The organism is Streptomyces sp. NPDC101178 (assembly GCF_044767965.1).
Classification (GTDB): Bacteria; Actinomycetota; Actinomycetes; order Streptomycetales; family Streptomycetaceae; genus Streptomyces.
In genome coordinates this window covers 288358-344355 of sequence record NZ_JBIWOZ010000003.1, presented here as the reverse complement: position 1 = coordinate 344355, position 55998 = coordinate 288358, and the positions used below count along the sequence as shown (strand labels likewise).

Annotated in this window: 52 protein-coding genes and 1 tRNA gene (2 of these 53 cut by a window edge); 23 read left to right on the top strand and 30 right to left on the bottom strand. The window is 71.7% G+C overall.

Going from position 1 to position 55998, the window contains the following annotated elements:
* The 6 genes from ACIRR8_RS10075 to ACIRR8_RS10050 form a co-directional block, all read left to right on the top strand.
* Positions 1 to 1200: the 3' portion of a protein kinase gene (locus ACIRR8_RS10075; protein ID WP_404061469.1), read on the top strand. It extends 450 nt beyond the left edge of the window; the window shows 1200 of its 1650 coding nt (coding positions 451-1650); its start codon lies beyond the left edge, outside the window; its stop codon occupies positions 1198 to 1200.
* A gap of 602 nt (positions 1201 to 1802) precedes the next feature.
* Complete coding sequence (locus ACIRR8_RS10070; RefSeq protein WP_404061466.1) at positions 1803 to 2126, top strand: hypothetical protein; 324 nt, start codon at positions 1803 to 1805, stop codon at positions 2124 to 2126.
* A gap of 69 nt (positions 2127 to 2195) precedes the next feature.
* Entirely contained in the window at positions 2196 to 2819 is a 624-nt protein-coding gene (locus tag ACIRR8_RS10065) for a PadR family transcriptional regulator (protein WP_404061464.1), read from the top strand.
* Positions 2820 to 2932: 113 nt separating this feature from the next.
* Positions 2933 to 3733 carry an ABC transporter ATP-binding protein gene (locus ACIRR8_RS10060; protein WP_404061462.1) on the top strand — a complete coding sequence of 267 codons (801 nt, stop codon included), beginning with the start codon at positions 2933 to 2935 and terminating at the stop codon, positions 3731 to 3733.
* Complete coding sequence (locus tag ACIRR8_RS10055) at positions 3730 to 6588, top strand: FtsX-like permease family protein (RefSeq protein WP_404061459.1); 2859 nt, start codon at positions 3730 to 3732, stop codon at positions 6586 to 6588. Before ACIRR8_RS10060 ends, ACIRR8_RS10055 begins: the two co-directional genes overlap by 4 nt.
* Before the next feature lie 90 nt (positions 6589 to 6678).
* Complete coding sequence (locus tag ACIRR8_RS10050) at positions 6679 to 7230, top strand: bacterial proteasome activator family protein (protein ID WP_161266891.1); 552 nt, start codon at positions 6679 to 6681, stop codon at positions 7228 to 7230.
* Positions 7231 to 7292: 62 nt separating this feature from the next.
* Here ACIRR8_RS10050 and ACIRR8_RS10045 read toward each other — a convergent pair whose 3' ends face one another.
* From ACIRR8_RS10045 to pdhA, 7 genes are all read right to left on the bottom strand, one after another.
* Complete coding sequence (locus ACIRR8_RS10045; protein ID WP_404061456.1) at positions 7293 to 8279, bottom strand: NAD(P)H-quinone oxidoreductase; 987 nt, start codon at positions 8277 to 8279, stop codon at positions 7293 to 7295.
* Between the two features lie 117 nt (positions 8280 to 8396).
* A complete protein-coding gene (locus ACIRR8_RS10040) occupies positions 8397 to 9515 on the bottom strand; it encodes a potassium channel family protein (protein ID WP_404061453.1) in 1119 nt (372 codons plus the stop codon).
* Positions 9516 to 9546: 31 nt separating this feature from the next.
* The gene (locus tag ACIRR8_RS10035) at positions 9547 to 11175 is read right to left on the bottom strand and encodes a molybdopterin-binding protein (RefSeq protein ID WP_404061451.1); all 1629 of its coding nucleotides are present in this window, start codon (positions 11173 to 11175) and stop codon (positions 9547 to 9549) included.
* On the bottom strand, positions 11172 to 12086 hold the full coding sequence (locus tag ACIRR8_RS10030; RefSeq protein ID WP_404061448.1) for an NTP transferase domain-containing protein: 915 nt from the start codon (positions 12084 to 12086) through the stop codon (positions 11172 to 11174). Before ACIRR8_RS10030 ends, ACIRR8_RS10035 begins: the two co-directional genes overlap by 4 nt.
* Positions 12087 to 12178: 92 nt before the next feature.
* Positions 12179 to 13630 carry a dihydrolipoamide acetyltransferase family protein gene (locus ACIRR8_RS10025; protein WP_404061446.1) on the bottom strand — a complete coding sequence of 484 codons (1452 nt, stop codon included), beginning with the start codon at positions 13628 to 13630 and terminating at the stop codon, positions 12179 to 12181.
* A complete protein-coding gene (locus tag ACIRR8_RS10020) occupies positions 13630 to 14661 on the bottom strand; it encodes an alpha-ketoacid dehydrogenase subunit beta (RefSeq protein WP_404061444.1) in 1032 nt (343 codons plus the stop codon). Before ACIRR8_RS10020 ends, ACIRR8_RS10025 begins: the two co-directional genes overlap by 1 nt.
* Complete coding sequence (pdhA, locus tag ACIRR8_RS10015; RefSeq protein WP_356749770.1) at positions 14658 to 15815, bottom strand: pyruvate dehydrogenase (acetyl-transferring) E1 component subunit alpha; 1158 nt, start codon at positions 15813 to 15815, stop codon at positions 14658 to 14660. The genes ACIRR8_RS10020 and pdhA overlap by 4 nt, the downstream gene beginning before the upstream one ends.
* 259 nt (positions 15816 to 16074) lie before the next feature.
* Here pdhA and ACIRR8_RS10010 point away from each other — a divergent pair, with 259 nt between their 5' ends.
* Positions 16075 to 16653, top strand: coding sequence for an Lrp/AsnC family transcriptional regulator (locus ACIRR8_RS10010; RefSeq protein ID WP_404061439.1), 579 nt, complete (start codon positions 16075 to 16077; stop codon positions 16651 to 16653).
* 15 nt (positions 16654 to 16668) lie between these two features.
* On the opposite strand, the gene ACIRR8_RS10005 is transcribed toward ACIRR8_RS10010, so the two are convergent.
* Positions 16669 to 17265: a TetR/AcrR family transcriptional regulator gene (locus tag ACIRR8_RS10005; protein ID WP_093687771.1), complete on the bottom strand. Its 597-nt coding sequence runs from the start codon at positions 17263 to 17265 to the stop codon at positions 16669 to 16671.
* 156 nt (positions 17266 to 17421) lie between these two features.
* On the opposite strand from ACIRR8_RS10005, the gene paaN reads away from it, so the two are divergent.
* Positions 17422 to 19122, top strand: a complete 1701-nt coding sequence (gene paaN / locus ACIRR8_RS10000) for a phenylacetic acid degradation protein PaaN (RefSeq protein ID WP_404061436.1) — start codon at positions 17422 to 17424, stop codon at positions 19120 to 19122.
* On the opposite strand, the gene ACIRR8_RS09995 is transcribed toward paaN, so the two are convergent.
* From ACIRR8_RS09995 to ACIRR8_RS09985, 3 genes are read right to left on the bottom strand one after another with little or no spacing between them, the layout of a single operon-like run.
* Positions 19119 to 19835, bottom strand: coding sequence for a TrmH family RNA methyltransferase (locus tag ACIRR8_RS09995; RefSeq protein WP_404061433.1), 717 nt, complete (start codon positions 19833 to 19835; stop codon positions 19119 to 19121). The two genes, paaN and ACIRR8_RS09995, sit on opposite strands and share 4 nt — an antisense overlap.
* The gene (locus ACIRR8_RS09990; protein WP_404061431.1) at positions 19832 to 21196 is read right to left on the bottom strand and encodes an HTTM domain-containing protein; all 1365 of its coding nucleotides are present in this window, start codon (positions 21194 to 21196) and stop codon (positions 19832 to 19834) included. Before ACIRR8_RS09990 ends, ACIRR8_RS09995 begins: the two co-directional genes overlap by 4 nt.
* Positions 21193 to 22032, bottom strand: a complete 840-nt coding sequence (locus ACIRR8_RS09985; protein ID WP_404062546.1) for a DUF5819 family protein — start codon at positions 22030 to 22032, stop codon at positions 21193 to 21195. Before ACIRR8_RS09985 ends, ACIRR8_RS09990 begins: the two co-directional genes overlap by 4 nt.
* A gap of 115 nt (positions 22033 to 22147) precedes the next feature.
* Between ACIRR8_RS09985 and paaA the strand changes: the two genes are divergently transcribed.
* The 6 genes from paaA (at position 22148) to ACIRR8_RS09955 (ending at position 27099) form a co-directional block, all read left to right on the top strand.
* On the top strand, positions 22148 to 23209 hold the full coding sequence (paaA, locus tag ACIRR8_RS09980; RefSeq protein ID WP_404061428.1) for a 1,2-phenylacetyl-CoA epoxidase subunit PaaA: 1062 nt from the start codon (positions 22148 to 22150) through the stop codon (positions 23207 to 23209).
* The gene (paaB, locus tag ACIRR8_RS09975) at positions 23206 to 23496 is read left to right on the top strand and encodes a 1,2-phenylacetyl-CoA epoxidase subunit PaaB (protein WP_018513917.1); all 291 of its coding nucleotides are present in this window, start codon (positions 23206 to 23208) and stop codon (positions 23494 to 23496) included. Before paaA ends, paaB begins: the two co-directional genes overlap by 4 nt.
* Positions 23493 to 24290: a 1,2-phenylacetyl-CoA epoxidase subunit PaaC gene (paaC, locus tag ACIRR8_RS09970; RefSeq protein ID WP_404061425.1), complete on the top strand. Its 798-nt coding sequence runs from the start codon at positions 23493 to 23495 to the stop codon at positions 24288 to 24290. Before paaB ends, paaC begins: the two co-directional genes overlap by 4 nt.
* Positions 24284 to 24781: a 1,2-phenylacetyl-CoA epoxidase subunit PaaD gene (gene paaD / locus ACIRR8_RS09965; protein ID WP_019762360.1), complete on the top strand. Its 498-nt coding sequence runs from the start codon at positions 24284 to 24286 to the stop codon at positions 24779 to 24781. The genes paaC and paaD overlap by 7 nt, the downstream gene beginning before the upstream one ends.
* Positions 24782 to 25840 carry a 2Fe-2S iron-sulfur cluster-binding protein gene (locus ACIRR8_RS09960; protein ID WP_404061422.1) on the top strand — a complete coding sequence of 353 codons (1059 nt, stop codon included), beginning with the start codon at positions 24782 to 24784 and terminating at the stop codon, positions 25838 to 25840.
* Positions 25841 to 25950: 110 nt separating this feature from the next.
* Complete coding sequence (locus ACIRR8_RS09955; RefSeq protein WP_404061419.1) at positions 25951 to 27099, top strand: acyl-CoA dehydrogenase family protein; 1149 nt, start codon at positions 25951 to 25953, stop codon at positions 27097 to 27099.
* Between the two features lie 25 nt (positions 27100 to 27124).
* On the opposite strand, the gene ACIRR8_RS09950 is transcribed toward ACIRR8_RS09955, so the two are convergent.
* The 4 genes from ACIRR8_RS09950 to ACIRR8_RS09935 form a co-directional block, all read right to left on the bottom strand.
* Complete coding sequence (locus ACIRR8_RS09950) at positions 27125 to 27469, bottom strand: rhodanese-like domain-containing protein (RefSeq protein WP_404061416.1); 345 nt, start codon at positions 27467 to 27469, stop codon at positions 27125 to 27127.
* Positions 27470 to 27515: 46 nt separating this feature from the next.
* Complete coding sequence (locus ACIRR8_RS09945; RefSeq protein WP_404061413.1) at positions 27516 to 28415, bottom strand: J domain-containing protein; 900 nt, start codon at positions 28413 to 28415, stop codon at positions 27516 to 27518.
* A 92-nt stretch (positions 28416 to 28507) separates the two neighbouring features.
* Positions 28508 to 29977 (bottom strand): DUF2252 domain-containing protein, encoded by a 1470-nt coding sequence (locus ACIRR8_RS09940; protein ID WP_404061411.1) that lies wholly within the window; start codon positions 29975 to 29977, stop codon positions 28508 to 28510.
* Between the two features lie 91 nt (positions 29978 to 30068).
* The gene (locus ACIRR8_RS09935) at positions 30069 to 30422 is read right to left on the bottom strand and encodes a winged helix-turn-helix transcriptional regulator (protein ID WP_404061408.1); all 354 of its coding nucleotides are present in this window, start codon (positions 30420 to 30422) and stop codon (positions 30069 to 30071) included.
* A gap of 135 nt (positions 30423 to 30557) precedes the next feature.
* On the opposite strand from ACIRR8_RS09935, the gene ACIRR8_RS09930 reads away from it, so the two are divergent.
* Positions 30558 to 31169 (top strand): FMN-dependent NADH-azoreductase, encoded by a 612-nt coding sequence (locus ACIRR8_RS09930; protein ID WP_404061405.1) that lies wholly within the window; start codon positions 30558 to 30560, stop codon positions 31167 to 31169.
* 216 nt (positions 31170 to 31385) lie between these two features.
* On the opposite strand, the gene ACIRR8_RS09925 is transcribed toward ACIRR8_RS09930, so the two are convergent.
* Together ACIRR8_RS09925 and ACIRR8_RS09920 are read right to left on the bottom strand one after the other, a co-directional pair.
* The gene (locus ACIRR8_RS09925; RefSeq protein WP_404061401.1) at positions 31386 to 32201 is read right to left on the bottom strand and encodes a ScbR family autoregulator-binding transcription factor; all 816 of its coding nucleotides are present in this window, start codon (positions 32199 to 32201) and stop codon (positions 31386 to 31388) included.
* A 267-nt stretch (positions 32202 to 32468) separates the two neighbouring features.
* Positions 32469 to 33842 carry a hypothetical protein gene (locus ACIRR8_RS09920; RefSeq protein ID WP_404061398.1) on the bottom strand — a complete coding sequence of 458 codons (1374 nt, stop codon included), beginning with the start codon at positions 33840 to 33842 and terminating at the stop codon, positions 32469 to 32471.
* A 74-nt stretch (positions 33843 to 33916) separates the two neighbouring features.
* Here ACIRR8_RS09920 and ACIRR8_RS09915 point away from each other — a divergent pair, with 74 nt between their 5' ends.
* Entirely contained in the window at positions 33917 to 34438 is a 522-nt protein-coding gene (locus tag ACIRR8_RS09915; protein ID WP_404061395.1) for a MaoC family dehydratase, read from the top strand.
* Here the strand turns inward: ACIRR8_RS09915 and ACIRR8_RS09910 are convergent.
* From ACIRR8_RS09910 to ACIRR8_RS09880, 7 genes are read right to left on the bottom strand one after another with little or no spacing between them, the layout of a single operon-like run.
* Positions 34417 to 35433, bottom strand: coding sequence for an ornithine cyclodeaminase family protein (locus ACIRR8_RS09910; RefSeq protein WP_404061392.1), 1017 nt, complete (start codon positions 35431 to 35433; stop codon positions 34417 to 34419). The two genes, ACIRR8_RS09915 and ACIRR8_RS09910, sit on opposite strands and share 22 nt — an antisense overlap.
* Positions 35430 to 36491, bottom strand: coding sequence for a 4-hydroxy-2-oxovalerate aldolase (gene dmpG, locus ACIRR8_RS09905; protein WP_404061389.1), 1062 nt, complete (start codon positions 36489 to 36491; stop codon positions 35430 to 35432). The genes ACIRR8_RS09910 and dmpG overlap by 4 nt, the downstream gene beginning before the upstream one ends.
* Complete coding sequence (locus tag ACIRR8_RS09900) at positions 36488 to 37417, bottom strand: acetaldehyde dehydrogenase (acetylating) (RefSeq protein ID WP_404061386.1); 930 nt, start codon at positions 37415 to 37417, stop codon at positions 36488 to 36490. Before ACIRR8_RS09900 ends, dmpG begins: the two co-directional genes overlap by 4 nt.
* Positions 37404 to 38309: an HpcH/HpaI aldolase/citrate lyase family protein gene (locus tag ACIRR8_RS09895; protein ID WP_404061383.1), complete on the bottom strand. Its 906-nt coding sequence runs from the start codon at positions 38307 to 38309 to the stop codon at positions 37404 to 37406. Before ACIRR8_RS09895 ends, ACIRR8_RS09900 begins: the two co-directional genes overlap by 14 nt.
* A complete protein-coding gene (locus ACIRR8_RS09890) occupies positions 38306 to 39586 on the bottom strand; it encodes an aminotransferase class I/II-fold pyridoxal phosphate-dependent enzyme (protein WP_404061379.1) in 1281 nt (426 codons plus the stop codon). The genes ACIRR8_RS09895 and ACIRR8_RS09890 overlap by 4 nt, the downstream gene beginning before the upstream one ends.
* Positions 39583 to 40449, bottom strand: a complete 867-nt coding sequence (locus ACIRR8_RS09885) for a cupin-like domain-containing protein (RefSeq protein WP_404061376.1) — start codon at positions 40447 to 40449, stop codon at positions 39583 to 39585. The genes ACIRR8_RS09890 and ACIRR8_RS09885 overlap by 4 nt, the downstream gene beginning before the upstream one ends.
* Before the next feature lie 20 nt (positions 40450 to 40469).
* The gene (locus ACIRR8_RS09880; RefSeq protein ID WP_404061373.1) at positions 40470 to 41726 is read right to left on the bottom strand and encodes an MFS transporter; all 1257 of its coding nucleotides are present in this window, start codon (positions 41724 to 41726) and stop codon (positions 40470 to 40472) included.
* A 457-nt stretch (positions 41727 to 42183) separates the two neighbouring features.
* Here ACIRR8_RS09880 and ACIRR8_RS09875 point away from each other — a divergent pair, with 457 nt between their 5' ends.
* Entirely contained in the window at positions 42184 to 43656 is a 1473-nt protein-coding gene (locus tag ACIRR8_RS09875; protein WP_404062544.1) for an aminopeptidase P family protein, read from the top strand.
* A 193-nt stretch (positions 43657 to 43849) separates the two neighbouring features.
* Here ACIRR8_RS09875 and ACIRR8_RS09870 read toward each other — a convergent pair.
* A tRNA-Leu gene (locus ACIRR8_RS09870) sits at positions 43850 to 43932 on the bottom strand.
* Between the two features lie 318 nt (positions 43933 to 44250).
* Between ACIRR8_RS09870 and ACIRR8_RS09865 the strand changes: the two genes are divergently transcribed.
* The 6 genes from ACIRR8_RS09865 to pknB all read left to right on the top strand — a co-directional run bounded on the left by ACIRR8_RS09865 (position 44251) and on the right by pknB (position 52253).
* Complete coding sequence (locus tag ACIRR8_RS09865; protein WP_404061370.1) at positions 44251 to 45099, top strand: FhaA domain-containing protein; 849 nt, start codon at positions 44251 to 44253, stop codon at positions 45097 to 45099.
* A 10-nt stretch (positions 45100 to 45109) separates the two neighbouring features.
* Complete coding sequence (locus ACIRR8_RS09860) at positions 45110 to 45625, top strand: FHA domain-containing protein (protein ID WP_030701387.1); 516 nt, start codon at positions 45110 to 45112, stop codon at positions 45623 to 45625.
* 135 nt (positions 45626 to 45760) lie between these two features.
* Positions 45761 to 47209 carry a Stp1/IreP family PP2C-type Ser/Thr phosphatase gene (locus ACIRR8_RS09855; protein WP_404061366.1) on the top strand — a complete coding sequence of 483 codons (1449 nt, stop codon included), beginning with the start codon at positions 45761 to 45763 and terminating at the stop codon, positions 47207 to 47209.
* Between the two features lie 22 nt (positions 47210 to 47231).
* A complete protein-coding gene (locus tag ACIRR8_RS09850; protein ID WP_404061363.1) occupies positions 47232 to 48632 on the top strand; it encodes an FtsW/RodA/SpoVE family cell cycle protein in 1401 nt (466 codons plus the stop codon).
* On the top strand, positions 48629 to 50086 hold the full coding sequence (locus ACIRR8_RS09845) for a peptidoglycan D,D-transpeptidase FtsI family protein (protein WP_404061360.1): 1458 nt from the start codon (positions 48629 to 48631) through the stop codon (positions 50084 to 50086). The genes ACIRR8_RS09850 and ACIRR8_RS09845 overlap by 4 nt, the downstream gene beginning before the upstream one ends.
* A 172-nt stretch (positions 50087 to 50258) precedes the next feature.
* Complete coding sequence (gene pknB / locus ACIRR8_RS09840) at positions 50259 to 52253, top strand: Stk1 family PASTA domain-containing Ser/Thr kinase (protein ID WP_404061357.1); 1995 nt, start codon at positions 50259 to 50261, stop codon at positions 52251 to 52253.
* Positions 52254 to 52385: 132 nt separating this feature from the next.
* Here the strand turns inward: pknB and ACIRR8_RS09835 are convergent, their stop codons facing one another.
* The 5 genes from ACIRR8_RS09835 to ACIRR8_RS09815 all read right to left on the bottom strand — a co-directional run.
* Positions 52386 to 53114, bottom strand: a complete 729-nt coding sequence (locus tag ACIRR8_RS09835; RefSeq protein ID WP_404061354.1) for a class E sortase — start codon at positions 53112 to 53114, stop codon at positions 52386 to 52388.
* A gap of 25 nt (positions 53115 to 53139) precedes the next feature.
* On the bottom strand, positions 53140 to 54468 hold the full coding sequence (locus ACIRR8_RS09830; protein WP_404061351.1) for a class E sortase: 1329 nt from the start codon (positions 54466 to 54468) through the stop codon (positions 53140 to 53142).
* Positions 54465 to 55103 carry an aminodeoxychorismate/anthranilate synthase component II gene (locus tag ACIRR8_RS09825; RefSeq protein ID WP_404061348.1) on the bottom strand — a complete coding sequence of 213 codons (639 nt, stop codon included), beginning with the start codon at positions 55101 to 55103 and terminating at the stop codon, positions 54465 to 54467. The genes ACIRR8_RS09830 and ACIRR8_RS09825 overlap by 4 nt, the downstream gene beginning before the upstream one ends.
* Positions 55100 to 55288 (bottom strand): hypothetical protein, encoded by a 189-nt coding sequence (locus ACIRR8_RS09820; protein WP_018489811.1) that lies wholly within the window; start codon positions 55286 to 55288, stop codon positions 55100 to 55102. Before ACIRR8_RS09820 ends, ACIRR8_RS09825 begins: the two co-directional genes overlap by 4 nt.
* A gap of 89 nt (positions 55289 to 55377) precedes the next feature.
* Positions 55378 to 55998: the 3' portion of a class E sortase gene (locus tag ACIRR8_RS09815; protein ID WP_404061345.1), read on the bottom strand. It continues 81 nt past the right edge of the window; only the last 621 of its 702 coding nucleotides appear in the window; the start codon falls outside the window, past its right edge; its stop codon occupies positions 55378 to 55380.

The window sequence follows — 55998 nt, the reverse complement described above, 5'->3', positions numbered from 1 at the left end:
GACATCAAGCCCGGCAACGTGATGATGACCAAGCGCGGCGTCGTGAAGGTCATGGACTTCGGCATCGCCCGCGCCATGCAGTCCGGTGTCACCTCGATGACGCAGACCGGCATGGTCGTCGGCACCCCGCAGTACCTCTCCCCCGAGCAGGCCCTCGGCCGCGGTGTGGACGCCCGCTCCGACCTGTACTCGGTCGGCATCATGCTCTTCCAGCTGCTCACCGGACGGCTCCCGTTCGACGCGGACTCGCCGCTCGCCATCGCGTACGCGCATGTGCAGGAGGAGCCGGTCGCGCCCTCCAGCATCAACCGCTCGGTCACCCCGGCGATGGACGCGCTGGTGGCCCGCGCCCTGAAGAAGAACCCGAACGAGCGCTTCCCGAGCGCCGCCGCGATGCGGGACGAGATCGCGCGGGTGCTGAACGCCTCCGGCGGCCGGACCGGCGCCCCGGCGATCGTGGCCGGCGGCGGTCCCGCCAACAGCGGCTCGGGCGTCGGCTCGGCGGTGTTCCCGCCCGTCGACCAGTCCACCCCGGCCCCGCAGAGCGTCCAGACGCCGTACCAGCCGCACCCTTACCCGTCGGGCACTTCGGGCCCGTACAACCAGCCGGCCCCGACGCCCGCGCCGGGCTACGGCTACCCGCAGGCGGCCCAGGGCTACCCGACCCCGGGCCCGCTCGCCCACCAGACCTCGCCGCCGTACACGATCAACCCGCAGCACCAGACGGCCGTCGGGACCACCGGAGGCGGCTCCTCCAAGCGGAACATGCCGGTCATCGTCGGCTCGATCGTCGTCGCGCTCCTCGCCGTCGGCGGCCTGATCACCGCGCTCTCCCTCCAGGGCAAGGGCAAGGACGACGAGGCGGGCAAGGGCGGCGACCCCGGCACCAGCGAGACCTCCACCGAGGACGGCTACCGGCCGCCGGAGCGCAACCGGACGATGAAGACGACGGCCTGCACGGACGCCATGGAGGACTCCAACGACCCGAAGAAAGTCCAGGCGCCCAACTTCGTCTACAAGGACATCCTCTCGGCGAAGGAGTGCGCGGCGGCCGCCGGCTGGACGATCAAGGAGATCGAGGAGCCCGGCAACACGTACGCGGAGGGTCAGATCGTGGGTCAGTTCCCGTCCTCCGGAACGGCGGTCTCCGAGAAGGGCGCCCACTTCGAGCTGAAGATCTCGACGGGCCGGCCTTCCTGATCGTTGTTGTTCGCCGGGCGATCACTGCGGACCTCGGACGTCTTTTCCGTGTCTGTTTCGCGGTGGTGGTCGACGCCTAACGGCCGGTTATCTCCTCCTGGGCCGTCCGGGATGCCGGATGGAAGAGCCCGTGTGACGCTGATCTCATGGCTCCAGGACGTCCGGCCGTGTGGTCGTCGAGGTGCGCGGTCTGTCTGCTGGTGACGGCCGGCGCGGTGCTGGGGCCGTGGGGTGCTCCGGGTGGGGCTGCCCACGGGGCGCCGGTGACCGCTCATGGGAAGTCGGTGACCGACGGGCCTTCCGGGCGGGCCGTGCCTCCGGGGGCGTCGAGCCCTGGCGCCACGCCGTCCTCCTCGGGCGCTCCGGCCGGTGCTTCGCCCGGTGTCTCCCGCGGCACGCCGCCGCCGGCCGCCGGTGCCGCGTCGCGGGGTACGCCATCGTCCCCGGCGCTCCCCTCGGCTCTGCCGCTGCCCTTGCCGCCGTCGTCCGGGGTACTCGGTTCCGGCTCCGGCAGCCCCTCTGCGGACTCCGGGGCCGTGGAGGGTGCCGAGGCTCCCGCAGGCCCCGCCTCGCCGTCTCCCAGCCGTTCCGCTTCCGTCGAGGTGTCGGGGTCGACCGCGCCGATGGCCGGGCGGGAGGCCGGAGCAGGGAAGGCTCGTCCCGGGCGTTCGCTGAGCCCGCTGGAGCTGGCGCGGGCCGACGCTCCGGACGAGCCGGAGCCGTCCGTCGAGCCCGAGGCGACCGCCGCCGACCTGCCCGTCTTCACCCCGCCGCCCGAGGCGTTCAGCGATCCGGGACCGGCGGCCACACGCGCTCTGGACTCCGCCGCCGTACGGCAGGTCCAGCAGGTCTCGCTCGGTACGGGCATCGCCATGGTCGGGCTCGGACTCGCCTTCCTCGCCTTCCGCTTGCGCCGCGTGAACTGAGAACTCCACCCCGTGGCCGTACCGCTCAAGGGCTTGCCAGGACCGACATACTCGGTATACATACTCAGTATGTCGATCCGTCACGGGCTACTGGCCCTCCTGGAGCGGGGCCCTCGGTACGGCTCCCAGCTCCGCACCGAGTTCGAGTCGCGCACCGGCTCCACCTGGCCGCTCAACATCGGCCAGGTCTACACGACGCTCAGCCGCCTGGAACGTGACGGCATGGTCGTGCGGGAAGGGGCCGACGAGGCCGGGCACGACACCTACGCGATCACCGGCGGCGGCCGGGCCGAGCTGCGCAGCTGGTTCGAGACCCCGGTGGACCGCACCAACCCGCCCCGCGACGAACTGGCCATCAAGCTGGCCATGGCCGTGGGGGCCCCGGACGTCGACATCCGCGATGTCATCCAGTCCCAGCGCCACCACACCCTCAAGGCCATGCAGGACTACACCAGGCTCAAGGCCCAGGCCCTGGCCGACGTCCCGGCCAACCGGGACGAGGTCGCCTGGCTCCTCGTGGTGGAGCAGCTGATCTTCCAGGCGGAGGCCGAGGCCCGCTGGCTCGACCACTGCGAGTCGCGCCTCGTCCGCCTCGCGGAAGCCGCCGCCACCGAGCCCTCCCCGGAACCCGGCCCGACGGCCACCCGGGGCCCGGCCCGCGCCTTGGCCGGGCGCACGAAGAACCGGCGCTGACCTGTCCGTAGCCGATCCGCCCGCCACCGACCAGCGCGTCTCCGTGTCTCGCACTCCACGCCATGTCTCGCACTCCACGACCAGCGCGTTCTTTCCAGGGGGAATCACCCACCATGTCCTCGCCCGCCGCCACACCGCCGCCGCCGTCCTCCGGGACACCCGCAGGCGACCCCGTACTCGAACTGCGGGCGCTGACCCGCACCCACGGCTCCGGGGTCGCCGAGGTGCACGCCCTGCGCGGGATCAGCCTCTCCGTGTATCCGGGTGAGCTGGTCGCCGTGATGGGGCCCTCCGGCTCCGGCAAGTCGACCCTGCTGACCCTGGCCGGAGGGCTCGACAACGCCACCAGCGGCCAGGTGATCATCGAGGGCCAGGACATCGCCTCGCTCGGCCGCAAGGGCGTCGCCGCACTGCGCCGCCGCAGCGTCGGATACGTCTTCCAGGACTACAACCTCATCCCGGCCCTCACCGCCGCCGAGAACATCGCGCTGCCACGCGAACTCGACGGCGTCTCCGTGCGCAAGGCCCGCAAGGAAGCCCTCGCCGCGCTGGCCGAGATGAAGCTGACCGAGATAGCCGACCGCTTCCCGGACGAGATGTCCGGCGGCCAGCAGCAGCGCGTCGCCATCGCCCGCGCCCTCGTCGGCGACCGGCGCCTCGTCCTCGCCGACGAGCCGACCGGAGCGCTCGACTCCGAGACCGGCGAGGCGGTCCTCGCCCTGCTGCGCACCCGCTGCGACCAGGGAGCGGCCGGGGTGATGGTGACCCATGAGCCCCGGTACGCGGCCTGGGCGGACCGGGTCGTCTTCCTCCGCGACGGTTCGATCGTCGACCAGACGCTGACCACCGGCGCCGACTCGCTGCTCACAGCGGGAGCCTCCGGGACCTCCGGATCCGCCGAGGGCGCCAAGTGAGCCTCTTCTCCGGATGGCGCGCCGCCTTCCGCATAGCCAGGCGCGACGCGGCGCGGGCCAAGGCCCGCAGCACCCTCGTCGTCGCGATGATCGCCCTGCCGGTCCTCGGTGTGACCGCCGCCGACCTGACGTACCGCAGCGCCCTGCCCACCGTCGCGGAGGATCTGACGGCGGATCTGGGAGCGGCCGACGCCCTGTTCAAGGACCAGGGCATGGGCCCGGTCCGGCTGGAGCAGATGCCCGACGGCATCATGTGGGGGACGCCGGAGGACGCACCGGAGACGCTGCCCGAGGACGAGCGGAAGCCCGTCGACGTACCGGCGACCTTCCCGAAGGGCTCGCGGTACCTCACCGAGCAGTCCGTGCCCGCCTCCGTGACGACCCGCCACGGCATCGCCGACACCCAGATCACCGAACTGGACATCGCCGACCCGCTGCTGCGCGGCCGGGTCGAACTCACCGAAGGCGCCTACCCGCAGGCCAGGAACGAGATCGCGGCGACCGAAGCCTTCCTCGACGCGTCCGGGCTCTCCGTCGGCGACCGCGTCACCGTGCGCGGCCCCCAGCAGGTCTACACACTCACCGGCGCGGTGGAACTCCCCGCCGAGCTGAAGACCGAGTCCCTCTTCGCCGTCCCCGGCGCGGTCATCGCACCGTGGCAGAAGACCGCCGACGGCGACAAGGAGATCCTCCCGCCACAGGCCGGCAACCTGAAGTGGCTGGTCCAGGGCCCGTCCGGGGCGGGCGTGACCTGGTCGGACGTGCGTGCCGCCAACGAGAAGGGCGTGGTGGTACGGGCCCGTCAGGTCGTCCTGGACCCGCCGCCGGACTCCGAGATCCCCATGGCCGCGCACATGGGCGGCTCGGACAGCGGCATCAGGGAGTTGACCGCTGCGGCCCTCACCGTGGCCGCCATGGCCGTCCTGGAGATCGTGCTGCTGGCCGGACCGGCGTTCGCCGTGGGCGCCCGTCGTTCGCGCCGGCAGCTGGGCCTGGTCGGCTCGTGCGGCGGGAACCGCAGCCAGGTCCGGGCCGTGGTGCTCGCGGGCGGTGCGGTGCTCGGCGGGGTCGGCGCGGTCGCCGGCGTCGGCGCCGGATTCGGCCTCACCGCTCTGTTCCGCCCGATGATCGAGGAGTTCACCGGCCGCCGCTTCGGCGAACTGACCGTGCAGCCCTGGGAGATCCTCGCCATCGCCGCACTCGGCCTGGTCACCGGTGTCCTCGCCGCACTCGCACCGGCGATCGTCGCGGGCCGCCAGTCCGTCCTGGAGTCGCTCACCGGCCGCAGAGGCTCCCGCCGCAGCTCCCGCGTGCTGCCGGTCATCGGCTCCCTCGTGATGGCGGCCGGCACCGCCCTCGCCGTGTTCGGAGGCGTCAGCGGCAACATCAATCTGGTCGCGGGCGGTTCCGTCCTCGCCGAGCTGGGCCTCCTCGGCTGCATCCCGGTCATCGTCGGCTTCCTCGGCCGGCTCGGCCGCCGGCTCCCGCTGACGCCCCGCATCGCCCTGCGCGACGCGGCCCGCAACCGGGGCCGCACCGCGCCCGCCGTCGCCGCCGTCATGGCCGCCGTCGCGGGCAGCGTCGCCATCGCCACGTACACCAGCAGCAACGCCGCCGAGCAGGCCTACGACCACCAGCCCGACCTGACCGCGGGCACCGCCGCGGTGATGGCCTTCGACACCTCCCAGAAGGCCAACCTGCCCCGCGCACGGGCCGCCGTCGAGCAGAACTACCCCGTCAACGGCGGGCGCGCCGACGTCGGGAGGGTCTGGGCCGGCAGCGACTGCTCGGTGTACTACGAGGAGGAGGACGGCTGCGGAACCATCGGGCTCGTCAAGCCCACCGGAGAGGGCCACTCCTGCCCGCTGAGCGGCAAGGGCGCCAAGGAACTCGCCCTGCGGATCTCGGCCGACGAGCACAAGCGGCTGATGAACTCCCCCGCCTGCGTGGACGAGCGGTGGACCATGGTCTCCCTCGGCAGCGACGACAGCAAGATCGTCATCGGTGACGCCGGACTGCTCACCTCGTACGTGAAGCTCGACGACCCGGCGGCGGCGCAGGCCCTCGCCGCGGGCACGCCCGTCCTGCTCAACTCGGCGTACGCGAAGAACGGCGAGGTCACCCTCAAGGCCGTCCACACCTACAACGACCGGGACAGGAAGAACCGGGCCCCGCACCCCGGCAAGGCCCGCACCACCACGGACCGGCTGAAGGTGTACGTCGCACCCGACCGGTACGCGTCCACCCCCGGCATCCGGATGATCCTGCCGCAGCGGACCGCCGACGAGCTCGGCCTGCATACCGAGGACCACGCCAGCGTCTACACGCTGAGCCGCGAGCCGAACGACGCCGAGCGGCAGGCGGCCGACGCGGCGATCGAGCAGGCCGGAAACCGCGCGTACGTGATGACCGCGAGCACCGCCGAGCAGAGCGACGAAGAGGTGATCCTGCTGATCCTCGCCCTCTTCGCCGGGGTCGTGACCCTGGGCGCGGCGGCCATCACGACCGGGCTCTCCAAGGCCGACGCGGAGGCCGACCTCACCACGCTCAGCGCGGTGGGCGCGCCGCCGGGCGTACGGCGCGCGCTCTCCGGCTTCCAGTGCCTGGTCGTCGCCCTGACCGGGGTGCTGCTGGGGACGGCGGCGGGGATCGTGCCCGCGGTCGCGCTGCGCCTGACCGACCTGCGCGCGGCGGTGGCGGAGATGCGGGCGGATCCGATGGAGTCGGCGTACACACCGATCGTGATGCCGTGGCCGACCATCGCGCTCCTGGCCCTGGCCGTTCCGGTGCTGGCCGGGCTGCTCGCCGCCGGCCTCACCAGCTCCCGGCTGAAGCTGGCCCGCCGCGCGGGCTGACCGGCACTTCCGCTGCCCCCGGAGACGGTGGATCATCCGTTTCCGGGGGCACCACCGTGGAGTACGGCATGTGTGCGAGACAATGGCGGCATGGAAATGCCGAGGAATGACCGGTCGCAGGAGCATCCGCAGGTCCTTGTCGTGGGCCAGGACGGAATGGCTATCGGCGGCGGTGCCAGTGACGACGAGTCGCGCGAGGTCCCGGTGACGGAAATGGTCGAACAGCCCGCGAAAGTCATGCGCATCGGCAGCATGATCAAGCAGCTTCTGGAGGAGGTCAGGGCGGCTCCTCTCGACGAGGCGAGCCGGGTCCGGCTCAAGGAGATCCACGCCAGCTCCGTGAAGGAGCTGGAGGACGGTCTCGCGCCGGAGCTGGTGGAGGAGCTGGAGCGGCTCTCGCTGCCGTTCACCGAGGAGTCGGTGCCCTCCGAGGCCGAGCTGCGGATCGCGCAGGCACAGCTGGTGGGCTGGCTGGAGGGCCTCTTCCACGGGATCCAGACCGCGCTGTTCGCCCAGCAGATGGCGGCCCGCGCACAGCTGGAGCAGATGCGCCGCGCGCTGCCGCCCGGGATGGCGCACGAGGACGAGGAAGGCGGCGGCGCGGACCCGCACGGTCCGATCCGCTCGGGACCGTACCTGTAGACCGTGCAGGACACGGCAGGGGCCCGGCACACACCGTGTGTGCCGGGCCCCTGCCGTGTGCTCTACGCGCCCGGCGCGGCCAGCAGCACCTTGCCGATGTGGGTGCTGGATTCGAGCACCCGGTGCGCCTCGGCGGCGTCCTGCATCGGCACCGTACGGTCCACCACCGGCCGGACCACGCCGTCGGCGATCAGCGGCCAGACATGCTCGCGTACGGCGGCGATGATGGCGGCCTTCTCGGCGAGCGGGCGGCCCCGCAGCGAGGTCGCGGTGACGGCGGCCCGCTTGGTGAGCAGCGCGCCGAGGTTCAGCTCGCCCTTCGCACCGCCCTGGAGGCCGATGATGGCCAGGCGGCCGTTGACGGCGAGCGCCTTCACGTTCCGCTCCAGGTACTTGGCGCCGACGATGTCCAGGATGACATCGGCCCCCGCCCCGTCGGTCGCCTTCGCCAGCTCCTCGACGAAGTCCTGCTCGCGGTAGTCGATGAGGATGTCGGCGCCGAGCGCGGCGCACTCGGCGAGCTTCTGCGGGCTGCCCGCCGTGACCGCGACCCGGGCGCCGACCGCCTTCGCCAGCTGGATCGCCATCGTGCCGATCCCGCTGGAGCCGCCGTGGACGAGGAGGGTCTCGCCGGGGCGCAGGTGGGCAATAAGGAACACGTTCGACCAGACTGTCGCGGTGACCTCGGGCAGTGCGGCCGCCGTCGTCAGGTCCACACCGTCCGGTACGGGAAGGAGCTGGCCCACCGGTACGGCGACCTTCTCCGCGTAGCCGCCGCCCGACAGCAGTGCGCACACCTCGTCGCCGACCGCCCAGCCGGTCACCCCGGGGCCGAGCGCCGCGATGCGGCCGGAGCACTCCAGACCGGGGTACGGAGAGGCGCCGGGCGGCGGGTTGTAGAAGCCCTGCCGCTGGAGCACATCGGCACGGTTGACGGCACCGGCGACGACCTCGACGAGGACCTCGCCTTCGCCGGGGACGGGATCGGGCACCTCGGCCCAGACGAGCGCCTCGGGGCCACCGGGTTCGGGGATCGTGATCGCATGCATGGCCGCGAGGCTACTCCCGCCGCCGGCCGCCTGCCCTTGGCGCGCCGCTGTCCGTACGCCGGTTCCGCCGCTGTCCGTACGCCGGTTCCGCCGCCTGTACGCCGGTTCCGCCAGTGGTCAGGAGCGGTGCGGCGGCAGCGGCAGGTGGGGAAGGGAGGGGCCGGACGGGCCGGAGCCGGAGGGCGGGCTGGCGCGCACGATGGTGATGACCCGGTCCGTCAGCTGCAACGGGCTGGCCGCCGGGTCGTCGTAACCGAGCAGCCGGTGGCCGCGCAGCACGCTGACGACCAGGTCGTCGGTCTCCCGGACGCTCTTGCCCACCTCGGCCTTTATCACCGGACGTTCGATGAGATCGAGACCGCTGCCCTGCTGGATCAGGTCCTCCATCACCGTGCCCGCGCTCGGGCTGAGGACGGAGAGGCCGAGCAGCCGCCCGGCGGCGCCACTGCTGGTGATCACGGCATCGGCACCGGACTGCCTCAGCAGAGGCGCGTTCTCCTCCTCGCGGACCGCCGCCACGATCTTCGCACCGCGGTTCAGCTGACGCGCGGTCAGCGCGACCAGCACGGCGGTGTCGTCGCGCTGGGTGGCGATGATGATCTGACGGGCCTTCTGGAGCTCGGCCCGCAACAGGACATCGCTGCGGGTGGCATCGCCGAGCACGCCGGTGAAGCCCTCCGCGTTGGCGGCCTCGATCACCTTGGAGGCCGGGTCGACGATGACGATCTGTTCCTTGGCCATGCCGGTGGCGCAGAGGGTCTGGATCGCCGAACGGCCCTTGGTGCCGAAGCCGACGACGACGGTGTGGTCACGCAAGTTGGCTCTCCAACGCTTCAGCCGGAAGTCCTCACGGGTCCGTTCCGTGAGGACCTCCAGTGTGGTGCCGACCAGGATGATCAGGAACATCACGCGCAGCGGTGTCACGAGCACCACGTTGATCAGCCGGGCTCCGGCACTGTACGGGGTGATGTCGCCGTACCCGGTGGTGGAGAGGGTGACCGTCGCGTAGTAGACCGCGTCCAGCAGATCGACCTTGCCGTCGGCGTTGTCGTTGTAGCCCGCGCGGTCGAGCCAGACGATGAACACCGTCGCGGCCAGCACGAGCAGCGCCATCAGCAGCCGTTTGCCGACCTGCCGGGCCGGACCGTGGGTGACCCGACGGGGGAGCATCACCCGCGTCGGTACGACGTGTTCGTCGGCCCGCCGGGCCATCGCGTCCTGTCCGGGAAGTTTCACGTGAAACACCCCTTCTCGTGGCCGGGAAGTTTCACGTGAAACACCCTTCCGTCCACGGCGTCGCCGGGGCCCATGGGAGATCCAGAATCTCCACCTCGGTGCCGGACCGTACCCCGCCGGGGGGTACGACGGCCAACCCGTCCGCCGCGGCGATCCCGCGCAGCATGGCCGGACCGTTGTACCGCAGCGGCGCCACATGGTCCCGGCCGCCCGCCCCGCCCGCGCGGTGGACGACCGGGACGAGGCGGGTGTCCTGCGGATGACCGGGCACATCGGCGTGGACGAGCGCCCGGTACGCGTCCTGGGCCGGGCGGCCCGCAAGCCCGGCCAGGAGAGGTTCGGCGAGGGTCAGCAGCCCTGATACGGCCGCGAGCGGATTGCCGGGCAGCCCGACCAGGTACGGCCCGTCCGGAGCGAGGAGCGCCAGCAGCATCGGGTGGCCGGGGCGCACGGCGACGCCGTCCACGAGCAACTCGGCGCCGATGGCGGCCAGGACCGGATGCACATGGTCGACCGGGCCGGAGGCGGTGCCGCCGGTGGTGATGATCACATCGGCGTCGGAGGAGGTGAGGGCCGTACGCAGGGCCTCGGCGTCGTCGCCGAGGCGGCGGGGCGCGGAGACCTCGGCGCCCAGAGCCCGCAGCCAGGGCGCGAGCATGGGGCCGAGGGCGTCGCGGATGAGGCCGTCGTGCGGGAGGCCCGCGGCGAGGAGCTCGTCACCGAGGACGAGGACGTCGGCGCGGGGGCGGGGGACGGCGGGCAGCGCGTCGTACCCGGCGGCGGCGGCGAGCCCGAGCACCGCCGGGGTGACCACGGTGCCGGCCGGCACCAACTGGTCGCCCGCGCGGCACTCCTGGCCACGGGAGCGGATGTCCTGGCCGGTGACGACCGGCCGCCGGGGGGAGAGCAGGCCTCTGGCCTCGTCGACGTGGGCGTGCTCGCTGCGGATGACCGCGGTGGTGTCGGCGGGGGTACGGGCGCCGGTGGCGATGCGTACGGCGGTGCCGTCGGGGAGGGGCGCGGTGGCGGGACCGTCGCCTGCCCGCAGTCCGGTGCCTTCCTCGTACGTCCAGGGGTCGGGTCCGGCGACGGCCCAGCCGTCCATGGCCGAGGTGTCGAAGGACGGCAGGTCGGTGAGTGCGGCGAGCGGCTCGGCGAGGACATGGCCCAGGGCCCGGTCCAGCGACAGCCGCACCACGGCGGGCGGTCCGCCGCGCCCTGCCCGCGCGGCGACGGCCCGGGCGCGGTCCCAGGGGAGGGTTGGAGAGCTGGGGCGGTCGGCGTCCGGGGAGGGGAGTGGGTCGGTGGGGTTCTGGTCGCGCGGCACTCGGTCGTCCGGCCGGCCGTTCACCGGGTTGCGTGGCCGGTGGCCGGCTCGGTCAGGCACCCGGCCGTTCGCACCGCCGTCGGCCCGGTCGCGCGCACGGTCGCCGGCCCGGTCGCGCGGCTGGTCGTCGGCGCGGTCGCGCGCACGGTCGCCGGCGGGGTTGCGCGGCTGGTCGCCCGGCCGGTCGTCGGCGCGGTTGCGCGGCTGGCTGTGGCCGCCGACCAGCGCCAGGGCCTGTTCGACGGCCAGCTCTTCGGCGTCGGCGTCGGCCGTGGCGCGCTCCACGGCGCTGTCGGCCGTGCCGGACCGTCCGGGCAGGTCGCCGCCGGTCATGGCGTTCCGGCCTGTTCGCCGCTCGCCTCCGGCGGAGTCGCCTTCTCCGCTCCGCCGGCCTCCGCCGCCTCCGCCGCCCAGCGCAGGGCCAGCGCGGTGGCCTTGCGGGCGGCCTCGGCGACCGCCGCCGCGGCTTCCTCCGGGGCCGCGCCGGCGCTCGCCCGGGCCGCCGCATACCCGACCAGGAAGGTCGTGAGCGGTGCGGCGGGCCGCGCGACCCCGTGCGCGGCGTCGCGGGCGAGGTCGAGCAGGACGTCGGTGTCGACGTCGAGTTCGATTCCCAGTTCGTTCTTGACCGAGGTGATCCATTCGTCCAGCACGGCCCCATGCTCCCTGATCCGCGCGCGGGCGGCGGCGATGTCGTCCCAAGTGTCGCAGTCGAAGGCGGCGTGCGGCCCGGCGTCGACCCGGGCCAGATCCAGCTCGCCGGTCAGCAACCGGAGCGGCAGCCCGGCGAGGGAGCCGTGCTCGGTGGCGACCAGGGCCAGCTCCCGGCGGAGCGCCTCGGCACGGTAGACGGCGACGAGCGGCTGGTCGCGGCCGTCGGGATCGGTGCAGAGCGCGCCGTCCCGGCCGTCCTCACCGGCGGCGGCGAGCAGCGCGTCGACCGTGGCGGGGCCGAGGAACGGCAGGTCGGCGGAGAGGACGAGCACCCGCTCCGCCTCCGTCAGCCGCACCCCGGCCCCGAGCGCCGCCAACGGGCCCCCTCCCTCCGGGACTTCACGGGTCCAGGTGACCGGCCGGGAGGTGGGTCTGCGGCCGCCCACCACGACGGTGGCGCCCGCGCCGGAGCAGGCCGCCAGCACCCGGTCGAGCAGCGCGCGGCCGCCGACCCGTACGGCCGGCTTGTCGGCGCCGCCGAGCCGCTTCGCGGCCCCGCCGGCCAGGACGATCACGTCGTAGGCGGTCATACGTCGAGTATGGGCACCACCTGGAGCCGACGCCCCCTCCGGGGTGGCCGCACGGGCCGGGTCCGGAAGGGGCGTGCACGTAAGGGCGGGCCCTACAAGGTGCGCAGGAGCACCGCGGGCTGCTCCACGCAGTCGGCCACGTACCGGAGGAAGCCCCCGGCCGTTCCGCCGTCGCACACCCGGTGGTCGAAGGTGAGCGAGAGCTGGACGACCTGACGTACGGCCAGCTCACCGTCGTGGACCCAGGGCTTGGGCATGATCCGGCCGACGCCGAGCATCGCCGCTTCGGGGTGGTTGATGATCGGCGTGGAGCCGTCGACCCCGAACACCCCGTAGTTGTTCAGCGTGAATGTGCCGCCGGTCAGCTGGGCCGGGCTGAGCTTTCCGGTCCGCGCCAGCTCGGTCAGCCGGGCGATCTCGGCCCCGATCGACTCGGCGTTGCGGGTGTGCGCGTCCCGGACGACCGGGACGACGAGGCCCCGCTCGGTCTGCGCCGCGAACCCGAGGTGCACGCCGGGCAGGCGCACGATCTCCCGGGCGGCCGTGTCCACCGTGGAGTTGAGCTCCGGATACCGGGCGAGCGCCGCCGTACAGATCCGCGCCAGCAGCGCCAGGACCGACACCTTGGGCCCGCCGGACGGGCCCGACGCGGCGTTCATCGCGGCGCGGGCGGCCATGAGTTCGGTGGCGTCCGCGTCCACCCAGCAGGTGGCGTCCGGGATCTCGCTCCGGCTGCGCGACAGCTTGTCCGCGACCGCGCCCCGTACCCCGCGCAGCGGAATCCGCTCGGCGGTCACCGGTGCGGCCGCGCTCGCGACGGCCGTGCTCGCCACGACGGCCGTGGGCGCCTCCGCCACGGCGGGCTCGGCAGCCGGACGGGCCGCCGTCTCCGTGACCTCGTCCGACACCCGCCGGATCGCGGAATCCACGTCGGCCCGCAGGATCAGCCCGTCGGGCCCCGATCCCGTCAGCCGCCGCAGATCGATCTCGTGCTGCCGGGCCAGCCGGCGTACGAGCGGGGAGACCACGGCCACGGGCCCCTGCCGGCCGTTCACCCCGCCGGCCGCGGCGGGCACGGACGCCGGCTCGGCCACCGACACGGGAGCGGGAGCCGCGGGGGCACCGGCCCGTTCCGGCCGGATGCGCCGCCGCCGGGCGGCCGGCGCACCGGTCCCGTACCCCACGAGCACGTTCCCCGACCCGGAATCCGACCCGGACCCCGACCCGCCGGAAGACTCCTCATCCGCCGAGGACGCCGAGGGCGCGGAAGGTTCCGGAGAAACCGACGAGGCCTCCGTCGCCCCCACCGCGACCGTCAGCAGCGGTGCTCCGACCGGCAGTTCGGCACCCTCCTCACCGAACCGGGCCGTCACCACGCCCCCGTACGGACACGGCACCTCCACCATCGCCTTGGCCGTCTCGACCTCCACGACGGGCTGGTCGATGGCGACGACATCGCCGACCTCCACCAGCCAGCGCACGATCTCCGCCTCGGTCAGTCCCTCGCCGAGGTCCGGCAGCTTGAATTCGAGGACCTGGGCCATCAGCTGTCCGCCTCCCACTGCAACCGGGCCACCGCGTCGAGCACGCGGTCCACTCCCGGCAGATGGTGCCGCTCCAGCATGGGCGGCGGATACGGGATGTCGAAGCCGGCCACCCGCAGCACCGGAGCCTCCAGGTGGTGGAAGCACCGCTCGGTGATCCGGGCCGCGATCTCGCCGCCGGGGCCGCCGAAGCCGGGCGACTCGTGGACGACGACCGCCCGCCCGGTGCGCCGCACCGAGGCCGCGACCGTCTCGTCGTCGAACGGCACCAGCGAGCGCAGATCCACGACTTCGAGGTCCCAGCCCTCCGCGACCGCCGCCTCGGCGGCCTCCATGCAGACCGGGAGCGACGGCCCGTACGTGATCAGCGTGGCGCTGCGCCCGGTCCGCCTGACGACCGCCTTGCCGATCGGCTCGACGGCGGCCGGAGCCTCCGGCGACCAGTCGGCCTTGGACCAGTAGAGCCGCTTGGGCTCCAGGAAGACCACCGGGTCGTCCGAGGCGATGGAGGCGCGCAGCAGGCCGTAGGCGTCGTCCACCGTGGCCGGGGTGACGACGTGGAGGCCCGGCGTGGCCATGTAGTACGCCTCGGAGGAGTCGCTGTGGTGCTCGACGCCGCCGATCCCACCGCCGTACGGAACGCGCACGGTGATCGGGAGCGGCATGGCGCCACCGGTGCGGTTGCGCATCTTGGCGACATGGCTCATCAGCTGCTCGAACGCCGGATAGGCGAACGCGTCGAACTGCATCTCCACCACGGGCCGCAGCCCGTACATCGCCATGCCGACGGCCGCCCCGAGGATGCCCGCCTCGGCCAGCGGCGTGTCGGTGCACCGGTCGTCGCCGAACTCCTTGGCCAGCCCGTCGGTGATCCGGAAGACTCCGCCCAGGGTGCCGACGTCCTCACCGAGCACGTGCACGGTCGGGTCCTCGGCCATCGAGTCGCGCAGCGCCCGCCCGAGGGCCTGCGCCATCGTGGCCGGTTTCGCCTTCGCCGTACGTCCGCCGGTTTTCGTAGCCGCCGTGGTCATCGGCCCGCCTCCGCGCTGTGCTCGTGGTCCTGTTCGGCGTCCAGCTCGGCACGCAGGGCGGCGGCCTGCTCGCGGAGCTGGCTGGTCTGTTCCGCGTACACGTGGGTGAAGAGGTCCATCGGGGTCAGCTCCGGATCGGCGTTCATCCGGTCGCGGAGAGCGGCGGCCATGCGCTCGGCGGCCTCCTTCGCCTGCGCGATGCCCTCGTCGTCCAGAAGCCCGCGGCCGGTCAGCTCGCGCTCCAGGAGCTGGACCGGGTCGTGCGCCCGCCAGGCCTCGACCTCGCTGTCCACCCGGTAGCGCGTGGCGTCGTCGGCGTTGGTGTGGGCCTCCATGCGGTAGGTGACGGCCTCGATCAGCGTCGGCCCTCCTCCCCGCCGGGCCCGGGCCACGGCCTCGCCGAGCACCTGGTGCACGGCCGCCGCGTCGTTGCCGTCGACCAGCCGGCCCGGCATCCCGTATCCCACGGCCTTGTGCGCGAGGGAGGGGGCGGCGGTCTGCTTGGCCAGCGGTACGGAGATGGCGAAGCCGTTGTTCTGCACGAGGAAGACCACCGGGGCCTTCCAGACGGCCGCGAAGTTCAGCGCCTCGTGGAAGTCGCCCTCGCTGGTGCCGCCGTCACCGACCATGGCGAGCGCCACCACGTCGTCGCCCTTGAGCCGGGCCGCGTGCGCCAGGCCCACCGCGTGCGGCAGCTGCGTGGCGAGCGGGGTGCAGAGCGGGGCGATGCGGTGGACACGCGGGTCGTAGCCGGTGTGCCGGTCGCCGCGCAGCAGGGTCAGCGCCTCGACCGGGTCGAGCCCGCGCGCCACGGCCGCCAGCGTGTCCCGGTAGCTGGGGAAGAGCCAGTCGCGCTCCTCCAGCACCAGGGCCGCGGCGATCTCGCACGCCTCCTGGCCGGTGCTGGAGGGGTAGACCGCCAGCCGGCCCTGCTTGGTCAGCGCGGTGGCCTGCGTGTTGTACCGGCGGCCTCGAACCAGCTCCGCGTGGAGCCGGAGCAGCAGCTCGGGGTCGACGTCGGCGACCGCGTCCGTACCGAGCACCCGGTAGGGCTCCGGGTCCGGGAGCAGCGGGGCGGGGTCGGTGATCGGCTTCCAGGCCGGGGGCGGCGTGGGCCGGTAGGTGGCCGCGCCGGGCAGCTCTTGGACCGTCATGGAAGGCACCTCCAGGCATCGATGGAGATCAGGGTGGCGATCGGGCGATCGAAGGATCGAGGGTCTCGATATGCAGAGGAATGGCAGGAGATGTCGCGAGGGTGTCGCGGGGCGTGCGAGGCACCGGTGTGGTGTGCCTCACCTACCGATTGTTCGGTCGCGAGCGCATTTTGGCTACAGGCACCTTCAGCCTGTGGACAAACGGTTCTCCACAGCTTGGGATGGAGGCAGGTCGTCCACAACAGGGAGGCGCGGGCAGATGGCAGCTGAACAAATGGCCGGAACGGGCGAGGACCCCGGCCGCGCCGCGCCCCCGGCCACGGCACCACCGCTCACCCCACCGGGCCCGGAGCCGGCCGCAGCCCCGCCGGCGCGCCCTCTGGACGCCATCGACCGCGACATCCTGCGCATCCTCCAGACGGACGGCCGGGCCTCCATACGGTCGGTGGCCGAGCGGGTCCATGTCTCGCGCGCCAACGCCTACGCCCGGATCAACCGGCTCGTCGAGGACGGCGTGATCCGCGGATTCGGCGCCCGGGTCGACCACGAGCGGGCCGGGCAGGGCGCCTCGGCGTACATCACGCTCAAGATCGTGCAGAACTCCTGGCGCACCGTGCGCGAGCAGCTCCAGGCGCTGCCCGGGGCCACGCACATCGCGCTGGTGAGCGGCGATTTCGATGTTCTGCTGCTGGTGCACACGCCGGACAACCGGGCGCTGCGGGAGCTGGTCCTGACCCGGATCCAGTCGATTCCCGAGGTGCTGTCGACGCGGACGCTGCTGGTCTTCGAGGAGACGGACCTCGGCCCCCGCCCGGACCGCCCGGCCGAGCTGGCCTGACCACGCCGGACCGGTTCAGCGGCCGGTCGCCCGCATCCCCTCGAAGGCGAGCTGGACCACCGTGTCGGCGAGCTGCTCCTCCCCCGGGAAGCCGCCCGGCTGCGGCCGGTACCACTCGACCAGCGAGTTGACCATGCCGAAGAGCAGCCGGGTGGCCAGCCGTATGTCCACATCGGCCCGGAGGTCCCCGTCGGCCACCGCGGCCTTCAGCAGCTCCGCCACCCGCTGGTCGAACTCGCGCCGCCGCTCCAGCGCCCACCGCTCGGTCTTGGTGTTGCCGCGCACCCGCAGCAGCAGCGTGACGTACGGAACCTCCGCCATCAGCACTTCCACGGTCCGGCGCGTGACGTACTCGACCCGCTCGATCGCGCGCCCGCGCACCGCCCCCGGCTCGTCCAGGACGGCGAAGAGGCCGTCGAGCGCCCGGCTCACGGCCCGGCGCAGCAGCTCCTCCTTGCCCGCCACATGGTGGTAGATGGAGGACTTGGAGATGCCCGCCGCCTTGGACAGGTGCTCCATGGAGGTGCCGTCGTAACCGCGCTCGTTGAAGACACGGACGGCGACGGTGAGCAGGGTCTCCGGGGTGTACGTGTCCCGCTTGGCCGTGGTCATGTCCGCGATCCTCCCCCATGAGGGGCCTTCCCCGCGCAGGCGGGGACCGCCGAAGTTGTCCACAGGTTCACCGGGGCCCCTTGTCCCGACCGATCGTTCGGTTACTCTGGCTCCGTCCGTACGTCCCCGCCCGGCTCGATGAGGAGTTGGTCCGCCATGGCCGCCGCGCTCACCCCCCAGCAGCTGTCCGAGACCCACCGGCCCACGCTCGACCAGGCCCTCGACACGATCGGTACCCGCGCGTACTGGTCCCCGCACCCCGAGCACCCGAAGGCGTACGGAGAGGGCGGCGCGCCGGGCAGTCTCGGGGCGGCCGAGGGCAAGGCCGCGTTCGACGCGGTGCTGAACACCCGGCTCGACCTGGACCAGCCCGGCACCGACGGCTGGACGGGCGGGGAGACCTCGCCGTACGGACCGGAGCTCGGTGTCGAGTATCCGCACGCCGACCTCGATGTCCTGCTCCCGGCGATGCAGGCCGGCACATCCGCCTGGCGGGCGGCGGGTCCTGAGACCCGGGCCCTGGTCTGTCTGGAGATCCTGTCGCGGATCAGCGCCCGCACCCACGAGCTGGCCCACGCCGTGATGCACACCAGCGGACAGGCCTTCATGATGGCGTTCCAGGCGGGCGGCCCGCACGCGCAGGACCGTGGCCTGGAGGCCGTCGCGTACGCCTATCAGGAGCAGGTCCGCACGCCGGAGAGGGCCGACTGGTCCAAGCCGCAGGGCAAGCGTGACCCGCTGAAGCTGACGAAGACGTTCACCACGGCCGGCCGCGGGATCGCGCTGGTCATCGGCTGCAACACCTTCCCCACGTGGAACGGCTACCCGGGCCTGTTCGCCTCGCTCGCCACGGGCAACCCGGTGCTGGTGAAGCCGCACCCCAGGGCCGTGCTGCCCCTCGCGCTCACCGTCAAGATCGCCCGTGAGGTGCTGGCCGAGGCGGGCTTCGACGCCGACCTGGTCGCGCTGGCCGCCGAGCGGCCGGGCGAGGGCATCGCCAAGACCCTCGCGGTCCGCCCCGAGATCCGGATCATCGACTACACCGGCTCCACCGCCTTCGGCGACTGGCTGGAGGCCAACGCCCGACAGGCGCAGGTCTACACCGAGAAGGCCGGCGTCAACACGATCGTCGTCGACTCCACCGACGACTACCGGGGCATGCTCGCCAACGTGGCGTTCTCCCTCTCGCTCTACAGCGGCCAGATGTGCACCACTCCGCAGAACCTGCTGATCCCGAGGGACGGCATCACCACGGACGACGGTCCCAAGTCGTACGACGAGGTGACCGCCGACATCGCGGCGGCCGTCACCCAGCTCCTCGGCGACGACGCCCGCGCGGCGGCCCTGCTCGGCGCGCTGGTCAACCCGGACGTCAAGGCCCGGGTCGAGGCGGCCGGTGAGCTGGGCGAGGTGGCCCTGGCCTCGCGTACGGTCGCCAACGCCGAGTTCCCCGACGCCGTCGTCCGTACGCCGGTCGTCGTCAAGCTCGACGGGACGAAGAGCGACGAGGACGCGGCGTACCTCTCGGAGTGCTTCGGTCCGGTCTCCTTCGCCGTGGCGGTCGAGTCGACGGACGCGGCCCTGGAGCTGCTGCGCCGCACGATCCGGGAGAAGGGCGCGATGACCGTCGGCGCCTACACCACCTCCGCCGAGGTGGAGCAGGCGATCGAGGAGGTCTGCCTGGACGAGTCGGCGCAGCTCTCGCTGAACCTGACCGGCGGGGTCTACGTCAACCAGACGGCCGCCTTCTCCGACTTCCACGGCTCCGGCGGCAACCCGGCGGCCAACGCGGCCCTCTGCGACGCGGCCTTCGTCGCCAACCGCTTCCGGGTGGTGGAGGTCCGCCGCCAGGCCTAGAAGGCGTCCCGGGGGTCGGGGACATCGGCGTAGCGCTGCACCCAGGCGTGCATCGCGATCGCCGCCGCGGCCCCCGCGTTGATGGACCGGGTCGAGCCGAACTGGGCGATCGAGCACACCATCGAGGCGTGCTTCCGCGCCTCCTCGGTCAGCCCCGGCCCCTCCTGCCCGAACAGCAGCACGCACCGGCGCGGCAGCTCGGTCCGCTCCAGCGGTACGGCGCCAGGGAGGTTGTCGATCCCGATGATCGGCAGGTCCTCGGCCGCCGCCCAGGCGGTCAGGTCCACCGTGTCCGGGTGGTGGCGCACATGCTGGTAGCGGTCGGTGACCATGGCGCCGCGCCGGTTCCAGCGCCGCCGGCCCACGATGTGGATCTCCTTCGCCAGGAAGGCGTTGGCGGTCCGGACGACCGAGCCGATGTTGAAGTCGTGGCCCCAGTTCTCCACGGCCACGTGGAAATCGTGGCGCCGCAGGTCGAGATCGGCGACGATCGCCTCGCGCGTCCAGTAGCGGTAGCCGTCACCGACGTTGCGCCGGTCGCCGTGGGCCAGCAGCTCGGGGTCGTACCGCTCGTCCTCGGGCCACGGCAGCGGGTGCGGCCCGACGCCGATGGCCTGGCCGTAGCCGTCGTCGTACTGGAGGGGCTCCGCCGGGACGGGGTCCACGGGCGCGGGCTCTGGGGTGCCGCCGGTGCTGCCGGTCTCGCTGCTCACCCGACGAGCGTATGGCCCCCGCCACCGCCGTGCGGCGGGGCCTCCCCCGTACCGCCGCGTTCCTCCGGCACCGCGCGGGCGGCGGGCACCTCCTGCGGGCCGCCGGTCTCCGGGGAGCGTGACCGCCGCGGCAGCCACCCGGGCAGCCGCTGCCGGCCCAGCGCGGCCCGCCCGCCCAGCCAGACGAGGAAGACCGTCGGCAGGAACACCGCGTCGGCCGCGATCATCGCCATCGAGAAGAACGGCAGCCCGAGCAGCACGGCGATCCCCGCGTGCTCGGCGATCATGATGACCAGCAGGACGTTCTTGAGCCGCCGGTTGAACAGGGTGAACGGAAACGCGACCTGGACGATGACCGTCGCGTACGTCAGCACCATGACCATCAGCCCGCTGGAGGCGAGCACGTCCGAGAGGGCGGGCCACGGCGAGAAGTAGTCGAGCTTCAGCGGGTAGTAGAGCGCGGTGCCGTCCTGCCAGCGCGAGCCCTGGATCTTGTACCAGCCGGCCGTCGCGTAGATCAGGCAGACCTCGATCATGATCACGACGAGTGTGGCGTTGTGGGCGAGGTTGGCCAGCACGTCGAGCAGGGCGCGCGGCTGTCCGTGCGGCGCGTAGCGGTTCGCGGCCCACCAGGCGGCGGCGGAGAGCCAGAGGATCCACAGCAGGACCGGCAGCCACCAGGTCCCGCCGAGACCGTCCATCAGCGTGGCCCCCAGCAGGACCGGGCCGAGGACCGCCCAGAGCACCGGGCCCGTGACGTCCCGCCGGGGCGGCAGGCCGAGCGCGCCACGCTCGGCCTCGCGGGCCGTGCGGCGGGCGTCCAGCGACCAGACCTGGGCGCAGCGCGTCAGGACGAGGTAGATCGCCATCAGGTGGATGACGTTGTCACCGCCGTCGCCCATGAAGACGCTGCGGTTCTGTACGGAGAGCACGCCGACCATGAAGAGGACCGACATCGTCCGGGTGCGCCAGCCCAGCAGCAGACCGGCGGCGGACAGGACGGTGAGCGCGTACACCACCTCGAACCAGAGCGCGCTGTCCGACCAGAGGAGGACGGAGAAGGCGTCGTTACCCGCCGTGAGCTGCCGGGCCAGGTCCCAGTGCCACGGGCTGTCGGGGCCGTACAGCTCATGGCGGTGCGGCACCTCGCGGACCAGGAAGAACAGGTAGGTGGCGGCGAAGCCGATCCGGATGACGGCACTCTGGTACGGGCCGAGGGCCGATGCGGTGATGCGCTGGAGGGCGCGGGCGAGGGCGGTGCCGGCGCCGGTGATCCGGTCGGGCCTGGCGCCGCGAGCCGGAGCGGGAGCCGGTGGAGCGGGCGGGGTGGACGGCGGTCCGGCGGGCGGGGTGGTGGTCACTCGGTCCCCTCCTCGGCGCGCGCCGCGTCACGCGGTGCGGGCAGGTCGTCGGGGGTCACGGGCCACCAGGGGAGTTCGCGGTAGCTCGGGCGGGTGTCGGCCTTCTCGGTGGACCACGGGGGCGGGGAGATCGTGCTGCTCGCCGACCTCATCTGGATCCGCTCGACCGTGCCGCCCAGGTCGCGCTCGCTCAGCCGCAGCATCGCGATGCGCCGGATGTAGCGCTCGGAGAGGTCGCCGCGCAGCCCGTTGGGCTTGTTCCGGTCGTCGTGCGAGTTCACGTAGAAGTCCCAGCCTCTGCGGAGCTCGTTCTGGTGCACATGGCTGGGGAAGAGGCTGCCGCGTATCGCGTCGCCGTCCTCCTGGGTGAGGCTGATCCAGCCGGTGGTGCGGCGCCCTTCCGCCCCGGACACCTCGGCCCGGACGTGGACGGCGATGTTCTGCTGGAGCGGGTTGGGAGCGAAGAGCTTCCAGTTCTGTTCGAACTCCGGGTAGATCCAGTCGTCGACCGTCTTGCCGTGCTGCTTGGTCAGCGTGTTGGACGGGGCGACGTGCAGGAAGACCATGGCCACCTGTGCGCAGGCCAGGAGCCCGATGAGGGAGAGGGAGAGGGCGGCGACGAGCTGATAGCCGAAGGAGAGACCGGCTATGCCGACGCCGGTTCCGGGTGGGGTCGGAGCGGGGACCGGAGCTTCCGTTCCCGGGGCCGGGGAGTCCGGTCCGGGTGCCGGGGCGTCCGGTTCGGAAGAGGTCCGGCTCACGGCGTGCGGCCGGACGCCCTCGTGCGCGCTGCCGGAATCCCCGCTGCCGGAGCTCCCGTCGTGGTCCGCATCCATCCCGCCCCGCTCACCATCGATCACCACTCGGTTATCCACAGGGTTGACACCCTACGGGCCTCCGACCGACCATTGAAGTCAATGAACCGAACGATCGGTCGGTAGGGAGCCCGGGATGGCGGCAGTGACTGCGGACCAGAAGACGCAGAGCACCTCAGGCACGGCGAAAGCGGCAGGAAGGGCGCCCGGCACGGCCGAGGACCCGGCGGACGCGGCACGTCTCGCGGTCTTCGACGCGGCGGTGGCCGCCGACGAGCGCATCGAGCCGCGCGACTGGATGCCCGAGGCCTATCGCGCCACGCTGGTCCGCCAGATGGCCCAGCACGCCCACTCGGAAATCATCGGCATGCAGCCCGAGGCCAACTGGATCACCCGCGCACCCTCGCTGCGCCGCAAGGCGATCCTGATGGCCAAGGTCCAGGACGAGGCCGGACACGGCCTGTATCTCTACAGCGCGGCCGAGACGCTGGGCACCAGCCGCGAGGAGCTGCTCGACAAGCTCCACGCCGGCCGCCAGCGCTATTCGTCGATCTTCAACTACCCGACCCTGACCTGGGCCGACGTCGGCGCGATCGGCTGGCTGGTGGACGGCGCGGCCATCACCAACCAGGTGCCGCTCTGCCGCTGCTCCTACGGCCCGTACGCCCGCGCGATGGTCCGCATCTGCAAGGAGGAGTCCTTCCACCAGCGCCAGGGGTACGAGCTGCTTCTCGCCCTCAGCCGCGGCACCGACGCCCAGCACGCGATGGCGCAGGACGCGGTGGACCGCTGGTGGTGGCCGTCGCTGATGATGTTCGGCCCGCCGGACGACGCCTCGGCCCACTCCGAGCAGTCGATGGCCTGGAAGATCAAGCGGCATTCCAACGACGAGCTGCGGCAGCGCTTCGTGGACATCTGCGTGCCGCAGGCGCAGGCGCTGGGCCTGGCCCTGCCGGACCCGGACATCCGGTGGAACGAGGAGCGCGGACAGCACGACTTCGGCGCGATCGACTGGACGGAGTTCCAGGAGGTCCTCAAGGGCAACGGCCCGTGCAACGAAGAGCGGATCACCCAGCGGCGCAGGGCCCACGAAGAGGGCGCCTGGGTCCGGGACGCGGCCGCGGCGTACGCCGCCAAGCACACCACCCCGTCCGCCCGGACGGCACAGCCCGCACAGCACGTGGAGGAGACGGCATGAGCAGCTCGACCGACTGGCCGCTGTGGGAGGTGTTCGTGCGCTCGCGGCGCGGGCTCTCCCACACCCACGCGGGCAGCCTCCACGCGCCCGACGCCGAGATGGCCCTGCGCAACGCGCGCGATCTCTACACCCGCCGCTCCGAAGGCGTCTCGATCTGGGTCGTCCCGTCCACGGAGATCACCGCCTCCTCGCCCGACGAGAAGGACTCCTTCTTCGAGCCGGCCGGCGACAAGCCCTACCGCCACCCGACCTTCTACGAGATCCCGGACGGGGTGAAGCACCTGTGAGCGCCGCCCTCGCCCTCGGCGACGACGCGCTGGTGCTCTCGCACCGGCTGGGGGAGTGGGCGGGCCACGCCCCCGTCCTGGAGGAGGAGGTGGCGCTCGCCAACATCGCCCTGGACCTGCTGGGCCAGGCGCGGGTGCTGCTCTCGCTCGTCGGTGACGAGGACGAGCTGGCCTATCTCCGCGAGGAGCGGGCCTTCCGCAACCTCCAGCTGGTCGAGCAGCCCAACGGGGACTTCGCCCACACCATCGCCCGCCAGCTCTACTTCTCGGTCTACCAGCACCTGTTGTACGAGCGGCTGGCGGCCGGGGACGGCGCGTTCGCGGACCTGGCGGCGAAGGCCGTCAAGGAGGTCGCCTACCACCGGGACCACGCCGAGCAGTGGGTCCTGCGGCTCGGCGACGGCACCGCAGAGAGCCATGAGCGGATGCAGGCGGGCCTGGAGGCGCTGTGGCGCTTCACCGGTGAGATGTTCCAGCCGGTGGAGGGCCTGGACACCACGGGCGCTGCGGACACCGCCCGCACGGTCGGCGCTGCGGACACCGCCGGCACGGCCGGTGCTACGGGCACGGCCGGCGCCACCGGCTCCGGCGTCGACCGGCAGGAGCTGGAGAGCGCCTGGCTCTCCGCCGTCACCTCCACCGTGGAGCGGGCCACGCTGACGCTGCCGGCCGGGCCGCGCACCGGGGCCTGGGCGGCGGGTGCGGGGCGGCAGGGCCTGCACACCGAGCCGTTCGGCCGGATGCTCGCCGAGATGCAGCACCTGCACCGCAGCCATCCGGGGGCGTCATGGTGACCGACACCCCGCTGGAGGCCGAGCTGCGCTCCCTCGCCGGCTCCGTCCCCGACCCCGAGCTTCCGGTGCTGACCCTGGCCGAGCTGGGTGTCCTGCGCGGCGTGGACGTGGAGGGCCCGGGACGGGTGACCGTGCGGCTCACCCCGACGTACACCGGCTGCCCGGCGATCGAGGCCATGTCCGCCGACATCGAGCGGGTGCTCCACGAGAACGGCGTGCCCGAGGTCTCCGTGGTCACGGTGCTCGCACCGGCCTGGTCGACCGACGACATCAGCGCCGAGGGCCGCCGCAAGCTCGCCGAGTTCGGCATAGCGCCGCCGCGCGCCCACAGCGCCGACGGCGGCCCGGTGCCGCTGACGCTCTCGGTGCGCTGCCCGCACTGCGGCTCCACGGAGACGGAGCTGCTCAGCCGGTTCTCCTCCACGGCGTGCAAGGCCCTGCGCCGCTGCGTCGCCTGCCGCGAACCGTTCGACCACTTCAAGGAGTTGTAGATGTTCCATCCGCTCCGGGTCAGCGCGATCGAACGGATCACGGACGATGCGGTGGCCGTGACCTTCGCCGTGCCGGCCGAGCTGCGCGAGACCTTCCGCCACCAGCCGGGCCAGCATCTGAACGTGCGCTACAGCGTGGACGGCAAGGAGATCCGCCGTTCGTACTCGATCTGCGCACCGGCCACCGAGCAGCCCGCCGATCCCGTGGTCCGGGTCGGCATCCGCGGGGTCGAGGGCGGCGCGTTCTCCACCTACGCCCTGAAGGAGCTGTCCGTAGGGGACCAGGTGGAGGCCATGCCTCCGATGGGCCGCTTCGTGCTGGAGCCGCGTCCTGGTCTCTTCGCGGCGGTGGTCGGCGGCAGCGGGATCACGCCGGTGCTGTCGATGGCGGCCACGCTGCTGGCGCGGGAGGAGAAGGCGCGGTTCTGTCTGATCCGCAGCGACCGCACGGCGGCCTCCACGATGTTCCTGGACGAGGTGGCCGACCTCAAGGACCGCTATCCGGACCGCTTCCAGCTGATCACGGCCCTGTCGCGGGAGGAGCAGTCGGCCGGGCTGCCCTCCGGCCGCCTGGACACCCAGCGGCTCACCGCGCTGCTTCCGGCGGTGCTGCCGGTGGCGGAGGTGGACGGCTGGTTCCTGTGCGGGCCGCTCGGTCTCGTACGCGGCGCGGAGAAGGCGCTGCGCGGGCTGGACGTCGACCGGACCCGGATCCACCAGGAGATCTTCCACGTCGACGACGGCCCGTCCGATGTCACGGTCGTCAAGGTCGCCGCCCCCTCCGACGCCACGCTGACGGCCACCCTGCACGGCCGCTCCGGCAGCTGGCCCGTCCAGGACGCGGAGTCGCTGCTTGAGACGGTCTTGCGGCGCCGCTCGGACGCTCCGTACGCCTGCAAGGGCGGGGTGTGCGGGACCTGCCGGGCGTTCCTCGTCTCGGGCGAGGTACGGATGGAGCGGAACTTCGCGCTGGAGCCGGAGGAGACGGACGCCGGCTTCGTGCTGGCCTGCCAGTCGCATCCGCTCACCCCGGAGGTGGAGCTGGACTTCGACCGCTGACCCGACGCGCCGCCCCCGCCCTTGGCCCCCGCTTCCACTTGCCTTCCCTTCTCCTAGAACCTGTTCTATCTTGACGGCCCGTCAGGGAGCGCCAACGGGAGGCCGGGACAGTGGACTTCACCTTCACCGAGGAACAGCAGGCAGCCGTGGAGGCGGCCCGGGCGGTCTTCTCCGGGGTCACGCCCGACAGCGTGCCCAGCCCGGCCCTGACTCCGGGCGCCGTGGCCGATGACATCGACCGGCGGCTCTGGGGTGAGCTGGCGGGGTCGGATCTGCTCGGACTGACGCTCGCCGAGGAGTACGGCGGCGCCGGGCTCGACCCGGTCGCGCTCTGCCTGGTCCTGCGGGAGTCGGCCAAGATCCTGGCCCGGGTCCCGCTGCTGGAGAGCTGCGCGGTCGCGATGGCCGTCGAGCGGTACGGGGAGAGCGCCCTCGCCGCCGAGCTGCTGCCCCGGGCCGCGCGCGGCGAGCTGGTCCTGACCGCCGCGGCCAACGGACGCACCGGCCACGACCCGGCCGAACGCGCCGTCACCGTACGGCCGGAGGGTTCCGCGGCCGCCCCTTCCGGCTGGGTGCTGGACGGCGTGCAGTCGGCGGTCCCCTGGGCGCAGGCGGCCGACCGGATCGCCGTCCCCGCCCACACCGGCGACGGCCGGTCCGTCCTGGCGCTCGTGGACCCCGCCCGCGCGGGCGTCACCCTCGCGGACCAGGTCTCCACCAGCGGCGAACGGCTGGCGGAGGTTCGGCTCGACTCCGTACGCGTGGCGGCGCACGAGCTGGTCGACGCGCCCGGGGCGTGGGAGTGGCTGCGGAACCTGCTCACCACGGGGACCTGCGCGCTGGCGCTCGGTCTGGGCGAGCGGGTGCTCGCGATGACGGCCGAATACACCGGGAAGCGCGAGCAGTTCGGGTTTCCCGTCGCCACGTTCCAGGCGGTGGCGGTGCAGGCCGCCGACCGGTACATCGACCTGCGGGCCATGGAGGTGACGCTCTGGCAGGCCGCCTGGCGGATCTCCACCGGCGCCGGCGGCCCGCTGCCCGCCGAGGGTGACATCGCCGTGGCGAAGATCTGGGCCTCGGACGGGGTGCGCCGCATCGTGCAGACCGCACAGCACCTGCACGGCGGCTTCGGCGCGGACACCGACTACCCGCTGCACCGCTTCCACGCCTGGGCGAAGCAGATCGAGCTCTCCCTGGGCCCGGCGGCCGCCCACGAGGAGGTACTGGGCGACCTGCTGGCCGCCCATCCGCTGTCCTGACGCGGAGAGCAGCCCGCAGACAAGATCAGAGGACGAAGGCCGAGGCCCCGTTGTCCGTGACCATCGGGCGCCCGGCCCCGTCCCAGGCGAGCATGCCGCCGTCGATGTTCACCGCGTCGATCCCCTGCTGGACCAGGTACTGCGTGACCTGAGCGGACCGGCCGCCGACCCGGCACATCACATGGACGCGCCGGCCGTCCTCCGCGGCCTCCGTCAGCTCACCGAACCGGCCCACGAAGTCACTCATCGGAATGTGCAGCGCACCCTCGACATGACCGGCCGCCCACTCGTCGTTCTCGCGGACGTCCAGAACCAGGCCGTCCGACGGCACCGCAGCGACGTCCACCGAGGGCAGCGGGGCGAAATTCATGGGTCATGCCTTCTCTCGTACGTACGTGGCCGCGTCACCCGGAACGCTACTGCACCATCTCCGCGAGCTCGGCCTCCCGCCGGGACACCTCGCCGAGCAGCTGCTCCCCGATGTCCTCCAGCAGCTGGTCCGGGTCGTCCGGGGCCATCTTGAGCATCGAGCCGATCGCACTCTCCTCCAGCTCGGCCGCGAGGACCGTGAGCAGCTCCTTGCGCCTGCTGAGCCACTCAAGGCGGGCGTAGAGCTCCTCGCTCTCGCTCAGCGGCGTGGGCGGCTCGGCCGGGCCCGCCGCCCACTCCGCCGCCAGCTCCTTGAGCAGTTCGACGTCACCGCGCCCGTACGCGGCGTTGACGCGGGTGATGAACTCGTCCCGGCGCTCCCGCTCCGGCTCGTTCTGGGCCAGGTCCGGGTGGGCCTTGCGGGCCAGCTCGCGGTAGAGCTTGCGGGCCTCCTCGCTCGGCCGGACCCGCTTCGGCGGCCGTACCGGCTGCTCGGTGAGCATGGCGGACGCCTCGGGGGAGAGGCCGTCGGAGTCCATCCAGTCGTGGAAGAGCTCGTCGACACCGGGCATCGGCATGACGATGTCCCGCGCCTCCTTGGCCTTGCGCAGGTCCTCGGGGTCACCGGACTTCGCGGCCCGCGCCTCGGCGATCTGCGCGTCCAGCTCGTCGAGGCGGGCGTACATCGGGCCGAGCTTCTGGTGGTGCAGCCGGGAGAAGTTCTCGACCTCCACCCGGAAGGTCTCCACCGCGATCTCGAACTCGATCAGCGCCTGCTCGGCCACCTGCACGGCCTTGGCCAACCGCGCCTCGGGGCGCGGCGCGGCGTCCTGCGGTTCACCGGCGTCCTGGGCTTGCGGTGCGGGCTGCGGCTCGGCGGGCCGGTCGTCGTCCTGCCGGTCATCATCGTTCCGGGTGGGAGGCACCCCGGCTGCTTCGTGGGTCACCCGTCCAGCGTATGGCCCCCGCCGCACACCCCGTACCGCACGGTCCCGGCCCCGCGCGCCCGGCCGTCCTCGGACACCACGACCCGCCGTCCTCAGACACCGCGCTCGGCGGCCATCCGACCCGTCTTGATCGCCCGCTCCAGCTCCGCGTGGTCCGCCTCCGTACGGTCGGCGTAGGCCACCGCGAAGTCGGCGATCGCCGCGTCGAGTTCGTCGTTCTTGCCGCAGTAGCCGGCGAGCAGCCGGGGGTCGGCGCTGTGGGAGTGGGCGCGGGCGAGCAGGGCTCCGGTCATCCGGCCGTAGTCGTCGACCTGTTCGACGGTGAGCGCGGCCGGGTCCACGCTGCCCTTGCGGTTGCGGAACTGGCGTACCTGGTAAGGCCTGCCGTCCACCTCCGTCCAGCCGAGCAGGATGTCGCTGACGACCTGCATCCGCTTCTGGCCGATCACCACCCGGCGGCCCTCGTGATCCTCCTGCGGCGCGTCGAAGCCGACGGCCGGCAGGTAGGGCGCCAGCACCGACCGCCGTGCCTCCTTCACCTGGAGGACCAGCGGCTCCCCGCGGTGGTCCAGCAGCAGGACGACGTACGAACGGGTGCCGACGCTGCCGGTGCCGACCACCCGGAACGCCACGTCGTGGATCGTGTACCGCGCCAGCAGCGGCATCCGGTCCTCGGCGACCGTGGACAGATAGCCGCCGAGCCCGGCCGCCACCGCCGCGGCCTCCGCGTCCGGCACCCGGCGCAGCACCGGCAGCGCGTCGACGAAGCGCCGGCCGCCGTCGAGGCAGTCCTCCGTGGAGCGTGCGGCGAACCGGGCGCTGGTGTTCCTGCGGGCCTTGTCCGAGACCTTCTCCAGCGTGCCGACCAGGTCGCGGGCGTCGGTGTGCGAGACGAGCTCCTCGTCCGCGATGGCGTTCCAGGCGTCGAGCGCGGACAGCCGGGCCAGCAGCCGCATCGTGCGGCGGTAGGCGCCGACGGTGTCGTACGCGCCCTTACGGCAGGTGTCCTCGTCCGCGCCGACGGCCCGGCCCGCCAGGACCAGCGAGGCGGCGAGCCGCTTGAGGTCCCACTCCCAGGGGCCGAAGACGGTCTCGTCGAAGTCGTTGAGGTCGATGACCAGGTTGCCCCGGGCGTCGCCGTAGAGGCCGAAGTTGGCCGCGTGGGCGTCACCGCAGAGCTGCGCGCCCACACCGGTGACCGGGGTGCCCATCAGGTCGTGGGCCATAAGCCCGGCCGAGCCGCGCAGAAAGGCGAAGGGGGAGGCGGCCATCCGGCCCACCCGGATCGGCGTGAGCCCCGGGACCCGGCCCCGGTTGGACTCCTCGACGGCCCGCACGGCGTCGGGCCGGCCCGAGGGCAGGACCAGCGACGCGTGCGCGGAGCGCGGTACCCGGCCGCGCAGCGCCTTGCCCACGGCTCTCGGTGATCCGGCCTCTCCGCGCCGCGCGAACCCGGCCACGTCCGGAATACGGGCCTCCGCCCCCGGGACCCGCGTTTCCGGAGCCGGCCCTCCGCCGACGCCCGCGCCCTCGTCCACGCCCACACCTGCGATGCCGCCCATGGTGCGTCGCCTCCCCCGCCTCGTCAGCTCTCCGACCGCCACGAACCGTACCGCCGTTCCCCCACGGCCGTCAGTACCGGTCGGCGGGCGCTCAGCAGCCGGTGCCGGGTTCCGGTTCCGCGAGGTAAGTGTCCGCCCACTGCCCGAGCTCCTTGAGCGCCGGTTCCATCGCGGCGCCGGCTTCGGTGAGGCGGTACGCGACGCGCAGCGGCGGCCCCTCGTCGACCTCGCGGATCACCAGGCCGGCCGCTCCGAGTTCGGCCAGCCGGTCCGAGAGCATGCGCTCGCTGATCCCGGGGATGGCGCGGCGCAGCTCCGCGAAGTGCACCGGCCGCTGCAGCAGCACCGAGACGATCGGCCCGGTCCAGCGCTTGCCGAAGAGCTCGAAAACACGGCTGATGCCCACGTCGACCCGCCGACAGCTCTGCTCACCGTGGTCTGCCATACCCCTAGAGTACTGCGCCACCGTAGGGCACTTATGAAAAGTAAGGGACTATGCTAAAAGTAGTTACGTACGGAAAGGAGCGACGTGCGGACATCCGCCGCCGCCCCACCCCCTTCGCTCTCTGTGGAGATCCCCATGGCCACGCTGCTGCACCTCGACTCCGCCGTCCTTCCCCAGGGCTCCGCGTCCCGCGACGTCACCGCCGCCTTCGTCGCGGCCTGGCTCGACCAGAACCCGGACGGCACCGTCGTCCACCGCGATCTCGCCGCCGACCCGGTGCCCCACCTGGCCGCGGCGGCGGTGGTCGCGGGCGCCGACGATCCGCTGCGCCGGGAGCTGGCAGAGGAGCTGGCGGCGGCGGACGCGGTCCTGATCGGCGCTCCGATGTACAACTTCACGATCCCGTCGACCCTCAAGGCCTGGCTGGACCAGGTGATCATCGTCGGGCACAACGCGGGACCGGACTCCCCCATCGCCGGGACCCCGGTCACCGTCGTCGCCAGCCGCGGCGGCTCGTACGCTCCGGGCACCCCGCGCGAGGACTTCGAGTTTGTCCAGAATTACTTGGAGAAGCTGCTCACGAGCATGTTCTCCGTCGAGGTGGACTTCATCGTTCCGGAGCTGACCCTCGCCCATTCGCAGCCGTCGATGGCCGAGCTGATCCCGCTCGCCGAGGCTTCGCGCGCCAGGGCGTTCGAGGAGGCCCGGCAGAAGGCCAAGGCCCTCGCAGCCCGCCTCGCCGCCTGACCCGGCGAAAAGCCCGACCCAGCGAAAAGCCTGACCCGGCGAGAAGACCAGGGCCGGTGAAAAGACCAGGGCCGCGGAACTCGATCGAGTTCCGCGGCCCTGCGCTGTCGTTCATCCGGTCATCGACCTTGTTCACCAACCGGATGTTTCACGTGAAACGTTCCGGTGTTGATCAACCGGACGTTTCACGTGAAACACAGCACGGCACGTCCGCGCTCAGATCCGTCCGCCGACCGAGGCCCCCGCAGGCTCATCGGCACCTTCGCCCCCGGGCTGCTCCCGCGTACCGCCACCGGCCTCCTCGCCACCACGCGTGGCGCTCCCGCCGCTCCGGCCGGCCGGAGCGGCGCCACGGGCCGCCTCCGCCGCCGCGGCGATCTCCTGGGCCTCCCGCTCGGCCTCCTCGGCCTTCTCCCGCGCCTGCGCCGCGAGGTCCACGCGACCCTCGGGCTTGATGTGCGCGATGACCCCGGGGTGAGCGATCGACGGAAGGATGTGGCGCCACATCTCGGCCACCTGCTCGCGCAGATCGGCGCGGCCGGTGTCGGCTTCCGATATCAGCTGGATACCGGTGAACGACGCCACGATGATCTTGGCCGACACCATCGGATCGACATGCGGCAGCACCTCGCCCCGCTCCTTGCCGAGCTCCAGCATCCCGGCCGTCGCGTTGATCCAGTCGCCCCACGGGTGCGGCCCGCCGAGGAAGACGCCTTCGATGGAGAGACGCGTCCCGGCGCGCGCCATCGAGTTGTGGCGCAGGGCGTAGGCGAACTGCTGACCACCGTCCACCAGCGACTGGAGCGGCGATCCCTCCTGGGCGAAGTCGACCGTGGAGGTCTGCTCGTCCATGATCGCCTGGGCGATGGCCTCCTTGGACGCGAAGTGGAAGTACAACGCCCCCTTGGTCACGTTGGCGCGGCGGAGGATCTCCGAGATGGCGGCACGCTCGTAGCCGTAGTCGTCGAAGACACTCGCCGCGGCATCCACGATCGACCGCCACGTCTGCACCGCGCGAGCCTGCTTCGCCATTCCTGCCTCCGGGACGTTCTGTGCGCTCAGCCCTTCACTGCCGAGCGGCCGTCGATCCAGCCTGTGCAGCCAGCGTATGCATGTATGCCACCTCATAGACCGTCGGGCTGTCCGGAAACCGCTCCGGCGACCGCCCCGGAGAGCCCCGCCGCCCGCCTGGGCCACCGCCGGGCCCCTCCCGACCGCCCTGCCTGTTTACCCCACCACTCCAGCGCCGACACAGCCGACGGACCAGCCAGAATCCGGCTCCGGCTCTCGGCCATCCGCTCAGACGGCGACCACGCAGTTGTCGGAGCTGTGGGTGCCGAGGACCGTGACGACCCCGGACGTGCCGTCGCCGAAGAAGCGGGCGAGGATGCCCGCCGGACGGCCGCCGAAGAGGAGCGGGCCGAGGACCGGAGCGATGTCGGCCTCATGGGTCTCGTCCGCCCCGTCGGCGGCCAGCGAGAGACGGCAGGTGCGCGGGGAGACGAAGTCCTGGACGACGCTGGTGCCGCTCCGGGCGGCCGATACCACCGCCTCCTCCCACGCCGCCGGATCCGTCTCGCGCCCGATGGCGACCTGCTTGCCGCTCATCCCGATGCCCGCCTTCAGCACCAGCGTCTCCCGGTTCTCGACGGCATACGGAACGAGGTCCAGCTTGCGGTCGCCCCGGTGCGTGAACCGGTGCGACAGCACCCGCGTCCACGGCAGGTACCGGTCGACCAGGGCCTGCTCGGCGGCGCTCATCCACGGGCGGCCCTCCGACAGCAGGCCCAGCGTGAGCTTGCTGGAGAGGAAGGTGGAGGTCTGCGTGCCCACGAGCAGGCAGCCGTGGTCCAGCGCGTCCTGGACGGGCGCGGTGTCGATGCCGAGTTCGGCCCAGTCCGGGATGGTGAAGTCCCGCAGGCCCACGCCGTACCGCAGGTGCGGCGCGCAGTCCCAGGCCTCGTGGAGGTCCTCGGGCTCGAAGAAGCGCGCGGTCAGCCCCCGGCTCGCGAAGTACTCGGTCTGCACGTCGAAGTACCGGGTCGCGCCGCCCTGGTCGCGGGCGCTGCCCAGCACCGCCACGCGCGGTGCCACGTTCAGCTCGGCGCACAGGTCGTGGAACATCCTGGCGCGTACGGCGAAGGGGTGCTGGCTGCTGAACGGCAGCCGGCCCTGCCCGTCGGCGTACAGTTCGCGCCAGACCGCCAGCCGGGAGCGCACCTCCACCGGACCGCCGAGCGCCCCGCTGACGTTGAACTCCAGGAACTGCGGGCCGTTCGGGCCGATCACGATGTCGGGCCGCGTCACGCAGTCCGCGTACCGCTCCTCGGTGAGCTGGTCGGCCACGAAGAGCTGGTGCTCGCTCTCCGGCATGCCGTACGCCGCGAGCCGGCCCTCCGTCGTCGGCGCCGTCTCCAGCGCCGTACGCCGCACCAGGTCCAGCAGCGCCGCGGTCACCCGGAACAGCTCCGCGTACGCCGTGCGCGGGAGCGCGATCGGTGCGGCGGGCAGCAGCCGCTGGTACGGCCAGCCGGTGTCCCGTATCTCGTGGTCCAGCATCCGGCGGATCGTCGCCGGCGGGACGGGCGGCGGTGCGATGCGCCGGTCGCCGAACCACGGATGGCCCGACGCCGCCGGCGGACCGGCCTCCACGAGCGCGCTCTCCGGCTTCATCGTGAGCCTTTCGGTAGGGATGGCGTACGGTCGCACCGCACGGCAACTGCCTGTCGCAGGAGGGGGAACGGCACATGACGCTGCGCCGCGTCGGGGACAACGAGTACGTCGAGGAACACGGCGGGGACTACGAGGACTTCACGGACGGGATGCTGATCCGGCACTGGCCGGGCCGGACCATCACCGAGACCGACAACACCTGGCTGACCCTGCTCACCATGAACCAGCACCCGCTGCACTTCGACCGCGCCTACGGGGAGGGGGCGGAGTACGGGCGGGTCCTCGTCAACAGCGGGATCACCCTCTGCCTGGTCGGCGGCATGACCGTGCAGGCTCTCTCCGCGCGGGCGGTGGCCAACCTGGGCTGGGACAAGGTCCGCCTGAAGGACCCGGTGTACGTCGGCGACACGCTGTACGCCGAGAGCCGGATCCTCCACAAGCGGCTGTCCCGGTCCCGTCCGGGGCAGGGCATCGTCACGGTGGAGACGACGGGCAGGAAGTCGACCGGAGAGCCCGTCATCGTGTTCGAGCGCTCCTTCATGGTCCGCTGCCGCGAGGCGCGGGACGAGGCATCTCAACCGCCCACGGCCCCGTAGAGCGCCGCGGCGGCGGCCGTGTCCTCGATGGCCATGCCGACGCCGCGGAACACCGAGATCCGGCCGTCCATCGCGCCTTCCCGACCTTCCGCCGCGTCTCCCCGGCCTTCCGCCGCGCCTCCCCGGCCACCGGCGGCCGGCCCGGCGACCAGCGCGCCCAGTTCGACCAGCTGATGCTCACCGATCAGCCCGGCGGCGAGCGCGGCCCGCACCTCGGCGGCCTCCTCGACCGCCGCCGCGCGCTCCTCCACGACGACCAGCGCGTCCGCGAGCAGCTCCGGCGCGACCTCGATCGCGTGCTCGTCGGTGCCGCCGATCACGTTGACGTGCGCTCCGGGCGCCACCCACTCGGCCGCCACCAGCGGCACGGAGTCGCTGGTGGAAGTGGTCGTGCACACGATCTCGGCGCCCACCACGGCGTCCTTCGCCGTGCCGCACACCGTGACCTCCACCGCCGGGCCCGAGGTGTCCCTGACCCACCGGGCGAACTCCTCCGTACGGGCGGGGGTGCGGGAGAACACCCGCACCGAGCGGACCGGCCGCACCGCCGACACCGCCCGCACCAGGGCCCGCGCCTGCACCCCGGCGCCGATGACCGCGAGGTCACCGGCGTCCTCGGGCGCGCACAGCCGGGTCGCGAGAGCGGCGACCGCACCGGTGCGTACGGCGGTCAGTTCGGCGCCCTCCAGCAGCCCTGTGATCCGGCCGGTCTCCAGGTCCGTCAGGACCACCGTGCCGTGGATCAGCGGGAGGCCGCGGTCCGGGTTGTCCGGCGTGAGCGTGGTGATCTTGACGCTGCCCACTCCGCGCCGCTCCCAGACCGCCGTCGCCGCCAGCAGCTCCCGCCGCGGGCCGTGCTGGACGACGGTCCGCGACGGCGAGGAGGTCCGGCCGGCCGAGAGGTCGGCGAACGCCTCGGCCAGCGCCTCGACCACGGCGAGCAGACGCTCCTCACCGGCCATGTCCGCGGCGGAGATCATGCGTGGTTCCGTCATGCGATCCCACCGCTCTTGCCGTTCGCACCGTTCGCAGCTCTCCCGCCGCTCCCGCCGCTCCCGCGCGAGCTCAGCTCGGCGACGACGTCGACGATCAGGTCCTCCTGCCCGGCGATGGCCTGCCGCCTGCCGAGCTCGAAGAACACATCGCGCGGATCGACCCCGCCCCGGGCCGCGTGGTCGAGCACCTGATGCTTGAACCCGGAGAAGACCCCGGCCAGACCGCTGACGATGCTCAGCGAGCCGATGACCGGCGGTGCGGGCATCAGTTCCCGCTCCGCGAACTCGGCCGCGTCGAGCAGCGCGTACAGGTCGATCCCGGTGCGGAACCCGGTGCGCTCCAGAACCGGTACGAGGGCCTCCAGCTGCGTGTTGCCCGCTCCGGCGCCGAAGCCGCGTGCGCAGCCGTCGATGATCGTGGCGCCCGCGTTGGCGGCGGCCACCGAGTTGGCGACTGCCATGCCGAGGTTGTTGTGCCCGTGGAAGATGACGGGCACGTCGACCGCCCCGGCGATCGCGCCGATCCGCTCGGTGACGTCCTCGGGCAGGAAGTGGCCGGCGGAGTCCATGATCCCGACGGCCTGCGCTCCGTACCCCACCGCGTCCGCCGCGTGCCCGGCCAGCTCGGCGGGGGTGGCCATGTGGCTCATCATCAGCACGCAGTGGGCCTCGGCGCCCTCCGCGCGCAGGAATTCCAGGTGGCGTTCGGCCAGCGACGTCTCCGTGCAGTGCACACCGATACGGAGGATGTCCGCGCCGTGCCCGACCGCCTTGCGCAGGTCGGCGGAGGTGCCCCAGCCGGGCAGCATGAAGACGCCCATCCGGCTGGTGGTCAGCGCCTCCCGTACGGTCGACAGCATCGCGTCGTCGCTCACCGCCGCCCGCCCGACCTGGAGCGAGGAGGCGCCGAGGCCGTTGCCGTGGCCCACCTCCACCACGGGGATCCCGGCGGCGTTCGCGGCGCGCGCGTAGCCGCCGATCGCGGCGGCGCCGAGCTGGTGCCGGACCGCGTGCTGGCCGTCGCGCAGCGTCGGGTCGTAGATCGTCACGGCGTTCATCGGCCCGCCCTCGTCCGGGCGGCCGGGAAGAGCCGAGCCGCGTGCTGCTCGGCGACCATGATGGCCGCCGCGTTGATGATGTCCAGGTTCCCGGCGTACGGCGGCAGCACATCGCTGTCCGCCACCACCTCCACGGAGACGGTGATCCGGTCGCCGCTCACCGTGCACGCGACGACCTCGTAGCCGGGCTGGACGGAGCGGACCCGGTCGGCCGCCTCGGCGACCACGGCCCGTACCGCCTCGGCGCCGGCTCCCGGGGCGATCGCGTGCACGGCCGTCCGGAACGGCGCCGGGGGGACGGCGGGGCTGATGTTGAGGACCGCCTTGGTGTCGCGTACGCCGGAGAAGGCGGTGACGGCGTGGGCGGTCGTCGCCACGTACTCGTCCAGGTTCAGCCGGGTCGCGCGGCCCGCGATGGTCGAGGCCACGGTGGAGACGACCTCGATGTACTCCACGGCGAACCGGTCGGCGAGCGCGTGCGCGATCGGGACCGACGCCTGCCCGCCGCAGCTGATCAGGTTGACGTTGCGCACCGCCGGCGGCTGCATGCCGGTGACGGTGGGGACCACCATCTGTCCGACCTTGCTCGGCGTCATGTCGATCACCAGCGGGCCCAGCGGTTCGAGCAGCCGCCAGTGCTCGACGTGCGCCATGGCGCTGGTGGCGTCGAGGACGATGTCGACCGCGGGCGAGGCGGCGAGGACCGCGTCGATGCCGTCCGCCGACGTGGGACAGCCGAGCTCGGCGGCGTGCCGGAGTCCGGCGGAACCGGGGTTGCGTCCCGCCACCAGGACGCACTCCAGGAGCTCGGAGCGGAGCACCTTGCCGACCAGGTCGCGGCCGATCGCGCCGGTGCCGATCACGGCGACGGACGCACGGCGTGCGGTCCCGGGCGGAACGCCGGTGAGGTCGTCAACGACGCTCATGGGCCGCCTCCTCACCGTCGCGCCGGGCGCCTGGGGCGCGGTCGCCGAAACGTTCCTCCCACGCCTCGCCCGACGCCACCGTCGTCCGGGCCAGGCGGGCGAACGGCGGGCCGACCATGTTCCCGTCCAGCAGCGCGATCCCGTCGCCTGCCGCCCGTACGGCCTCCACGACCCGGCGGGCCTGGCGCAGCCGCTCCGGATCGGGCCGCAGGGCGCTGTTGATCGCGGCCAGTTCGGCCGGGTGCACGGTCGCCTTGCCGTGGAAGCCGAGCTCCTGGACGCGGGCGATCTCCTCGGACAGCGCACCGGGCTCGGCGAGCCGGTAGTTGGCGGTGTCGATACAGGCCGCGCCGTGCCGGGCGCAGGCCATGGCCATCGACTGGCGGGCCGGGAGCATGTTCGCCCAGCCGATCTCGACGCCCAGGGTGGCGGCCAGGTCAGCCGAGCCGAGGACCAGCCCGTCGGCGGCCTCCGCGATCGCGTCGACAGCGGCGACGGCGGCCGGCGTCTCCAGGGTCACGTAGATCTGCGGCCGCAGGCCGGCCGAGGCGAGGGTGTCCCGCATCAGGGCCACCTCGACGGCGGAGTCGACCATGGTCATCAGCACGAAGCCGGGCGCGACCGCGCACTCGGTGAGCATCACCAGGTCGTGCACCGCCTCCATGGTGCCCAGTTCGTTGACCCGCACGGCGATGTTCCCCGGCGCCGGGGACCTCTCCAGCGCCGCACGGCACACCTTCCGCGCGGCCTCCTTCTCCGGTTGCGGAACCGAGTCCTCCAGGTCGATGAGGTGGAGGTCCGCGTCGTACGTCCAGGCCTTGACGACCCGGTCCAGCGAGAGCGCCGGTGTGTACAGGACGCTGCGCGGAACAGCTCTGGCGGCGCCCGTCACCGGTCCGCCCCGTCCGTGAGCGGTACGGCGGCCTGCGCGCCCACCTCGACCAGGACCTTGCCCAGGTCGCGGATCTGCCGCTCGGTCTGGCCCGAGCGCATCATGACCCGCAGCCCCGCCGTACCGCGCGCGACGATCGGGAAGAAGACCGGGGACACGTAGAAACCGGCCTCGATGACGCGGCGGCCCGCCTCGATCACGGTCTCGTCGCTCATCGGCACCAGCCGGATCGGGAAGGTGCTGCCGGCCTGGTCGGTGTGGACCAGCGAATCGAAGAGCGCGATGTTTCCGTAGAGCTGGTTCTGGCGCGTGGTCAGTTCGGCGGTCCGGTGGATCTCCGCCGAGGCGAGCCCGGCGCCGACCGAGGCGGTGTCCAGGAGCTGGGAGTAGTTCAGGGCGCCGCCGAACCGCTCGATGACGCGCAGCGTCTCCTTGGACTGCCCGTCGAGGACGACCGCCGCGCCGCTGGTGCCGAACGCCTTGTTGAGGGTGACCACCGTGATGGTGCGCTCGTCCCGGACCGGGTTGTGCGTACGGACGTAGCCGATGCCCCGCTCGCCGTACGCCGACAGCGAGTGCGAGTCGTCGTAGTAGACGAGCAGGCCGTACCGGTCCTGGAGCGCGGAGAGTTCCTTCACCGGCGCGTAGCCGCCCAGGCTGTCACTGCCGTCCAGGACGTAGGCGACCCGCTCGTACTTCTTGCACATGTCCTCGATGAAGTCGAGGTCGTGGTGGCGGGAGGTGACGACCTCGGTCTCGTCCGCGCAGACCGGCTTGACGTTGGCCATCGACACATGCGCGTTCTTGTCGAAGATCATCAACGGCCTTACGCCGTTGCCCAGATGGCCGGAGGCGATGAGCGGGAGCAGACCGAAGGTCGCGGTGCTGGCGGCGATGGAGGCGACGACCTGGCCCCCGAAGAGTTCGCCGAGCGAGGTCTCCAGCTCCTGCATGGCGGGTATCTGGACCCGGCTGCGGGCGATGCAGTGGTCGAGCACGCCGTAGCGGCGCAGCGCGGCGATGCCGCCTTCGATCACATCGGGGTGCGAGTCGAGATCCAGGTACGAACAGCAGCTGAAGTTGACGAACTCATGGCCGTCGGGGATGAACTCGTGGCCCTCGGTGGCCCGCAGGAGGCCTGTCCCGGCGTCGTAGTCGGCGACGATCCCGGCCAGGCCGTGCCGCTCCGACAGGTCCCAGAACGCGTTGCCGATGCCGATCAGCTTGTCGTTGTTGCGGTACCGGTGGGCGGGGGTGATGCTCTGGCGCTCGGTCATGAGGTGGTACCCGCCGGTTCGTAGTTGTAGACGCCCTTGAGCTTCCGGTAGACCGCGGTGTAGATCGCCACGCCGAGCACGTAGGGGCGGCGGAAGATCTTCGGGTCGCGCAGCCAGAAGTTCATGTTGATGTTCATCTCGTCCAGCGACTCGGCCTGGTGCCACCAGCCGAGCGGGAGATAGAGCATCTCGCCGGGCTCCAGGACCAGTTCGCGGCGCTGGACGAGCTTGGCGGCGAGCTTCGGATAGCGCGCCCAGTCCACGTCGTCGAAGTCGAAGACCTGCGACTTGTCGCCGAACCCGTGCCGCAGGGACCTCGGGTAGTACTCCCAGAAGCCCGGCGGAGCCAGGACGAACCGCTTGCGGCCCTCCAGGCAGATGTTGAAGTTCTCCAGCTCGTCGAAGTGACTCTGGGTGAAAACGCCCTGGTGGCTGATCCACAGGTTCGCGGCGTTCATGGGGCCGCGGTAGTCGAAGAGCTTCCCGGCGTCGAAGCCGAGGATCGCGTTGACGTCGGCCGGGCTGTTGCGGAAGTTCGAGACGATGCGATTCCAGGTACCGGGATCGTCCATGTACCGGCCGTCCTCGAAGAACTCGCGGAGTTGGATCTCCTTGGTGGTCCACCGCTCCGAGTTCTGCTTGTCGCCCGGCTCGGTGAACAGGGTGACCATCATGTCGCCGAGGCGCTCCGCGACACCGTCGCGGCCCAGCCCCTGGGTGCCTTTCGGCAGGGTGATGACCACGGGCACATCGGCTCGGATGAGAGCCTCGCGCCCGAAGGCCATGAATTCGTCGAAGGATATCCGGGGGACCGGTAGGCCCCCGATTCCGTCCCGACCGGACACGGAATGCGATGTGTTCATCATTCTGCCCTCGCTTTTGTTCACTGTTCCGCCGCTGTCAATTCAGGATTCACCGCCGAGACCGGCCTCCCCTTCCGCAGCACCGGCTGTCCGACGAGGCTGACCACCAGGGCGACCAGCCCGCCGACGGCTCCCGCCCAGGCGGCGTGCGCCGAGGTGCCCTGCTCGCCCAGGTGTCCGCCGACGGCGATGCCCGACGCGATACCGAGGGCGCCGCAGCTGTTGAGCCAGGAGAACGCCTCGGACAGGGAGCCCTTGGGGGCCACCGATTCGAGGAGGGTGCTCCCGGCGATCAGGGCCGGCGAGATCGCGATGCCCGCGAGGACCGCGCAGAAGGCCATCACCGGGAAGGTGTCCGCGAAGGCCAGCGGAATCGCGCTGAGCGTCAGCACACAGGAGGTGACCACGAGCAGCGCGGACTGCGGCACCCGCCAGTCGACGGCGCCGTACGCCAGTCCGGCGACGAGGCTGCCGACCGCGATCAGCGCCAGCAGCACACCGCCCAGTCCGGGCTCCGACCGCTCCTGCGCGAACGCGATCATCGAGACGTCGACCGCGCCGAACAGGAATCCCATGCCCGCGTAGGCCGCCATCAGCACCCAGACGCCCGGCACCGCGATCGCCCGCTGCGGGCTGCCGCCCGGCTCGCGGGCGCGCATCGGCTCGGAGCTCCGGTGCAGCGCCACCACGATCGATCCGGTCACGGTCAGGACCGCGCAGGCGATCAGTCCGCCGGCCGGGAAGGCCGCCGGGCTCAACACCGTGACCAGCAGCGGCCCCAGGAGGAAGATCGTGTCGTCGAGGATCGACTCCATGGCGTACGCGGTACGCAGCGAACCCTGGTCGACGAATGCCGCCCAGCGCGCCCGCATGAAGCCGGTGAACGACACCGAGGTGCATCCGGTGACGAGGGCCGCCGCGATCATCGCCCAGAGCGGAAGCTCCAGGCCGATCGCCGTCAACAGCAGTGCCATCCCGACGGCATGGCCCGCACAGGTGGTCAGCAGGACCTTGCGCTGGCTGTGCCGGTCGGCGAGACGTCCCAGGAACGGCGCCGCCACACCTTGGGAGATGAGCATGGCCGCAGCCACCACGCCGGCCTCGCCCAGCGATCCGGTGACCGCCGAGATCAGCATCAGACAGCCGATGGAACGCATGGCGATCGGAAAGCGTCCGACCATGCCCCAGAAAGCCAGCGTGCCCGCGCCGGGTGATCTCAGCAGTCGCAGATAGGAACCGAGCCCGGAATTCGACGACGGCGCACTCTCGGACACCATTCTCCTGTCGGCGCAGAAACGAATGAATCGAATAGCCTCGTGATCCCGAGGTCGGAAAAACCCGGCCAACCGCACGTTCGGAAACCTTTGTGCCGTGTGTGCCGGCGATCCGAACTGCTTTGCCACGCTCCCCATGTGGCGGATCGTCATGCTATGCAGGTCACCACGGGGTGTCAATAGCTCGAATGCCGACGAAAAAGCTACCGACCAGGCAGTTCACCTCCGCCGATGACCGTACGGAGTCCCGTACGAGAATCCGCTCGGCGCGCCGCCCGACGACCGGCTCGCCGTCGGCCAAAGTGCCTCACTCGGCATGATCCGAATATTCCGGGCGGAGTAATATTCGTGCTTTCCCATACGATGACGGCAGACCGTATGTGCCGGAGCCAGTCATGAGCGGCAATCAGGAGGCAGCGTGACCGAGGTCAAGGTCGAGATCCAGGAGACCGACCAGGAGATCGGCCGGCAAGCCCTCACCCCGGAGACCCCGGTGGACGAGGAGAGCGAAGCCACGAAACAGCGGAAGAACGGTCTGGACCGGGGCGTGAGCGACGAGCTCGCCGCGAACATGAAGGGCGGCTGGGCGGACACCGAGCGGCATGACCTGCTGCCCATCCCCCAGGCCGGGCACACCGCCCGCCGCCGCGACGGCCTCTCCGCCCGCTTCCCGGGCGAGCGGCTGGTGATCCCTGCGGGCAATCTGAAGGTCCGCGCCAACGACACCTTTTACCGGTTCCGCCCGTCGTCCGACTACACGTATCTGACGGGCGACCAGACCGAGGACGCCGTACTGGTCCTGGAGCCAGCGGCGGACGGCGGCCACGAGGCGACCGCGTACCTGCTGCCCCGGTCCGACCGGGAGAACGGCGAGTTCTGGCTCTCCGGCCAGGGCGAGCTGTGGGACGGCCGGCGCAACAGCCTCACCGAGAACGAGCGGCTCCTCGGCCTGCCCTGCCAGGACGTCCGGGCGCTCGCCGAAGCGCTCGGGGCGGGCACCGGACCGGTCCGCCTGCTGCGCGGCTACGACGCGGGCATCGAGGAGGCCCTCTCCGACAAGGTCACCGCGGAGCGGGACGAGGAGTTCCGCGTCTTCCTCTCCGAAATGCGCCGGATCAAGGACGCGTTCGAGATCGCCGACCTCCGCTTCGCCTGCGAGGCCACCGCCCGCGGCTTCGAGGACGTCGTCCGCTCGCTCGACCGGGCGCAGGAGACGTCGGAGCGGTACATCGAAGGCACGTTCTTCCTCCGCGCGCGGGTGGAGGGCAACGACGTCGGCTACAGCACGATCGCCGCCGCGGGACCGCACGCCACCACCATCCACTGGGTCCGCAACGACGGCGCGGTCCGCGACGGCGAACTGCTGCTGCTCGACGCCGGCGTCGAGACCCGCAACCTCTACACCGCCGACGTGACCCGCACCCTGCCGGTCAACGGCCGGTTCACACCGCTCCAGCGCAAGATCTACGACGCGGTGTACGAGGCCCAGTCGGCCGGCATCGCGGCGGTGAGGCCGGGCGCCCCGTACCGCGACTTCCACCGGGCCGCACAGCGCGTGCTGGCCACCAGGCTCGTCGAGTGGGGCCTGTTCGACGACGGCCTGGACGTGGAGAAGGTCCTGGAGCTCGGCCTGCAGCGCCGCTGGACCATGCACGGCACCGGCCACATGCTCGGCCTGGACGTGCACGACTGCGCCGCGGCCCGGACCGAGAGTTACGTCGAGGGCCCCCTGGAGCCGGGCATGTGCCTGACCGTGGAGCCGGGCCTCTACTTCCAGGAGGACGACCTGACGGTGCCGGAGGAGTACCGGGGCATCGGCGTACGCATCGAGGACGACATCCTCGTCACCGAGGACGGCAACGAGAACCTCTCGGCCGGCCTGCCCCGGGAGGCCGACGAGATCGAGGCATGGATGGCCCGCCTCAAGGCGTGATCACCGGTGGTGCCGCTCCGGCGTCGGGGCGGCACCACCGCGAGGCACTTCACCGTGAGACGTGAGGACAAACACGGTTCGCCCCACCACGAGGACACAACAGACACGAGGGCACAACAGAACGGTCGGCACCGTGATCACGATGCCGACCGTTCGTCGTTGCCCGCAGGACACTTCTCGGTGTCCTACTTTGTGCGCGAGGGGGGATTTGAACCCCCACGTCCCTAAGGACACTGGCACCTGAAGCCAGCGCGTCTGCCGTTCCGCCACTCGCGCAAGAGTGGTGTTTCCAGACCCTCTCCCACCTGTGTGGTGCGAGCGCCTGGCGACATCCCGAAGATTAGCACGGTGAACAGGGTGGATTCACATCCGTTGTTTCACCGGCCCCGGGACGGGAAACGGGAACGCGGAGCCGCCGCCCCCACTCCTTCAGAGAGCATCCCGTGTGCGGGACACTGTGAGGAGGCCACCTCTACGATCCGTGTGAGGGGTGACACTCATCCACAGGGCAGAGAAGGGGAACCAGCCGATTTCCCGACGCGTGGATACGATCAGTAAGCAGTACAGGGACGATGACACCGGAGGAGGTGCCCCATGGGGGTCATGAAGCGTTTCGAGCAGCGCCTCGAAGGGCTGGTCAACGGCACCTTCGCCAAGGTCTTCAAGTCCGAGGTGCAGCCGGTCGAGATCGCCGGCGCGCTCCAGCGGGAGTGCGACAACAACGCGACGATCTGGAACCGCGAGCGGACCGTCGTCCCCAACGACTTCATCGTCGAGCTCAGCACACCCGACTACGAGCGGCTCAGCCCGTACTCGGGCCAGCTGGGCGACGAGCTGTCGGGCCTGGTGCGCGACTACGCCAAGCAGCAGCGCTACACGTTCATGGGGCCGATCAAGGTCCACCTGGAGAAGGCCGACGACCTCGACACCGGTCTCTACCGGGTGCGCAGCCGCACCCTGGCGTCGAGTTCGTCACAGCAGGACCCGTCCGACCAGCACCAGCGGCCCGCCCCCGGGCGGTCCGCCGCCCCGCAGGCCCCCGGTGGCTACGGCTACCCGCCGGCCGCCGCTCCGCCGATGCCCGCGGCCCCGCCGCCCGGCGGTGGACGGCCCACGGGCGACCGGCGCCCGCCGGCCGGGCCCGGCGCGCTGCCGGACGCCCAGGTGCGGCGCTGGATCGAGATCAACGGCACACGCCATCAGATTTCCCGCCCGACGTTGGTGATGGGACGATCCACCGACGCCGACGTGCGGATCGACGACCCCGGCGTATCGCGCCGGCACTGTGAGATCCGGACCGGAACGCCCTCGACGATCCAGGATCTCGGGTCCACCAACGGCATCGTGGTGGACGGGCAGCACACCACCCGCGCTACGCTCCGCGACGGCTCGCGGATCGTCGTGGGCAGCACCACCATCGTTTACCGGCAAGCCGAAGGGTGAAGCGGGGGCAATGTCAGAGCTGACCCTGACGGTCATGCGGCTAGGTTTCCTGGCTGTTCTGTGGCTGTTCGTGATCGTGGCCGTCCAGGTCATCCGCAGCGACCTGTTCGGAACGCGCGTCACGCAGCGCGGCTCACGCCGCACTGCCGCCGACGCGCGCCCGCAGCAGGGCCGCCAACAACAAGCGGCGCCGCCCCAGCAGCGCCAGCAGCCCGGGCGCCAGCGCCGCGGGGCACCCACGAAGCTGGTCGTGTCCGAAGGCACCCTCACGGGCACCACGGTCGCGCTCCAGGGCCAGACCATCACGCTGGGCCGGGCCCACGATTCGACGATCGTGCTGGACGACGACTACGCGTCCAGCAGACATGCCAGGATCTACCCCGACCGGGACGGCCAGTGGATCGTGGAGGATCTCGGGTCCACCAACGGCACGTATCTGGAACGGACCCGGCTCACCACCCCGACGCCTGTTCCGCTGGGCGCGCCGATCCGTATCGGCAAGACCGTCATCGAGCTGCGGAAGTAGTACGACAATGAGCGAGCGGAGCGAGCGAGCCGCGGCGGCCCGGACGACGGACGCGGCCCGGTTCCCGACCGGAGGGTGGGCAGTGTGGCTCGAGACAGGCTGTACCCCGACGGAGCGTCGACCGGGCAGGTGCGCATGAGTCTGTCCCTGCGCTTCGCCGCCGGATCGCACAAAGGCATGATCCGGGAGGGGAACGAGGACTCCGGCTACGCCGGCCCGCGTCTCCTCGCCATCGCCGACGGCATGGGCGGTCAGGCGGCCGGTGAGGTCGCCAGCTCCGAGGTGATCTCCACGCTCGTCCAGCTCGACGACGACGTCCCGGGCTCGGACATCCTGACCTCGCTGGCCACGGCGGTGCAGCAGGCCAACGACCAGCTGCGCGTCATGGTCGAGGAGGACCCGCAGCTGGAGGGCATGGGCACCACGCTCACCGCCCTCCTCTGGACCGGCCAGCGGCTCGGCCTGGTGCACGTCGGCGACTCCCGCGCGTACCTGCTGCGCGACGGCGTGCTGACCCAGATCACCCAGGACCACACCTGGGTGCAGCGCCTGGTCGACGAGGGCCGCATCACCGAGGAAGAGGCCACCACCCACCCGCAACGCTCCCTGCTGATGCGGGCGCTGGGCAGCGGCGACCACGTCGAGCCGGACCTCTCCATCCGCGAGGTCCGCGCCGGCGACCGCTATCTGATCTGCTCCGACGGCCTCTCCGGCGTGGTCTCGCACCAGACCATGGAAGAGACCCTGGCCAGCTACCAGGGCCCGCAGGAGACCATCCAGGAGCTCATCCAGCTCGCTCTGCGCGGCGGCGGCCCCGACAACATCACCTGCATCGTGGCCGACGTCCTGGACGTCGACAACAACGACACCCTGGCCGGCCGCCTCAACGACACCCCGGTCGTCGTCGGAGCGGTCGCGGAGAACCAGGCGGTGCTGAACGACGGCGGGGCCATGCACACCCCGGCCGGCCGCGCGGCCGGTCTCGGCCGCCCGGTCCCGCCGCCCGCGGGCGGCTTCGGCCCGCCCGGCAGCGGTGACTCCGACTACGGCTCGATGCCGGACGGCTCGTACGACGCGTACGCCGACGACGACCTCGACAAGCCGCGCGGCGGCCGTAAGTGGCTCAAGCGGTCCTTCTTCACCGTGCTGGCGCTGGCCGTGATCGGCGGCGGCCTCTACGGCGGCTACCGCTGGACGCAGACCCAGTTCTACGTCGGCGCGCAGAACGAGAACGTGGCGCTGTTCCGCGGTATCAGCCAGGACCTCGCCTGGATCTCGCTCTCCGAGGTCGAGAAGAACCACCCCGAGATCGAGCTCAAGTACCTGCCGCCGTACCAGCGCAAGCAGGTCGAGGCCACGATCGCCGAGGGCAGCATCACCGACGCCCGCAAGAAGGTCGACGAACTCGCCGCCCAGGCATCCGCCTGCAAGAAGGACGCGCAGCGCCGCGCCGCCGAGGCCGAGGCCGAGACTTCCGCCACTCCCCCCACCACGGGGACCAAGCCGAACACCGCGACTCCCACTCCCGGCCCCAGCCTCTCGGAGGAAGAGAAGAAGCTGGTCCCGCAGTGCGGTAAGCAGTAAGCCGTAGGGGGCCTTCAGCACCATGAGCGTTGTCACCAACACGACCACCATCGGCGCGATCGACGCACCGAGCCGCCGCAACACCGAGCTGGCGCTCGTCATCTTCGCCGTCGCCATCTCGGTGTTCGCCTACGCCAACGTGGGCCTCGCCCTCAACGGCGAACTGCCCTCGGGCATGCTCGGTTACGGAGCGGGGCTCGCCCTGCTCGGCGGCGTCGCCCACCTCGCGGTGCGCCGGTTCGCCAAGTACGCCGATCCGCTGCTGCTGCCCCTCGCCGTACTCCTGAACGGCCTCGGCCTGGCGGTCATCTGGCGCCTGGACCAGTCCGAACGGTTCCAGGCCCTGAAGACCTTCGCCCCCGCCGCTTCGAAGCAGCTGCTGTTCTCCGCGATCGGCGTGGGCATGCTCGTCGCGGTCCTGGCCATCCTGAAGGACCACCGCATCCTGCAGCGCTACACGTACATCTCCATGCTCGTGGCGCTGTTCCTGCTGATCCTGCCGATGTTCTTCCCCGCGGTGAACGGCGCCAAGATCTGGATCAAGATCCCCGGCGTCGGTACGCTCCAGCCCGGCGAGTTCGCCAAGATCATCATCGCGGTGTTCTTCGCGGGCTACCTGATGGTCAAGCGGGACGCACTGGCGCTGGCCAGCCGCCGGTTCATGGGCCTGTACCTGCCTCGCGGCCGCGACCTCGGCCCGATCCTGATGGTCTGGGCCTTCTCGATCCTGATCCTGGTCTTCGAGACCGACCTCGGTTCCTCGCTGCTCTTCTTCGGCATGTTCGTCGTGATGCTGTACGTCGCCACCGAGCGCACCAGCTGGATCGTCTTCGGTCTGCTGATGTCCGCGATCGGTGCCGTCGGTGTCGCCTCGTTCGAACCGCACGTCCAGCAGCGCGTCACCGCGTGGCTCGACCCGTTCGCGGGCTGGGGTGTGGAACCGGCGAGCGAGCAGATGGCCAAGTCCCTGATGGCCTTCGGCTCCGGAGGCACCCTCGGGACCGGTCTCGGACAGGGTCACTCCGACCTGATCGGCTTCGCCGCCAACTCCGACTTCATCCTCGCCACCGTCGGTGAGGAGCTGGGGCTCGCCGGGATGATGGGGGTGCTCCTGGTCTACGGCCTGATCGTGGAGCGCGGGGTGCGCACCGCGCTGGCGGCCCGCGACCCGTTCGGCAAGCTCCTCGCGATCGGCCTCTCGGGATCGTTCGCCATCCAGGTGTTCGTCGTCGCCGGCGGTGTGATGGGTCTCATCCCGCTCACCGGTATGACGATGCCGTTCCTGGCGGCGGGCGGTTCCTCCGTACTGGCCAACTGGGCCCTGATCGCCATCCTGATCCGGATCAGCGACACCGCACGCCGCCCCGCCCCGGCGCCGGCACCTTCGACCGACGCAGAGATGACGCAGGTGGTACGACCGTGAACAAGCCACTGCGCCGGATCGCGCTCTTCTGCGGAATCCTCGTGCTGGCCCTCCTGATCCGGGACAACTGGCTCCAGTACGTCCGTGCGGACGAGCTGAACAGCCACAAGTACAACCGCCGCGTCCAGATCGAGCGCTACGCCCACGAGCGCGGCGACATCATCGTCGACGGCAAGGCCATCACCGGCTCCGTCGAGACCGAGGACGGCGACTTCACGTACAAGCGGGTCTGGAAGGACGGGCCTCTCTGGGCCCCCGTGACCGGCTACTCCTCGCAGGCGTTCGACTCCTCACAGCTGGAGAACCTGGAGGACGGCATCCTCACCGGCAACAGCGACCAGCTGTTCTTCGACCGGACGATGTCGATGTTCACCGGCGAGAAGAAGCAGGGCGGCAACGTCGTCACCACCCTCAACGGGGCAGCCCAGAAGGCCGCGTTCAAGGGGCTCGGCGAGAAGAAGGGCGCCGTCGTCGCCCTGGACCCGCAGACCGGTGCCATCCTCGCGCTCGCGAGCACGCCGTCGTACGACCCCTCGGTCTTCGCCGGGAACTCGCTCAAGGACTCGGATGCCCGGCAGCAGCTCCTGAAGGACAAGGACAAGCCGATGCTCAACCGGGCATTGCGCGAGACCTACCCGCCCGGCTCCACCTTCAAGGTCGTCACCGCCGCCGCCGCCCTGGAGAACGGGCTCTACGACGACATCGACGCAAAGACGGAGTCCCCGCTGCCCTGGACGCTGCCGCAGACGCAGATCCCGCTCCAGAACGAGGGCGACATCCCCTGCGAGGACGCCTCGCTCCGCGAAGCCCTGCGGGTCTCCTGCAACTCCGTCTTCGGCAAGATCAGCGACGACCTCGGCAACGAGAAGATGATCGAGCAGACGGACAAGTTCGGCTTCAACAAGGAAGTCTTCACGCCCGTCCGCGCCGACGCGAGCATCTACCCCGAGGACAACCGGCCGCAGAACGCGATGGCCGGCATCGGCCAGGCGTCCAACCGGACCACGCCGCTCCAGATGGCCATGGTGGCCTCCGCCATCGCCAACGACGGCAAGCTGATGCAGCCGTACATGGTCGCCAAGCGCCAGGCGCCCAACCTGGACGACATCTACACCGCCAAGCCCGAGGAGCTCAGCCGGGCGCTGTCCGGCGAGAACGCCCAGAAGGTCCAGCAGATGATGGAGACCGTCGTCGAGAAGGGCACGGGAACCAACGCACAGATCCCCGGCGTCACAGTGGGCGGCAAGACCGGTACCGCCCAGCACGGTCTGAACAACAGCGAGAAGCCGTACGCCTGGTTCATCTCGTACGCGAAGACCGACAACGGCTCCCCGGTCGCCGTCGCCGTCGTGGTCGAGGACGGCAACGCCAACCGGGACGACATCTCCGGTGGCGGACTGGCCGCCCCGATCGCGCGCGACGTGATGAAGGCGGTCGTCGACAGCAAGCAGTGAGGCCCGTCACGGCGTCCGCCCGCCCATACCGGACATCGGATACCGGTCGGATATCGGCTGACGGGTGCGGGCTGATCACGTACCGCGTGCCCGGTAGCGTATGCGCGAACAGCGCACCGCCGGACCACACACACGGGTGCGGTCAGGACTGACGGAGAGGGCTGGAACAGTTATGGAAGAGCCGCGTCGCCTCGGCGGCCGGTACGAGCTGGGCTCGGTGCTCGGCCGTGGTGGCATGGCCGAGGTCTACCTCGCCCACGACACCCGGCTCGGCCGCACCGTAGCTGTGAAGACGCTCCGGGCCGACCTGGCCCGCGACCCGTCCTTCCAGGCCCGGTTCCGCCGTGAGGCCCAGTCGGCCGCCTCGCTCAACCACCCCGCGATCGTCGCCGTCTACGACACCGGCGAGGACTACGTCGACGGGGTCTCCATCCCGTACATCGTGATGGAGTACGTCGACGGGTCGACCCTGCGGGAGCTCCTGCACTCCGGCCGCCGGCTGCTGCCCGAGCGCACGCTGGAGATGACGGTCGGCATCCTCCAGGCCCTGGAGTACTCGCACCGCGCCCAGATCGTCCACCGCGACATCAAGCCGGCCAACGTCATGCTGACGCGCACCGGCCAGGTCAAGGTCATGGACTTCGGCATCGCCCGGGCCATGGGCGACTCCGGCATGACCATGACGCAGACCGCCGCGGTCATCGGCACCGCCCAGTACCTCTCGCCGGAGCAGGCCAAGGGCGAGCAGGTCGACGCACGGTCCGACCTGTACTCCACCGGCTGCCTGCTCTACGAGCTCCTCGCGGTCCGGCCCCCGTTCGTCGGGGACTCGCCCGTCGCCGTGGCCTACCAGCACGTGCGCGAGGAGCCGCAGCCGCCGAGCAACTTCGACCCCGAGATCACGCCCGAGATGGACGCGATCGTGCTGAAGGCGCTCACCAAGGACCCGGACTACCGCTACCAGTCCGCCGACGAGATGCGGGCCGACATCGAGGCCTGCCTCGACGGCCGGCCGGTCGCGGCCGCGGCGGCGATGGGCGCCGTGGGGTACGGGGGCTACGACGGCTACAACGCCGACCAGCCCACCGCCGCCCTGCGCCCGACCGACCCGAACAACGCTCCGACGTCGATGCTGCCGCCGGTCAACCCGGACGACGGCGGCTACGGCTACGACGACCGCGCGGGGCGCCGGCGCCAGCAGCCGAAGAAGAGCAACACCTCGACGATCCTGCTGGTCGTCGCCGGCATCCTGGTGCTCATCGGCGCGATCCTGATCGGCCGGGCCGTCTTCAGCGACAGCGGCAACGACGGCAAGGTCCCCGTACCGAACATGGTCGGCTCCACCGTCAAGGAGGCGGAACAGCTCGCCGAGAGAGCCGGGGTCGTCCTGAAGGTCGCCGGCGAGGAGCCGTGCGAGCAGCAGGAGAAGGGCGACATCTGCTCGCAGTCCCCGAAGGACGGCGAGATGGACGAGAACGGGACCGTCGAGGTCATGGTCTCCTCCGGCGCCCCGAAGATCGAGGTTCCCGACGTCCTGGAGAAGTCCGAGGACGGCGCCCGCAAGGCCCTGGAGGACAAGGGCTTCACGGTCAACGTGACCGCGGTCGAGTCCGACAAGGCCGAGGGCACGGTGATCAAGCAGAAGCCCGACGGCGGCGCCCAGGCGGAGGACGGCTCCGAGGTGACCATCACGGTCGCCAAGAAGGAGACCCTGGACCTGCCCGACATGCGCACCCGCACCTTCGCGGCCGCGGAACAGCAGCTGCGGGACATCGGCTTCAGCAACATCTCGCGGGCCGACGTCGACTCGGAGGAGCCGAAGGACACCGTCGTCGAGCAGACGCCGCAGCCCGGCAAGCACGCCAAGGACGCGCAGATCGTCCTCAAGGTCTCCAAGGGCCCGCCGGAGCCGCCGGAGCCGGAGAAGACCCAGGTCCCGCAGATCCAGGGCATGACGCTCGGCGAGGCCAAGGCGAAGCTCCAGGAGGCGGGCCTCCAGGTCGGCAACGTCCAGGGGTCGCAGGAGGACAACGCCATCGTGGCCGTCGTGCAGCCGGGGGCCGGTGAGACCGTGGACAAGAACTCGGCGGTCAACATCTTCGCCACCCCGGGCGGCGGCGGGGACCAGGGCGGCGGCGGCATCTTCGGAGGCCCGTCGGGCGAGTAGCGCCCGCGTAGCCGTACGTACGGGAGAGGGCCCCGGTCACCGTGGATGGTGACCGGGGCCCTCTCCCGTACCCCTGGGGCATCTCCGGCCAAGATCCGCCGGACAGGCGCTCATAGATCCGCCTGACAGGCGCTAAAGCAGCTCCACCGGCTTCGTACGGTCCTTGTCGACCTTCTCCGTACGCTCCAGCTCGCCCCAGACGATGTACCGGTACTTCGACGTGTAGACCGGGGTGCAGGTCGTCAGCGTGATGTAGCGGCCTGGCTTCTTGACGCCCGACTCCTCCGGGACCGGCTCGATCACCTCGACGTTGAACTTCGAGGTCTCCGGGAGCGACTTGTAGACCTTGTAGACGTACCAGGTGTCCTTGGTCTCGAAGACGATCGCGTCGCCGTTCTTCAGCTTGTCGATGTTGTGGAACTTGGCGCCGTGCCCGTCCCGGTGGGCGGCCAGCGTGAAGTTGCCCTTGTCGTCCCAGGGCAGGGCGGAGGGGACCGGGTCGGTGTAGTAGCCCGCGATGCCGTTGTTCAGGGTCTCGGGGTCGGTGCCCTTCTTGACCAGCACCTCGCCGTTCTTCATGGCGGGTACGTGCAGGAAGCCGACGCCGTCCTTGGTGTCCAGGGCGCCCGGCCCGTCCGCCCACTTGCTGCGGACCGTGTCGCCCTGCTTGCCGGCCTCGCGGTCGGCGAGGACGTTGGTCCACCACAGCGAGTACGCGACGAAGAGCGCGAGCACCAGGCCCGCGGTGATCAGAAGCTCCCCGAAGACGCTGACGGCCGTGGCGATGGGGTGCCTGCTGGGCCGGGGCGCGGGGGGCGCGGGCACGTCGGTCCGCTCGTCGTGCTCGGTCCTCGCTGCCACCGCACCGCCCCTGTCGTGATGATGTTCAGCCCACGAGCGCCTTGGGCTTCCCCTCGCCGCGCGGCCGTTCGTCGACCATCTTGCCCCAGACGATCAGCCGGTAGGTACTCGTGAACTCCGGGGTACAGGTCGTCAGCGTGATGTACCGGCCCGGCTCGGTGAACCCCGATCCGACCGGGATCGGTTCGATCACCGAGATGTTCGACGGCGAGGTCTGCGGCAGGATGCTGGTCATCTCGTACGTGTAGTACGCGTCCCTCGTCTCGACCACGATCGGGTCGCCGGGGCTGAGCTTGTTGACGTAGCGGAACGGTTCACCGTGGGTGTTGCGGTGGCCCGCCACGGCGAAGTTGCCCTGCTCGTCCTCGGGCATCGCCGTCTTCAGCTTGCCTTCGCCGTAGTGGCCGAGCATGCCCCGGTCGAGGACCTTCTCCTTGTTGATCCCCTCGGCGATCGGAACGACCACGTCGAGCTTGGGGATGTGCATGATGGCGAAGCCCTGGCCCGGCGCGAACACCCCGGGCTTGCCGGCCCCGGTGGCCCACTCCTCCTGGATCTTGTCCGTCTCCCTGCCGGCGATCTGCTCGGCCCGGACGTTGGTCCACCAGAGCTGGTAGGTGACGAACAGCAGCATCAGGACGCCCAGCGAGATGAAGATCTCGCCGACGGCCCGGCTGGCGACCACGGCGGGACTGTCCTTGGCCGCTTTCGCCGCGCGCCGCGCCTCCATCCGGGACATGGGTGCGGCGGGTGCGGCGGGCGCCCCGGCACCCGCGGCCGCCGGGGCGGTGCGGCGGCCGCCACGGCCCTTGGCCGCCCGCCGCCGCTCGGCCCGCCCTCCGGTGACCGGTTCGGCCGGATCGGGGCGTTCGGCCGGCTCGTACGACGCGTACGGCTCGGGCCCTTCGGACGGCTCCGCGACTATTCGCCGGGTGTCCGCGATCCGCAGCCCCGGCGTCCCGTCGGCCTGAGGCGCCCCGGGCGGAGGAACAGGCACGGGAGCGGGCTCAGGAGAGGGCGCCGCGGGAGCGGGTCCAGGAGAGAGGCCGGGAGAGGGCGCAGGGGCCTGCTGGGAGCCGTACCAGTCCCGCTGGTATCCCTCGGGGTCGTACCACTCGCCCGGGGCCCCCTGAGGCCCCGCGTACGCCTGCGGCTCCCCCTGCGCGCTCTCGCTCCGGAACCACGGGGAGGCGTGCTGTTCCGGCAGCGGACCACCGAGCGGGTCGGGCAGCGGGTCGTTGAGCGGATCGGCGAGCCCGTCCACCGCCGCGACGAACGCCCCGTCGGCCCCGTAAGCCCCACGCGTGTACGGGCCCTGAGGCCCGGTGCCGTCCTCGGGGCGGGGTGCGGTCACGCCGCGGCCTTGCCCACCACCGGCGCGAGACCCGCCGACCGCGCCACGGCCCCCTGGTCGCCGCACTGCTCCAGCCAGTTGGCGAGCATCAGGTGGCCGTGCTCGGTGAGCACCGACTCGGGGTGGAACTGCACGCCCTCCACCGCCCGGTCCCGGTGGCGCAGCCCCATGATGATGCCGTCCCCCGTACGGGCGGTGACCTCCAACTCCGGCGGCAGCGCCGCCGGTTCGGCGGCGAGCGAGTGGTAGCGGGTGGCGGTGAAGGGGGACGGCAGTCCGGCGAAGACGCCCTTGCCCTCGTGGTCCACCGGCGAGGTCTTGCCGTGCAGCAGCTCAGGAGCCCGGTCGACGACCCCGCCGTACGCCACGGCCATCGACTGCATCCCCAGGCAGACGCCGAAGACCGGAACGCCGGTGTCCGCGCAGTGGCGCACCATCTCGACGCAGACCCCGGCCTGCTCGGGTGTGCCGGGGCCGGGGGAGAGCAGGACGCCGTCGAAGCCGTCCTGGGCGTGGGCGGTGGTCACCTCGTCGTTGCGCAGCACCTCGCACTCGGCACCGAGCTGGTAGAGGTACTGGACGAGGTTGAAGACGAAGCTGTCGTAGTTGTCCACGACGAGGATGCGTGCGCTCACTGCCCGGCCCCTGCCCCACCGGCGCTGTCGCCGTCGACGGTCACATCACCGAACGGGAGCAGCGGCTCCGCCCACGGGAACACGTACTGGAACAGCGCGTAGACGACCGCGAGAACCAGCACGAGCGCGATGATGCTCCGCACCCATGCGTTGCCCGGCAGATGCCGCCAGATCCAGCCGTACATGCTGACCCCTCCGTTCGGTACTCGCACCAGATTAGAGTGCCGCGGCCGGAGAGTGGGTCAGCCTGTGGAAAACCCCGGCCGGTCCCGGGTCAGCCGGTGAGCTCCGGCGGCCGTCCCCCGCTCACCGGCCGCGTCGCGTCCAGGTGCGCCCAGGCGATCAGCCGGTGACTGCTGCCCCACTCGGGCTCGCAGGTGGTGAGCGTCAGATAGCGGCCGGGGCCCTCGAAGCCGGAGCGGCGGGGGACGGGGTCGACGACGGCGGTGTCGGTCGGCACGGTCCGGTAGGGCTCCCTGGCGATGCGGTACGTGAACCAGGTGGTGCCGTCGTTGACGATCACCGCGTCACCGGGGCGCAGCCGGGGGAAGTCCTTGAAGGGGTCTCCGTACGTCCGGCGGTGCCCCGCCACCGCGAAGTTCCCGCGCTCTCCGGGCCGGGCGGTGCCGCTGTAGTGGCCGAGGCCCTTCTGCAAGGTTTCGGCCTCGGTGTTCTCCAGGACGGGCCACTCCCAGTCGGCGCCGAAGCGGGGGATGTGCAGCGTCGCGAACGGCTTCCCGTCGCGGTACGGGGCCGGGGCGGAGGCGGCGGTTCCCGGTGGAGCGGTCACGGGTTCCTGGGCCCAGCGGCCGCGGAGCGTCTGGATCTCGCCCTCGGCCGCGTCGGCGGCCTTGACGCCGGTCCACAGCAGGACGTAGGCGACGAACAGGATGAT

Excerpts from the sequence above, each read along its gene's own strand:
- ACIRR8_RS10050 (WP_161266891.1), top strand. The coding sequence starts at position 6,679 with ATGGAAATGCCGAGGAATGACCGGTCGCAGGAGCATCCGCAGGTCCTT.
- ACIRR8_RS09820 (WP_018489811.1), bottom strand. The coding sequence starts at position 55,288 with ATGTACGGCTGGATCTGGCGGCATCTGCCGGGCAACGCATGGGTGCGG.
- ACIRR8_RS10030 (WP_404061448.1), bottom strand. The coding sequence starts at position 12,086 with ATGACCGCCTACGACGTGATCGTCCTGGCCGGCGGGGCCGCGAAGCGG.
- ACIRR8_RS10060 (WP_404061462.1), top strand. The coding sequence starts at position 2,933 with ATGTCCTCGCCCGCCGCCACACCGCCGCCGCCGTCCTCCGGGACACCC.
- ACIRR8_RS09940 (WP_404061411.1), bottom strand. The coding sequence starts at position 29,977 with ATGGGCGGCATCGCAGGTGTGGGCGTGGACGAGGGCGCGGGCGTCGGC.
- ACIRR8_RS10025 (WP_404061446.1), bottom strand. The coding sequence starts at position 13,630 with ATGGCCCAGGTCCTCGAATTCAAGCTGCCGGACCTCGGCGAGGGACTG.
- ACIRR8_RS09985 (WP_404062546.1), bottom strand. The coding sequence starts at position 22,032 with ATGGATGCGGACCACGACGGGAGCTCCGGCAGCGGGGATTCCGGCAGC.
- ACIRR8_RS09850 (WP_404061363.1), top strand. The coding sequence starts at position 47,232 with ATGAGCGTTGTCACCAACACGACCACCATCGGCGCGATCGACGCACCG.
- ACIRR8_RS09880 (WP_404061373.1), bottom strand. The coding sequence starts at position 41,726 with ATGGTGTCCGAGAGTGCGCCGTCGTCGAATTCCGGGCTCGGTTCCTAT.
- ACIRR8_RS10020 (WP_404061444.1), bottom strand. The coding sequence starts at position 14,661 with ATGACCACGGCGGCTACGAAAACCGGCGGACGTACGGCGAAGGCGAAA.
- ACIRR8_RS10035 (WP_404061451.1), bottom strand. The coding sequence starts at position 11,175 with ATGACCGGCGGCGACCTGCCCGGACGGTCCGGCACGGCCGACAGCGCC.
- ACIRR8_RS09860 (WP_030701387.1), top strand. The coding sequence starts at position 45,110 with ATGTCAGAGCTGACCCTGACGGTCATGCGGCTAGGTTTCCTGGCTGTT.
- ACIRR8_RS09910 (WP_404061392.1), bottom strand. The coding sequence starts at position 35,433 with ATGACGGAACCACGCATGATCTCCGCCGCGGACATGGCCGGTGAGGAG.
- ACIRR8_RS10045 (WP_404061456.1), bottom strand. The coding sequence starts at position 8,279 with ATGCATGCGATCACGATCCCCGAACCCGGTGGCCCCGAGGCGCTCGTC.
- ACIRR8_RS09930 (WP_404061405.1), top strand. The coding sequence starts at position 30,558 with ATGGCCACGCTGCTGCACCTCGACTCCGCCGTCCTTCCCCAGGGCTCC.
- ACIRR8_RS09865 (WP_404061370.1), top strand. The coding sequence starts at position 44,251 with ATGGGGGTCATGAAGCGTTTCGAGCAGCGCCTCGAAGGGCTGGTCAAC.
- dmpG (WP_404061389.1), bottom strand. The coding sequence starts at position 36,491 with ATGAACGCCGTGACGATCTACGACCCGACGCTGCGCGACGGCCAGCAC.
- ACIRR8_RS09890 (WP_404061379.1), bottom strand. The coding sequence starts at position 39,586 with ATGACCGAGCGCCAGAGCATCACCCCCGCCCACCGGTACCGCAACAAC.
- ACIRR8_RS10065 (WP_404061464.1), top strand. The coding sequence starts at position 2,196 with ATGTCGATCCGTCACGGGCTACTGGCCCTCCTGGAGCGGGGCCCTCGG.
- paaD (WP_019762360.1), top strand. The coding sequence starts at position 24,284 with ATGGTGACCGACACCCCGCTGGAGGCCGAGCTGCGCTCCCTCGCCGGC.
- pdhA (WP_356749770.1), bottom strand. The coding sequence starts at position 15,815 with ATGACGGTCCAAGAGCTGCCCGGCGCGGCCACCTACCGGCCCACGCCG.
- ACIRR8_RS09900 (WP_404061386.1), bottom strand. The coding sequence starts at position 37,417 with ATGAGCGTCGTTGACGACCTCACCGGCGTTCCGCCCGGGACCGCACGC.
- pknB (WP_404061357.1), top strand. The coding sequence starts at position 50,259 with ATGGAAGAGCCGCGTCGCCTCGGCGGCCGGTACGAGCTGGGCTCGGTG.
- ACIRR8_RS09960 (WP_404061422.1), top strand. The coding sequence starts at position 24,782 with ATGTTCCATCCGCTCCGGGTCAGCGCGATCGAACGGATCACGGACGAT.
- ACIRR8_RS09925 (WP_404061401.1), bottom strand. The coding sequence starts at position 32,201 with ATGGCGAAGCAGGCTCGCGCGGTGCAGACGTGGCGGTCGATCGTGGAT.
- ACIRR8_RS10005 (WP_093687771.1), bottom strand. The coding sequence starts at position 17,265 with ATGACCACGGCCAAGCGGGACACGTACACCCCGGAGACCCTGCTCACC.
- ACIRR8_RS09935 (WP_404061408.1), bottom strand. The coding sequence starts at position 30,422 with ATGGCAGACCACGGTGAGCAGAGCTGTCGGCGGGTCGACGTGGGCATC.
- ACIRR8_RS09950 (WP_404061416.1), bottom strand. The coding sequence starts at position 27,469 with ATGAATTTCGCCCCGCTGCCCTCGGTGGACGTCGCTGCGGTGCCGTCG.
- ACIRR8_RS09855 (WP_404061366.1), top strand. The coding sequence starts at position 45,761 with ATGAGTCTGTCCCTGCGCTTCGCCGCCGGATCGCACAAAGGCATGATC.
- paaB (WP_018513917.1), top strand. The coding sequence starts at position 23,206 with ATGAGCAGCTCGACCGACTGGCCGCTGTGGGAGGTGTTCGTGCGCTCG.
- ACIRR8_RS09885 (WP_404061376.1), bottom strand. The coding sequence starts at position 40,449 with ATGAACACATCGCATTCCGTGTCCGGTCGGGACGGAATCGGGGGCCTA.
- paaA (WP_404061428.1), top strand. The coding sequence starts at position 22,148 with ATGGCGGCAGTGACTGCGGACCAGAAGACGCAGAGCACCTCAGGCACG.
- ACIRR8_RS10010 (WP_404061439.1), top strand. The coding sequence starts at position 16,075 with ATGGCAGCTGAACAAATGGCCGGAACGGGCGAGGACCCCGGCCGCGCC.
- paaN (WP_404061436.1), top strand. The coding sequence starts at position 17,422 with ATGGCCGCCGCGCTCACCCCCCAGCAGCTGTCCGAGACCCACCGGCCC.
- ACIRR8_RS09920 (WP_404061398.1), bottom strand. The coding sequence starts at position 33,842 with ATGAAGCCGGAGAGCGCGCTCGTGGAGGCCGGTCCGCCGGCGGCGTCG.
- ACIRR8_RS09915 (WP_404061395.1), top strand. The coding sequence starts at position 33,917 with ATGACGCTGCGCCGCGTCGGGGACAACGAGTACGTCGAGGAACACGGC.